At 62.8% G+C, this 48,476-nt stretch carries 51 protein-coding genes and 1 tRNA gene; 15 read left to right on the top strand and 37 right to left on the bottom strand.

Going from position 1 to position 48,476, the window contains the following annotated elements:
- The first annotated feature begins 122 nt into the window (after positions 1-122).
- The 4 genes from B7Y64_RS13115 (at position 123) to B7Y64_RS13100 (ending at position 1,984) form a co-directional block, all read left to right on the top strand.
- Positions 123-494: a TraR/DksA family transcriptional regulator gene (locus tag B7Y64_RS13115; protein ID WP_291323957.1), complete on the top strand. Its 372-nt coding sequence runs from the start codon at positions 123-125 to the stop codon at positions 492-494.
- A gap of 44 nt (positions 495-538) precedes the next feature.
- Complete coding sequence (locus tag B7Y64_RS13110) at positions 539-913, top strand: hypothetical protein (RefSeq protein WP_024813873.1); 375 nt, start codon at positions 539-541, stop codon at positions 911-913.
- Positions 914-980: 67 nt separating this feature from the next.
- Positions 981-1,394 (top strand): VOC family protein, encoded by a 414-nt coding sequence (locus B7Y64_RS13105; protein ID WP_291323958.1) that lies wholly within the window; start codon positions 981-983, stop codon positions 1,392-1,394.
- Positions 1,391-1,984 carry a MarC family protein gene (locus tag B7Y64_RS13100; protein WP_024813871.1) on the top strand — a complete coding sequence of 198 codons (594 nt, stop codon included), beginning with the start codon at positions 1,391-1,393 and terminating at the stop codon, positions 1,982-1,984. The genes B7Y64_RS13105 and B7Y64_RS13100 overlap by 4 nt, the downstream gene beginning before the upstream one ends.
- Positions 1,985-2,055: 71 nt before the next feature.
- On the opposite strand, the gene B7Y64_RS13095 is transcribed toward B7Y64_RS13100, so the two are convergent.
- Positions 2,056-2,595: an Rrf2 family transcriptional regulator gene (locus B7Y64_RS13095; RefSeq protein WP_114656435.1), complete on the bottom strand. Its 540-nt coding sequence runs from the start codon at positions 2,593-2,595 to the stop codon at positions 2,056-2,058.
- Between the two features lie 149 nt (positions 2,596-2,744).
- Here B7Y64_RS13095 and nhaR point away from each other — a divergent pair, with 149 nt between their 5' ends.
- The gene (gene nhaR / locus B7Y64_RS13090) at positions 2,745-3,641 is read left to right on the top strand and encodes a transcriptional activator NhaR (protein ID WP_291323959.1); all 897 of its coding nucleotides are present in this window, start codon (positions 2,745-2,747) and stop codon (positions 3,639-3,641) included.
- A 220-nt stretch (positions 3,642-3,861) separates the two neighbouring features.
- Here the strand turns inward: nhaR and B7Y64_RS13085 are convergent, their stop codons facing one another.
- The 29 genes from B7Y64_RS13085 to B7Y64_RS12945 form a co-directional block, all read right to left on the bottom strand.
- On the bottom strand, positions 3,862-4,467 hold the full coding sequence (locus B7Y64_RS13085) for a DUF2894 domain-containing protein (RefSeq protein ID WP_291323960.1): 606 nt from the start codon (positions 4,465-4,467) through the stop codon (positions 3,862-3,864).
- Entirely contained in the window at positions 4,460-5,119 is a 660-nt protein-coding gene (locus B7Y64_RS13080; protein ID WP_024813867.1) for an OmpA family protein, read from the bottom strand. The genes B7Y64_RS13085 and B7Y64_RS13080 overlap by 8 nt, the downstream gene beginning before the upstream one ends.
- Positions 5,116-7,308, bottom strand: coding sequence for a DUF802 domain-containing protein (locus tag B7Y64_RS13075; RefSeq protein ID WP_291323961.1), 2,193 nt, complete (start codon positions 7,306-7,308; stop codon positions 5,116-5,118). The genes B7Y64_RS13080 and B7Y64_RS13075 overlap by 4 nt, the downstream gene beginning before the upstream one ends.
- Positions 7,305-8,075: a DUF3348 family protein gene (locus tag B7Y64_RS13070; RefSeq protein ID WP_291323962.1), complete on the bottom strand. Its 771-nt coding sequence runs from the start codon at positions 8,073-8,075 to the stop codon at positions 7,305-7,307. The genes B7Y64_RS13075 and B7Y64_RS13070 overlap by 4 nt, the downstream gene beginning before the upstream one ends.
- 299 nt (positions 8,076-8,374) lie before the next feature.
- Positions 8,375-8,451 (bottom strand) — tRNA-Met (locus B7Y64_RS13065).
- A 22-nt stretch (positions 8,452-8,473) separates the two neighbouring features.
- Positions 8,474-8,866 carry a 50S ribosomal protein L17 gene (rplQ, locus tag B7Y64_RS13060; protein WP_114656430.1) on the bottom strand — a complete coding sequence of 131 codons (393 nt, stop codon included), beginning with the start codon at positions 8,864-8,866 and terminating at the stop codon, positions 8,474-8,476.
- Positions 8,867-8,956: 90 nt separating this feature from the next.
- Positions 8,957-9,949: a DNA-directed RNA polymerase subunit alpha gene (rpoA, locus tag B7Y64_RS13055; RefSeq protein WP_007861735.1), complete on the bottom strand. Its 993-nt coding sequence runs from the start codon at positions 9,947-9,949 to the stop codon at positions 8,957-8,959.
- Positions 9,950-10,059: 110 nt separating this feature from the next.
- Entirely contained in the window at positions 10,060-10,683 is a 624-nt protein-coding gene (rpsD, locus tag B7Y64_RS13050; RefSeq protein WP_024813863.1) for a 30S ribosomal protein S4, read from the bottom strand.
- 90 nt (positions 10,684-10,773) lie between these two features.
- Complete coding sequence (rpsK, locus tag B7Y64_RS13045) at positions 10,774-11,178, bottom strand: 30S ribosomal protein S11 (protein ID WP_024813862.1); 405 nt, start codon at positions 11,176-11,178, stop codon at positions 10,774-10,776.
- A 16-nt stretch (positions 11,179-11,194) separates the two neighbouring features.
- A complete protein-coding gene (gene rpsM, locus B7Y64_RS13040; protein WP_024813861.1) occupies positions 11,195-11,560 on the bottom strand; it encodes a 30S ribosomal protein S13 in 366 nt (121 codons plus the stop codon).
- 23 nt (positions 11,561-11,583) lie between these two features.
- The gene (rpmJ, locus tag B7Y64_RS13035; protein WP_005793651.1) at positions 11,584-11,697 is read right to left on the bottom strand and encodes a 50S ribosomal protein L36; all 114 of its coding nucleotides are present in this window, start codon (positions 11,695-11,697) and stop codon (positions 11,584-11,586) included.
- Positions 11,698-11,844: 147 nt separating this feature from the next.
- Positions 11,845-13,164, bottom strand: coding sequence for a preprotein translocase subunit SecY (gene secY / locus B7Y64_RS13030; RefSeq protein WP_024813860.1), 1,320 nt, complete (start codon positions 13,162-13,164; stop codon positions 11,845-11,847).
- A gap of 24 nt (positions 13,165-13,188) precedes the next feature.
- A complete protein-coding gene (rplO, locus tag B7Y64_RS13025) occupies positions 13,189-13,620 on the bottom strand; it encodes a 50S ribosomal protein L15 (protein ID WP_024813859.1) in 432 nt (143 codons plus the stop codon).
- A gap of 10 nt (positions 13,621-13,630) precedes the next feature.
- Positions 13,631-13,813, bottom strand: coding sequence for a 50S ribosomal protein L30 (gene rpmD, locus B7Y64_RS13020; protein ID WP_111867256.1), 183 nt, complete (start codon positions 13,811-13,813; stop codon positions 13,631-13,633).
- A gap of 14 nt (positions 13,814-13,827) precedes the next feature.
- Positions 13,828-14,346: a 30S ribosomal protein S5 gene (rpsE, locus tag B7Y64_RS13015; protein ID WP_035240898.1), complete on the bottom strand. Its 519-nt coding sequence runs from the start codon at positions 14,344-14,346 to the stop codon at positions 13,828-13,830.
- Positions 14,347-14,363: 17 nt separating this feature from the next.
- Positions 14,364-14,729: a 50S ribosomal protein L18 gene (gene rplR / locus B7Y64_RS13010; protein ID WP_035240896.1), complete on the bottom strand. Its 366-nt coding sequence runs from the start codon at positions 14,727-14,729 to the stop codon at positions 14,364-14,366.
- Between the two features lie 11 nt (positions 14,730-14,740).
- On the bottom strand, positions 14,741-15,274 hold the full coding sequence (rplF, locus tag B7Y64_RS13005; RefSeq protein ID WP_111867254.1) for a 50S ribosomal protein L6: 534 nt from the start codon (positions 15,272-15,274) through the stop codon (positions 14,741-14,743).
- Between the two features lie 25 nt (positions 15,275-15,299).
- Positions 15,300-15,695 carry a 30S ribosomal protein S8 gene (gene rpsH / locus B7Y64_RS13000; protein WP_008906523.1) on the bottom strand — a complete coding sequence of 132 codons (396 nt, stop codon included), beginning with the start codon at positions 15,693-15,695 and terminating at the stop codon, positions 15,300-15,302.
- Positions 15,696-15,715: 20 nt separating this feature from the next.
- On the bottom strand, positions 15,716-16,021 hold the full coding sequence (rpsN, locus tag B7Y64_RS12995) for a 30S ribosomal protein S14 (protein WP_024813855.1): 306 nt from the start codon (positions 16,019-16,021) through the stop codon (positions 15,716-15,718).
- Between the two features lie 8 nt (positions 16,022-16,029).
- Positions 16,030-16,569, bottom strand: coding sequence for a 50S ribosomal protein L5 (gene rplE / locus B7Y64_RS12990; protein ID WP_024813854.1), 540 nt, complete (start codon positions 16,567-16,569; stop codon positions 16,030-16,032).
- Positions 16,570-16,578: 9 nt separating this feature from the next.
- On the bottom strand, positions 16,579-16,899 hold the full coding sequence (gene rplX / locus B7Y64_RS12985; protein ID WP_024813853.1) for a 50S ribosomal protein L24: 321 nt from the start codon (positions 16,897-16,899) through the stop codon (positions 16,579-16,581).
- 9 nt (positions 16,900-16,908) lie between these two features.
- On the bottom strand, positions 16,909-17,277 hold the full coding sequence (gene rplN, locus B7Y64_RS12980; RefSeq protein WP_024813852.1) for a 50S ribosomal protein L14: 369 nt from the start codon (positions 17,275-17,277) through the stop codon (positions 16,909-16,911).
- 205 nt (positions 17,278-17,482) lie between these two features.
- On the bottom strand, positions 17,483-19,075 hold the full coding sequence (locus B7Y64_RS12975; protein WP_291323963.1) for a glycerol-3-phosphate dehydrogenase/oxidase: 1,593 nt from the start codon (positions 19,073-19,075) through the stop codon (positions 17,483-17,485).
- 184 nt (positions 19,076-19,259) lie between these two features.
- Positions 19,260-20,993: an ABC transporter substrate-binding protein gene (locus B7Y64_RS12970; protein ID WP_291323964.1), complete on the bottom strand. Its 1,734-nt coding sequence runs from the start codon at positions 20,991-20,993 to the stop codon at positions 19,260-19,262.
- 186 nt (positions 20,994-21,179) lie between these two features.
- The gene (locus tag B7Y64_RS12965) at positions 21,180-21,488 is read right to left on the bottom strand and encodes a DUF2160 domain-containing protein (protein ID WP_291323965.1); all 309 of its coding nucleotides are present in this window, start codon (positions 21,486-21,488) and stop codon (positions 21,180-21,182) included.
- Positions 21,489-21,638: 150 nt separating this feature from the next.
- Positions 21,639-22,451, bottom strand: a complete 813-nt coding sequence (locus B7Y64_RS12960) for a carbohydrate ABC transporter permease (RefSeq protein ID WP_008906528.1) — start codon at positions 22,449-22,451, stop codon at positions 21,639-21,641.
- Positions 22,444-23,340 carry a sugar ABC transporter permease gene (locus B7Y64_RS12955; protein WP_008906529.1) on the bottom strand — a complete coding sequence of 299 codons (897 nt, stop codon included), beginning with the start codon at positions 23,338-23,340 and terminating at the stop codon, positions 22,444-22,446. Before B7Y64_RS12955 ends, B7Y64_RS12960 begins: the two co-directional genes overlap by 8 nt.
- Positions 23,341-23,488: 148 nt before the next feature.
- Positions 23,489-24,565, bottom strand: coding sequence for an ABC transporter ATP-binding protein (locus B7Y64_RS12950; RefSeq protein ID WP_008906530.1), 1,077 nt, complete (start codon positions 24,563-24,565; stop codon positions 23,489-23,491).
- A 1-nt stretch (position 24,566) separates the two neighbouring features.
- Complete coding sequence (locus tag B7Y64_RS12945; RefSeq protein WP_291323966.1) at positions 24,567-25,658, bottom strand: ABC transporter ATP-binding protein; 1,092 nt, start codon at positions 25,656-25,658, stop codon at positions 24,567-24,569.
- A 190-nt stretch (positions 25,659-25,848) separates the two neighbouring features.
- On the opposite strand from B7Y64_RS12945, the gene B7Y64_RS12940 reads away from it, so the two are divergent.
- The 7 genes from B7Y64_RS12940 (at position 25,849) to B7Y64_RS12910 (ending at position 35,947) form a co-directional block, all read left to right on the top strand.
- Positions 25,849-26,613, top strand: a complete 765-nt coding sequence (locus B7Y64_RS12940; protein ID WP_182120368.1) for a DeoR/GlpR family DNA-binding transcription regulator — start codon at positions 25,849-25,851, stop codon at positions 26,611-26,613.
- Positions 26,614-26,772: 159 nt separating this feature from the next.
- Positions 26,773-28,266, top strand: coding sequence for a glycerol kinase GlpK (gene glpK / locus B7Y64_RS12935; protein WP_291323967.1), 1,494 nt, complete (start codon positions 26,773-26,775; stop codon positions 28,264-28,266).
- 76 nt (positions 28,267-28,342) lie between these two features.
- On the top strand, positions 28,343-29,179 hold the full coding sequence (proC, locus tag B7Y64_RS12930; RefSeq protein WP_291323968.1) for a pyrroline-5-carboxylate reductase: 837 nt from the start codon (positions 28,343-28,345) through the stop codon (positions 29,177-29,179).
- Positions 29,180-29,804: 625 nt separating this feature from the next.
- The gene (locus B7Y64_RS12925; RefSeq protein WP_291323969.1) at positions 29,805-33,281 is read left to right on the top strand and encodes a response regulator; all 3,477 of its coding nucleotides are present in this window, start codon (positions 29,805-29,807) and stop codon (positions 33,279-33,281) included.
- 31 nt (positions 33,282-33,312) lie between these two features.
- The gene (locus tag B7Y64_RS12920; protein WP_024813847.1) at positions 33,313-34,152 is read left to right on the top strand and encodes a CheR family methyltransferase; all 840 of its coding nucleotides are present in this window, start codon (positions 33,313-33,315) and stop codon (positions 34,150-34,152) included.
- Positions 34,152-34,769, top strand: coding sequence for a chemotaxis protein CheB (locus B7Y64_RS12915; protein WP_024813846.1), 618 nt, complete (start codon positions 34,152-34,154; stop codon positions 34,767-34,769). The genes B7Y64_RS12920 and B7Y64_RS12915 overlap by 1 nt, the downstream gene beginning before the upstream one ends.
- 47 nt (positions 34,770-34,816) lie before the next feature.
- On the top strand, positions 34,817-35,947 hold the full coding sequence (locus B7Y64_RS12910) for a hybrid sensor histidine kinase/response regulator (RefSeq protein ID WP_291323970.1): 1,131 nt from the start codon (positions 34,817-34,819) through the stop codon (positions 35,945-35,947).
- A 46-nt stretch (positions 35,948-35,993) separates the two neighbouring features.
- Here the strand turns inward: B7Y64_RS12910 and B7Y64_RS12905 are convergent, their stop codons facing one another.
- The 6 genes from B7Y64_RS12905 to recG form a co-directional block, all read right to left on the bottom strand.
- The gene (locus B7Y64_RS12905; RefSeq protein ID WP_024813844.1) at positions 35,994-36,362 is read right to left on the bottom strand and encodes a response regulator; all 369 of its coding nucleotides are present in this window, start codon (positions 36,360-36,362) and stop codon (positions 35,994-35,996) included.
- Between the two features lie 223 nt (positions 36,363-36,585).
- Positions 36,586-37,455 carry a 4-hydroxybenzoate octaprenyltransferase gene (gene ubiA / locus B7Y64_RS12900; protein WP_024813843.1) on the bottom strand — a complete coding sequence of 290 codons (870 nt, stop codon included), beginning with the start codon at positions 37,453-37,455 and terminating at the stop codon, positions 36,586-36,588.
- 108 nt (positions 37,456-37,563) lie between these two features.
- A complete protein-coding gene (locus tag B7Y64_RS12895) occupies positions 37,564-39,096 on the bottom strand; it encodes a CYTH and CHAD domain-containing protein (protein ID WP_291323971.1) in 1,533 nt (510 codons plus the stop codon).
- A 95-nt stretch (positions 39,097-39,191) separates the two neighbouring features.
- Complete coding sequence (locus B7Y64_RS12890) at positions 39,192-39,695, bottom strand: Dps family protein (RefSeq protein ID WP_092698020.1); 504 nt, start codon at positions 39,693-39,695, stop codon at positions 39,192-39,194.
- 162 nt (positions 39,696-39,857) lie between these two features.
- Positions 39,858-40,823, bottom strand: a complete 966-nt coding sequence (locus B7Y64_RS12885) for a LysR substrate-binding domain-containing protein (RefSeq protein ID WP_092698021.1) — start codon at positions 40,821-40,823, stop codon at positions 39,858-39,860.
- A gap of 41 nt (positions 40,824-40,864) precedes the next feature.
- Complete coding sequence (recG, locus tag B7Y64_RS12880; protein ID WP_291323972.1) at positions 40,865-43,105, bottom strand: ATP-dependent DNA helicase RecG; 2,241 nt, start codon at positions 43,103-43,105, stop codon at positions 40,865-40,867.
- Positions 43,106-43,215: 110 nt separating this feature from the next.
- On the opposite strand from recG, the gene B7Y64_RS12875 reads away from it, so the two are divergent.
- The gene (locus tag B7Y64_RS12875; protein ID WP_291329068.1) at positions 43,216-44,496 is read left to right on the top strand and encodes an HD-GYP domain-containing protein; all 1,281 of its coding nucleotides are present in this window, start codon (positions 43,216-43,218) and stop codon (positions 44,494-44,496) included.
- A gap of 38 nt (positions 44,497-44,534) precedes the next feature.
- Positions 44,535-45,482, top strand: coding sequence for a 1-phosphofructokinase family hexose kinase (locus B7Y64_RS12870; RefSeq protein ID WP_291324921.1), 948 nt, complete (start codon positions 44,535-44,537; stop codon positions 45,480-45,482).
- 81 nt (positions 45,483-45,563) lie between these two features.
- Here the strand turns inward: B7Y64_RS12870 and B7Y64_RS12865 are convergent, their stop codons facing one another.
- Positions 45,564-46,709, bottom strand: coding sequence for a diguanylate cyclase (locus B7Y64_RS12865; RefSeq protein WP_291324922.1), 1,146 nt, complete (start codon positions 46,707-46,709; stop codon positions 45,564-45,566).
- 233 nt (positions 46,710-46,942) lie between these two features.
- Here B7Y64_RS12865 and queA point away from each other — a divergent pair, with 233 nt between their 5' ends.
- Positions 46,943-48,046: a tRNA preQ1(34) S-adenosylmethionine ribosyltransferase-isomerase QueA gene (gene queA / locus B7Y64_RS12860; protein ID WP_291324923.1), complete on the top strand. Its 1,104-nt coding sequence runs from the start codon at positions 46,943-46,945 to the stop codon at positions 48,044-48,046.
- Positions 48,047-48,476 lie beyond the last annotated feature (430 nt).

Below are 48,476 nucleotides of genomic sequence, written 5' to 3'. Positions count from 1 at the left end.
AACTGCCCAAATGGGCCGCGCGAGAGGCATAAAAGTCCAAAAAACTGCGTCATCCAGGTTTGCGCGGAAATTTTCGACGGCTTGTTCAGCGTAGCCTTAGACCATTCCCAAGGAACCCTCGCATGGACCCCCATCTCGCCGCTCCCTTCCGCCAGCAACTGCTTGCACAGCAATCCGCGCTTTTGGCCCAGTTGGCAGAGCAACGGGGGGGCGTCATCGGCCGAGCCGAGGCCGCAGCGGTCCATTTTGGGCAGCCAGAAGATCCGCGTGCCCAGTTGGCCACTGAACGCGAGCTGGAATTTGCGCTGGACGAGCGCGAAACCGCCCACCTGGCCGCCGTGGTTGCGGCCCTCACACGCATCGAGGCCGGCACCTATGGCGAGTGCACCGATTGCGGTACCCATATCACCGCAGCCCGCCTGCACGCCACACCCGAGGCCGCGCGCTGCGTGCACTGCCAGGAAAAGGCCGAGCAGCACCGCCGGGCAGCCTGAGCAATCCTTTTTTCTCCACTTCTTTACTTCAAGAAAGCATTTTCATGAGCACTTTTCACGCCGTTGTCTGGATGGATCACTCCGAAGCCCATGTGGTGATGTTCGACCGCGAACACACCGAGGCACAGCGCATCAAATCCCGCAGCCACCACAAGCACCAGGGCAAGACAGAAGACCTCAGCCTGTTCTTTGCCGACATCGCCCAGGCCCTGTCGAACACGCATGAAGTGCTGCTGGCAGGCCCCGGCCTCGCGCGCAACCAGTTCCGCGACTGGTGCGCCAAGCACAACGCTGCAGTGGCCGGCGCGGTGGTGGACTCGGTCGCGGCAGACCATCCCTCGGACGCTCAGCTGGTGGCCATGGCGCGCCAGTACTTCAAGAAGTTTGACAACATGGCGTCCGACCCGTCGATGGCCTGAACCCGGCCAGCCTGGCGGGCCTGATCGGCCCCGCCAGGCCGGTGCCTTGGCTGCTATCCTTTGCAGGATGCGCAGCCTTTTTCATTTCGCCTTTCATGTCACCGACCTGGATGCGGCGCGACGCTTCTATGGCGGCGTGCTGGGTTGCCAGGAAGGCCGAAGCACCAACACCTGGGTGGACTTTGACTTCTTCGGTCACCAGATCTCACTGCATCTGGGCACACCATTCGCCACCGCCCGCACCGGCCATGTCGGCGACCACCTGGTGCCCATGCCCCACTTTGGCGCTATTTTGGAGTTGCCCGACTGGCATGCACTGGCTGCGCGCCTGCGTGCTGCCAACACGGCCTTTGTGCTGGAACCCCAGGTGCGCTTTGAGGGCCAGCCCGGCGAGCAGTGGACGATGTTCTTTCACGACCCGAGCGGCAACCCGATGGAAATCAAGGGCTTTCGTACACTGGCCGGGGTGTACGCGACATGAGCTACACCTTCGCGTCCGCCACGATCTTGCTGCTGCTGATCACCGATCCGCTGGGCAACATTCCCATTTTTGCCAACGCGCTGCGCGGGGTGGCACCCGAACGCCGGGCGCGGGTGATCCTGCGCGAGGTGCTGATAGCGTTTGCACTGCTGCTGGTGTTTTTATTCTTTGGCGCGCAGTTCCTGCGGGTGATGAACCTGAGTGATCTGTCTCTGCAGATCGCCGGGGCAGTGGTGCTTTTTCTGATCGCGCTGCGCATGATCTTCCCCCCCGACGCCGGACCTCCAACCGACCTGCCAGGCGAGCCGCTGATCGTGCCCTTGGCCATCCCTGCGCTCGCAGGCCCCTCCGCCATGGCCACCGTGATGCTGCTGGTGGCCCAGGCGCCCGAGCGAAAGATGGAATGGGTGGCCGCCCTGTGCGTGACCATGGCGGTGTGCGCGGTGGTGCTGCTACTGGCCGAGCGCATACAGCGCCTGGTGGGCGAACGCGTGGTGATGGCGTTTGAACGCCTGATGGGGCTGATCCTGGTGGCCATCTCGGTGGAGATGCTGATCCGCGGAATCAAGCAACTGGCGCATCAGCTGTAAATCCCGCGTCCTTGGGGACTGCACGCCCAGAGCATCCCGCGTGAATGCGGCGACCGAATCGCCGCGCAGGCCTATTTGCGGGCAAGGACCGGGAGAGCACCCAGCGCGAAGACCGAATTGGGCACTCCGGCACGGGCCATCAGCGGTGCGGGACGGCGCGCCAGTTTTGCACGGGCCACCACCGGTGACTCGACCCGTACGCCACGCGCCTGTTGCTCGGCCACCAGATCGCGCAGCGTGACAGACTGGAGGTATTCCAGAACCCGTGCATTGAACGCCGTGAAGAGCGAGCCGGTCATGGTCACCATTTGCGACGACCCGTTAGAGGCTGGCGCAGCCTCCTCACCTGGCTTGTGGTTCTCTACCGCCACCACGATGTCGGCAACCGACACCTGCTCGGGCTTGTGGGCCAGGGCATAGCCGCCGCCAGGCCCGCGTGTGCTGTCAACCAGCCCGGCCCGTTTGAGGGCGCTAAAAAGCTGCTCCAGATAAGACAGCGATGTCCCCTGGCGCGCACTGATCGTGGAGAGCGCAACGGGCCCGGTGTTCTGTCGCATTGCCAGGTCGGTCATCGCAGACACGGCAAGTTGGCCTCTGGTGGTAATTCGCATCTTCACTCCTTGTGAACATTGATACCTCCGAGCCCCGGGAAACCCTTTCCGGCTCGGTCCATGAAAACAATATAGCGGCTGAAACACTTCGCGTATATTCGTTTTATCGAGAAAAACAGTGCGGTTTTTTCGAACTATGGTGTTTCATCATGAACTTCAAGCATCTCAAATACTTCTGGACAGTTGCCAAGGCTGGCGGCGTGGTGCGCGCCGGCGAGCAACTGCACACCACGCCCCAGACGCTGTCAGGGCAAATCAAGCAGCTGGAGCAGTGGCTCGGTCACGACCTTTTTCGAAAGCGCGGCAGAGGGCTGGAGCTGACCAGCGAAGGGCGGGTTGCACTGGGCTACGCCGAGCAGATTTTTGCGCTGGGTGACGAGCTGGAAAAATCCGTCCGCCTGTCGCGCGACCAGGCAAAGACGCTGGAGTTTCGCGTGGGCATCGCCGATTCGGTGGCCAAGCCGGTGGCCTATCACTTGCTGGAACCGGCGCTGGGCCTGGCGGATCGCGTGCACATGATTTGCCACGAAGGAAAATTCCCGGAGCTGTTGGCCCAGCTCACCCTGCACCGCCTGGATCTGGTGATTGCAGACGAGCCTGTATCCCGGAAGGTGGGTGTCAAGGCCTTCAACCATGCCCTTGGGACCAGCGCCATGAGCTTCTTCTGCGCCCCTTCACTCGCGCGGCAACTCCACGGCCCCTTCCCGCAATGCCTTCATCGTGCACCCATGCTGATCCAGGGCCCCACGTCTTCCGTGCGCCAGCAACTCGATCACTGGTTCAACAAATACCAGCTCCAGCCGCTCATCGTCGGAGAGTTCGACGACAGCGCCCTCATGAATGCCTTTGGTCGGGAGGGTCGAGGCGTTTTCACCTCTCCCAGCGTTCTGGAGGACGAAACCATGGCGCAGTTCGGCGTGGAGATCGTGGGCAAGACATCCGAGCTGGTGGAGGAGTTCTTCGCCATCTCCGTCGAGCGCCGCATCACCCACCCCTGTGTTTCCGCCATCACCCGGGCCGCCAGGGCAAAGCTGTTTGCGCTGTAAGCGCGCTGCCCATAAACGGCATGAACAGTGCGACCCTGTGGGCGCGGCGTTCGGTGCGTTAAAAAGCTGCGGCCACCGAACTGCCAACTTGGTGATGGCGCCCGGGTACCAGTGCGCAAGGCGGGTTCGCTGCCCAACCTTGGCTGAAGAAACGGAGCGCGCGGCAGCATGACCAAACACGCAGGTCCGTGACCTTGCCTTGCCAAAAAACGCCGAAAACCTATTGCATCGACCGACTCTTGCGCACCGGCTTGGCCGTGGAGCTGTTGGCCTTGGCGCTTGCCTGCTCCAGCCACAGCAAGGAATCCATCTGCGACAGAAAACGGCGCAGGTAGTCGGGCGACAGGGACTGCATCAGGCTGAGTGAGCGCAGCATGAGCCTGTGCGAGTTGAGTGGCCCGGCATTCTCAGGCCCGCGGTGCAGCGCCTGTACCACCTGTTGCTCTGCAGAAATTTTTGACCAGACCTCAGTGAACTGGCGCACGCTCCTCAGGTCCGACAGGCTGGCGCCTTCGCTAGCGAGTTCGGTGCCTGCATCTGCTCGTGCGCGGGCATTCAGCTCGCGGTTCAGTTGCGCCAGAGCAGCGCCTGGAGCGGGCGCTGCGGACTTTGGAAGGCACGGGCTTTCCCCAACGATCAACGACCTGCGCCCGGCATAGGCTGCAACGGCCTCGCGCAACCGGCTCGCCAGCACCTGCTGCACCGCCGCGTGCTGGCCAGGCAAGCGCCGGGCCAGCACCTCCAGGTAATGAAACCGCGCGGGGTCGTAGTGATGTGCGCCCTCTGCCCGCAAGGACTCCAGGGTGGGCTCACTTGGCTCACTCATGGGCGATGGTTTTTGCGTTCGTGGCCCTGGGCACCGGGGCCATTTCCACGCGGCGGTTCTGCGCGCGGCCCTTTTCATCCGCGTTGTCGGCAACGGGTTGCTCGGCACCGAAGGCGGCAGCAAACACCTGCGAAGATGGCATCCCCTCGTCGATCAGGGCGCGTGCCACAGTGAGCGCCCGCTGGGCCGAGAGCTCCAGGTTGTCGGCAAAGCGCTGGTGGGGGACACGCAGCAACGTGGTGTTGTCGGTAAAGCCACTCACCATCAGCATTTCATCGCGTTCGCGAAGATACACCTGCAGCGGCTGCACCAGACTTTTAAGAAGCTGGCGGCCTTCTGGACGCAGCTCGTCAGAGCCTGCCGCAAACAGCACGCTGCCGCTGATGCCTATGCGGCCGTTGTTTACCGTGACCCGACCGCTGGCCAGCGGAATGGCAAGAGCCTTCTCCAGCGCCATGCGGCGCTGCTCTTCGATCTGGCGCTTTTCCACCTCCTGCTTAAGGCTTGCCACCAGATCAATCTGCACCACGAGTACGCCGACAAGGATCAACACAAACGCGCCGAGCAGACCCGCCATGAGGTCGCCAAAAACAGCCCATATCGGTGCGGTATGCGCCGTGTCATCGTCGAATGCTTCATCCAGGCCGGTCACGCATCGCCTCCCAAAGACGCCATGGCAGGCCGCCCCACACTGCCTTCACTACCGTGGAGCCTGCGCAGGTCTTCCACAATGCCCTGCTGCGCGCTGATGCTCAGGTCGATGACCTCACGGGCCTGTGCCACGTAGTAGGCCAGTTGTTCGTCGCTGCGGCTCATGGACTGCCCGATCGCCTGCTCAATGCTCTGCATGCTCTCCATGAGCTTTTCATTGCTGCCACTGAACAAGTCAACGCCACGGCTGAACGATTCTCCCAGGCTGGCCAACTCCACCGCACTGGCCGCCACATGTACGGCCACGTCGCCCACTGCGCCCGCCTGCTCCCGGAGTACCCGCCCAAACTGCTGACCCGCATGTTCGAGCGCCTGGACTGCGGACCCTGCCAGTGTCTCGACGGCTGCACGCTGTTGTATCGCGGCTTCGCTCACCGAGTTCAGCAGGGTTCCCAGCTGCGCCATCATGGCCGTGCGTTCTACCAGGGCAACGTTGTCACGCTCGCTCAGGCGGGTCATTTCCTCGCTCAGCTGCGTGATGACCACCGCCGCGGCCTGCGGCACATCTGCGGCCGTCTTCAGCAGGCGTGTGAGGGGCGCCTCCAGGGCCGAGCCCAGCATTGCCAGATGCTGCGCCACGGCAGCCTGCAGCGTGTCGAGCCGATCCACCGCTGCCTGCCCGCGCACGGCCTCTGCATCGCGCAGTGAATTCAGCTCGGTGCGCCACACGGCAGTCAGCTCATCCATGCGCTGGCCCTGGGTATGCACCCACTGGGCCTCGGTCTCGATGCGGGTGCGCAGGAGCGCATCCGATTGGTCCATCAAAGCAGCCGCACCGCCGATCGCACGGGTCACCTGCTCGGTCATTCGCTCGGTGATCTGCGCTGTCGTGGCCTCCAGGGCCTGGCATACGCCCTGTTGCTGCGCCGCCGTCTGGGCCCCTGCGCGCTGCCATTCGGCGCTGAGCGCGCTGGCCATGGTTTCCATGGAGCGGATCCAGCCGTCCAGGCGCTGCTGATCAAAGGCCAGCTGAGTCGCGTGCGATTGCACACCCAGTTCACGCAGCGACGCCACCAGGAAGTTGGAGCGCTCATCAAACGCTTTCGTTACCGACTGCAATGCGCCGCCCAGCTGCTCCACCAAGCCGCCCTGGGTTCGTGTGTAACTGTGCAAGGCTGTGGTCCATGTGTCGGCCACCCGGTGGGCCGTACCCTCCCATTGCGCAGTGAGCGCCTGCAACTGCACATCGGTGGTCTCGCGCAGGCGCTCGTGCGAGTGCTGGGCCTCCTGGGTCATGGCGGCCATCGCCTGCTCGACCACCTGACGGATCGCATCCCCGGCGCGGAGGGCATTGGTTTCAAGGCTCTCTTGCAAGGATGCCCCCACAGAGCTAGCCAGATGCGTGTAGGCCGAAGCGGCCTCGCGGTGAAACTCCTGCTGTTGGGCCAGCAAATGCTGGTTGAGCTGGTCATTGCGACGCTCCAGCCCTTGCATCAGGTCTTGCAGGCGCTCAGCAATCAGCGGCATGGCCTGCGCCTGCGTCTTGAATGCAAGAAGCATTTCATCACGCCGATGGGCTGCCGAGAATGGCCGGAACAGTGCAGGAACACGCGCGTCGAGCAGGCGCGCGGCCTCCAATCGCTCACGACGGCTCATGGCGGACAAGAGGCCCAGGATGGCCGATGCAGCGACCCCAGCGATGGAGGTGCCAAAGGAAAGACCAAGGCCCTGGATCGGAGCCGCCAGCGCAGAGCGAATCGACTCGAGGCTGGACGAGGTCTCCAGCGCAAACATGGCACCCTTGAATGTGATCACCATTCCCAGGAACGTGCCCAGCATGCCGAGCATGACCAGCAGGCCTACCAGATAGGGTGTGAGGGCTGGGCCGGGCAAGGCTACACGCTCGCCCTCTATGCGCTGACGCACTGGGCTGCGCAGTGAAGGAACAAGGCGGACCAGCCAGCCGTCCAGGTCCGCCAACGGCTCTGCGGGGTTAACAGCCAGCGCAGTGGTAAGGGACGCGGTGGTGGCCCGGAATTGCACCAGCTCATATGCACCCAGTACGTAAACGCCGCCAATCACCACCGTCATCACCAGCGCCAGAGAGCTAGACCCCACGAACCCCCAGCCCACCCAGGCCACTACAGCAAGGCCCGCCGCAAATAGGGAGGCCATCACGATCTTGTTCATTCCTGTTGTCCTGTTTTGTCGTTGCGTGCTGCCTCCAACAACCCGTAAATCGGCTGAAGGCGCGCCTGCATTTCGGCGAGTAGCAACGCCTGCAGATCCTGCTCAAAGGCCCACAGCCACCCACCGGACTGTCGCCAGCGCTGTGGGTCATCGGCCCGGCCGGTGGTTTGCAGCATCTTTTGGTGCTCTTTGTGCCGATACACCAGACGACGCTCCACATAGCCCGACAACATGGCCCACGCCCGCTGCTCCCGCGCGTGAAACATCTGCTCCATGACGGAATCCAGCATTGCGAGCTGCCGCACGCTGCGTGCTCCAGTCGACAGCCACTGCCGCATCTGCGCCCGCACGGCGCCCAGTTTTGCGTCCATGTATTTTTGTATGCCGAGATAGCGCTGCACTTGTGCGGCGAAGTCATCCCGCTTCCAGGAATCGGGACTGTCAATGGGCGTGCGGTCGACACGTGCACGCATCGGCTTCAAAGGAGCACCATGGCCCGTGATGAGCGCTATGACATCGGCTTTTGCCGCCTGCAAGACGGCGTCCATCGTGTCCGCATCCCCGGCCTGCGCAAGCGGCGCCACCTTGGCCGGCAAAGACTCAATGGCGTGCAATGCCCTGCTCACATGGATGGCATCCACCGCATCCACCCACAGGCTCAACTGCTCTGCCACATCCTGCTGTGACACCTGTTCGCCCTCGGACCCAGCCCATTGCTGAAGAAGCACAACAAGACTTGAACTGTTGAGTCGATGACGCAGATACATCCCGTGTAACCCAATGACCGTGCCAGCTCCCAATCAGGTTACAGGCGTTAAGAGACACGAGTCCCCCAATCGAGAAAGCGACATCTTTTGCAGAACCGCCTTGCTACGCTGACACGAGGCAATGGCTGAATACCGCACTTAAGTGGCTCCAAAGAGGAAATCACACCAGAGGTGTGGGTCATGCGACCATCTACCCTGTCCCCGCCCCTCTGCGACCAGGAGACAACATCAACTGTTGGCCCATAAACAAAAAAACCCACTGTTAAGTGGGCTTTTTTGATAGCGGAAACCGCCTATTTTGGTTGCGCGAGAAGGATTTGAACCTCCGACCTTTGGGTTATGAGCCCAACGAGCTACCAGACTGCTCCATCGCGCGGTAAGAATCAAATTATACCCTATTACTCAGCAGCTGCCGAATTATTTTCAGTTTCTGCAGCACGATCGACCAATTCGACCAACGCCATAGGTGCGTTGTCGCCCACGCGAAAACCCATCTTCAAGATACGGGTGTAGCCGCCAGGACGAGCATTGAAGCGGGGCCCCAGATCGTTGAACAACTTGGTAACGCTGTCACGGTCACGCAGGCGATTGAATGCAAGACGGCGGTTGGCAACAGAGTCTACCTTGGCCAGGGTGATCATGGGCTCGATCACCCGGCGCAATTCCTTGGCCTTGGGGACGGTCGTCTTGATGGCTTCATGTTCGATGAGCGAATTCATCATGTTCTGAAGCATCGCAAGGCGGTGCGAGCTGGTGCGGTTGAGTTTACGAAGGCCGTGTCCGTGGCGCATGGTGCTTTCCTTTTACTTGATTAAATCAGGCAGCCGTATCAGGTACTGCCCGAGGCACTGTTCCCAGCAAGGGGAATCGAAAATTATAACTTAACGCTTATCCAAACCAGCAGGCGGCCAGTTTTCAAGCTTCATACCGAGCGTAAGACCGCGCGACGCCAGCACTTCCTTGATCTCGTTGAGCGACTTGCGACCCAAATTGGGGGTCTTGAGCAACTCGTTTTCGGTACGCTGGATCAGGTCACCGATGTAGTAGATGTTCTCGGCCTTCAGGCAGTTGGCAGAGCGAACAGTCAACTCCAGCTCATCAACAGGACGCAACAGGATAGGATCGAACGTTGCGTTGCCGCGAGGGCCTGCAGGTGCGTCAAATGCAGCCAGTTCACCACCTTCCAGCTGCGCGAATACCGCCAACTGCTCCACCAAGATCTTGGCCGATGCGCGCACTGCGTCTTCGGCAGTAATGGCACCGTTGGTTTCGATCTCGACAACCAGTTTGTCCAGGTCCGTACGTTGCTCGACACGAGCGCTTTCTACGGTGTAGCTGACACGCTTCACGGGCGAGAACGACGCATCCAGAACGATCCGGCCAATAGACTTGGTCGATTCGTCGGCATAGCGACGCAAATTGCCCGGCACGTAGCCGCGGCCCTTCTCGACCTTGATCTGCATGTCCAGTTTGCCACCTGCGGACAGAGTGGCGATCACGTGATCAGGGTTGACGATTTCCACGTCATGCGGTGTCTGGATATCACGTGCAGTGACAACACCTTCACCGTCTTTGCGCAGGCTCAGCGTCACTTCATCACGGTTGTGCAGTTTGAACACGACACCCTTGAGGTTCAGCAGGATATTGACCACATCCTCTTGAACACCATCGATGGACGAGTACTCATGCAGAACGCCTGCGATAGTGACTTCCGTCGCTGCGTAACCCACCATGGACGAGAGCAGGACACGCCGAATGGCGTTGCCCAATGTGTGACCATAGCCACGTTCGAACGGCTCAAGCGCTACCTTGGCACGGTTGTGGCCAAGCTGTTCGACATTAATCGCCTTGGGTTTCAGCAAATTGGTTTGCATGCAACTTCCTCTCAATACCCCCAGCTCGTTACACCGGTAAGGCTGGTGAAGCGCCTAAACCGCGATGCCTCGCGGTTCAGGGACGGTTTCTCAAAATACGTATCGGGCGATTAGCGCGAATACAACTCAACGATCAGGGATTCGTTGATGTCGGCACCAAACTCATCACGATCAGGCACCTTCTTGAAGATACCTTCAGCCTTTTCGGCATTGACATCCACCCATGCCGGCATGCCAACCTGGGCCGCCAGCTGAAGGGCTTCAACAATGCGGTTTTGCTTCTTGGACTTTTCACGCACTGCCACCACGTCGCCTGTCTTCACCAGATACGAAGCGATGTTGACCGACTTGCCGTTCACCGTGATCGCCTTGTGGGAAACCAGCTGACGCGCTTCAGCGCGGGTCGAACCGAAGCCCATGCGATAGACCACGTTATCGAGACGCGATTCGAGCAGGAACAGCAAGTTGGCGCCGGTATTACCCTTGCGGCCTTCAGCGGCTTCGAAGTAGCGGCGGAATTGTTTTTCCAGCACGCCGTACATGCGCTTGACCTTCTGCTTTTCACGCAGTTGCAGGCCGTAGTCAGAGGTACGAGCGCCAGAGGTGCGGCCATGCTGACCAGGCTTGGAGTCGAACTTGGACTTGTCCGCAATCGAGCGACGTGCGCTCTTGAGGAACAGGTCGGTGCCTTCACGGCGAGAGAGTTTGGCCTTGGGGCCGAGGTAACGTGCCACTTGAGCTTCCTTTGTGTCATCTGCCGCAAACAATTGCGGGAGCCGCCTGAGGCGCTTGCGCGTTCTCAGGCGGCGGTGGGCTTAGAGAGATTAGATACGACGACGCTTTTGAGGGCGACAACCGTTGTGAGGCACCGGTGTCACATCAGAGATCGACGTGATACGGATACCCAGTGCGCCCAGAGCGCGCACCGACGATTCACGACCTGGACCGGGACCCTTGATTTCAACATCAAGGTTCTTGATACCCTGGTCGATGGCTGCGCGACCCGCCACTTCCGAAGCCACCTGGGCTGCGAAGGGGGTGGACTTGCGCGAGCCCTTGAAACCCTGGCCACCGGACGATGCCCACGACAATGCATTGCCCTGGCGGTCGGTGATGGTGATGATGGTGTTGTTGAACGAAGCGTGCACGTGTGCAACGCCGTCCGACACGTTCTTGCGAACTTTCTTGCGTACGCGCTGCGCTGCGTTATTGGCAGGTGATTTAGCCATATTGATCTTTCAATCTTTATTTCTTCAGTGCCGCTGCGCCCTTGCGCGGACCCTTGCGAGTGCGAGCATTGGTACGGGTACGCTGGCCACGCATTGGCAGGCCACGGCGATGACGAAAACCACGGTAGCAACCAATGTCCATCAGTCGCTTGATATTCATCGTGGTTTCACGGCGCAGGTCACCTTCAATGGTGAACTGCTCAATTTGCTCGCGAATTTTTTCCAGATCGCTATCAGAAAGATCTTTGATCTTCTTGCTGTAAGCGATACCAGTTGCTTCGCAAATTTTGCGAGCGCGGGTGCGTCCAATGCCAAAGATAGCGGTCAGACCGATTTCCGTGTGCTTGTGCGGCGGAATGTTAATGCCAGCGATACGTGCCATATGCGTCCTCTAATACTTTCCAATCAACCTTGGCGCTGCTTGTGACGCAGATCCGTGCAGATCACGCGCACCACACCCTTGCGGCGGATGATCTTGCAGTTGCGGCAGATTTTTTTGACCGAAGCCGAAACTCTCATTGCATTCTCCTAAAACTATTCCATCCGTCCCGGCTGCTTTGCACGGAACACAATTTGTGCCCGCGAAAAATCGTGGGGCGCCAACTCTACCGATATCCAGCTCTTTACAGGCAGCGTCGCCATGAAAGCACGCTGCCTTCCTAATCATCAACTGCCTGCGTTGCCTTTGAAATTGGCCTTCTTGAGCAGCGACTCATATTGTTGCGACATCATGTAGTTCTGAACCTGGGACATGAAGTCCATGGTTACAACCACAATGATCAACAGTGATGTTCCACCGAAGTAGAACGGAACGTTGTACTTCAAGATCAGGAACTCTGGCAGCAAACACACGAAGGTGATGTAGACAGCGCCCGCCAAAGTCAGGCGAACCAGAATCTTGTCGATGTAACGGGCGGTTTGCTCCCCCGGACGAATGCCTGGAATGAACGCACCACTCTTCTTCAAATTGTCCGCAGTTTCACGGCTGTTGAATACGAGTGCCGTGTAAAAGAAACAGAAGAAGATGATCGCGGTGGCATAAAACATCACATAAATGGGCTGACCAGGAGTCAATGCACCCGAGATGTCTTTCAACCAGCGCATGGATTCACCCGCACTAAACCAGTTCACCACCGTTGCCGGCAGCAAGATGATCGAGGACGCAAAGATCGGAGGTATCACGCCGGCCATATTCAGCTTCAAGGGCAAGTGCGACGACTGACCGCCGTAAACCTTGTTACCAACCTGCCGACGAGCGTAATTCACCAAGATCTTTCTTTGACCACGCTCCACAAACACCACGAAGTAAGTCACCAGACCCACAACAATGACAATGAAGATCGCCGCCAAAATGCTCATTGCACCCGTGCGAACCAGTTCCAGAAGACCTCCGATCGAACTCGGCAACCCTGCAGCGATACCTGCAAAAATCAGGATCGAAATCCCGTTACCCAGTCCTCGCTCGGTTATCTGCTCACCCAGCCACATCAGAAACATAGTGCCGGCCGTCAGGCTGACCACCGCAGTCATGCGGAAGCCGAAACCCGGATTCAGCACCAGACCTGCAGAGCTTTCGAGCGCGACGGCAATGCCCAGGGACTGAAACAGGGCCAAGCCCAATGTGCCGTAACGTGTGTACTGAGTGATCTTTCTGCGACCGGCTTCGCCCTCCTTCTTCAGCTGCTCAAACGTGGGAACCACGTAAGTCATCAGCTGCATGATGATCGATGCCGAAATATACGGCATGATCCCCAGAGCGAAGACCGTGAAGCGAGAAAGCGCGCCACCCGAGAACATGTTGAACAGGTTCAGGATTCCGCCTTGCTGGCCACTGAACAGCTGCTGGAGTTGAGCTGGATCGATACCTGGCACAGGGATATGAGCCCCTATGCGATACACGACCAGCGCAAGCAACAGAAAAACCAAGCGACGACGCAGATCGCCGAACTTACCGGTCTTTGCAATTTGAGCCGCGCTAGTAGCCACAGATGTCTTCCTTCAGAGCCACACTCAGGCGACGCTGCCGCCAGCAGCTTCGATAGCTGCCTTGGCACCGGCCGTTGCGCCCACACCGTTCAGCTTTACAGCCTTGGTGAGAGCACCACTCTTGATCACCTTGACGACCTTGGCCAGCTCGCCCACGAGGCCAGCTTGCTTGAGAGCCAAGACGTCCACTTCGGCCAGGCCGAGTTGGTCTAGAGCAGTCAGTGTCACTTCTGCGTTGAACTTGAGCAGATGCGATTTGAAACCGCGCTTTGGCAGACGGCGCTGCAAAGGCATTTGACCGCCTTCGAAACCCACCTTGTGGTAACCACCCGAACGCGACTTTTGACCCTTGTGACCACGGCCAGCGGTCTTGCCCAGACCGGAGCCGATACCACGGCCTACGCGGCGCTTGGCATGCTTGGCGCCGTCTGCGGGCTTGATGCTATTGAGTTCCATGATCTATCTCTCAGAGGATTTTGACCAGGTAGCTGATCTTGTTAATCATGCCGCGCACTTCAGGCGAGTCCTGCAGTTCGCTGACACTGTTCAGCTTGCGCAGGCCCAGGCCACGAACAGTGGCGCGGTGCGATTCCTTGGTGCCAATCGGGCTGCGCACCAGTTGAATCTTGACGGTTTGTTGCGTTGTCATATTCAAGCTCCGGTTCAGGCGAAGATATCTTCGACTGTCTTGCCGCGCTTGGCTGCCACATTCGACGGGGTGGTCGAATTGACGAGCGCGTCAAACGTTGCACGGACCATGTTGTACGGGTTCGATGAACCATGGCTCTTGGCCACGATGTCGGTGATGCCCACAACTTCAAAAACAGCGCGCATAGGGCCGCCAGCGATGATGCCGGTACCCTTGGGTGCCGGATGGAGTTCCACCGATGCTGCACCGTGATGGCCCTTCACCGAGTGGTGAATGGTGCCGCTCTTGAGCGCAACCTTCACCAGATTGCGACGGCATTCTTCCATCGCCTTCTGCACAGCTGCGGGCACTTCCTTGGATTTGCCCTTGCCCATGCCCACGCGGCCATCGCCGTCGCCAACCACCGTCAGTGCAGCGAAACCGAGAATACGGCCACCCTTCACGACTTTGGTCACGCGGTTCACCGCGATCATTTTTTCGCGCAGACCGTCGTCCTGGCCTTCGCTCTGCACCTTGGGTTGAAATTTAGCCATTTTTAATTCCGTTCCGCTTAGAACTGCAGACCTGCTTCACGGGCTGCATCGGCCAAAGCCTTGACGCGTCCGTGGTACGCAAAACCTGCGCGATCAAATGCAACCTTCTCGACACCAGCAGCCTTTGCTTTTTCAGCAATACGCTTGCCAATAGCCTGGGCTGCAGCGGCATTGCCACCCTTGCCCGAACCGCCCAGCGACTTGCGCACATCGGCTTCGGCCGTGGACGCACTTGCAAGCACCTTGCTGCCGTCGCCGGAAATCACACTGGCGTAGATATGGAGGTTCGTACGATTCACGGTCAAACGCGCCACGCCTTGCTGTGCAATGCGGATGCGCGTCTGACGCGAACGACGAAGACGCTGCTCTTTCTTTGTCAACATTTTGCAGCTCCTTATTTCTTCTTGGTCTCTTTGATCGTGATCTTTTCGTCCGCATAGCGGATACCCTTGCCCTTATAGGGCTCAGGTGGACGAACAGCACGAATCTCGGCAGCAATCTGACCTACGCGCTGGCGGTCTGCGCCCTTGACGACCACTTCCGTGGGCGTGGGGGTTGCAACCGTAATGCCGGCGGGCATGTCAAAATTCACAGGGTGCGAATAACCGACCGTCAGGTTCAGGCGAGCACCGGAAGCAGCAGCTTTGTAGCCCACGCCCACCAGGCTCAGCTTCTTTTCGAAACCCTTGCTAACACCGACCACCATGTTGTTGACCAACTGGCGAATCGTGCCGCTCATAGCATTTGCTTCGCGGGACTCGTTAGCCGGCTCAAAGCTGAGCTTGCCGTCATTGCTAGACACCTTCACCAGCACATTTTGTGCAAGCGAAAGCGCACCACCAGAACCCTTGACAGAGATCTGGTCATCTTTCACGGACACATCCACGCCTGCGGGGATGGTCACGGGCATTTTTCCTACTCGGGACATTTCAGTTTCTCCTCAATGCCGCGGGTTAGGCCACGTAGCAGAGCACTTCACCACCGACACCGGTAGCACGCGCTTTGCGATCAGTCATCACGCCCTTGGGAGTCGTGACGATTGCCACACCCAGACCGTTCATGACTTGTGGAATGGAATCACGGCCTTTGTAGACACGCAGTCCGGGGCGGCTGACGCGCTCGATGCGCTCAATCACGGGACGGCCTGCGTAGTACTTCAGGGCGATTTCAAGTTCGGACTTGCCAGCTTCCGTTTTCACCTGGAAGCCGTCGATATAACCCTCGTCCTTCAACACCTGGGCGATGGCAATCTTCACTTTGGAAGAAGGCACCAGCACCGTGGCCTTGGCGACCATTTGTGCGTTACGAATGCGGGTCAGCAAGTCAGCGATAGGATCACTCATGCTCATGTTGTATCTCTCCTGCCTGCTTACCAGCTGGCCTTGGTGACACCGGGGATGTCGCCTGCAAAAGCCAGTTCGCGAATCTTGGCGCGGGCCAGACCGAATTGACGGAATGTTCCACGTGGGCGACCGGTGATTGCGCAACGGTTACGCTGACGCGTAGGGTTTGCATTGCGTGGGAGCTTTTGCAGGCCCAGACGGGCTGCATCGCGCTCTTCGTCGCTGCGCTTGGCATCGCCAGCAATCGCCTTCAGTTCCGCATACTTGGTTGCGTACTTGGCTGCCAATTTTTCGCGCTTCAGTTCGCGCTGGATCAAAGCTACTTTAGCCATGCTTCGCCTCAGTTCTTGAACGGGAAACGGAAACCAGCGAGAAGCGCCTTGGCTTCTTCGTCGGACTTGGCCGTCGTGGTGATGCTGATATTGAGACCGCGCAAGGCATCAACCTTGTCGTATTCAATTTCAGGGAAAATGATCTGCTCTTTAACGCCGATGTTGTAGTTGCCGCGGCCATCGAAGGCGCGACCAGAGATACCACGGAAGTCACGAACGCGGGGCAGTGCCACGGTCACGAAACGGTCCAGGAACTCATACATCTGCACGCCGCGCAGCGTAACCATGCAACCAATGGCCTGGCCTTCACGGATCTTGAAACCAGCGATAGCCTTCTTGGCCTTGGTCACCACGGGTTTTTGACCAGCGATTTTGGTCAAGTCTGCCACAGCGTTGTCCATCACCTTCTTGTCCGAGACCGCCTCGCTCACACCCATATTGAGCGTGATCTTGGTCAGCCGGGGAACCTGCATCGGCGATGTGTAGCCAAACTGCTTCATCAGTTCGGGAGCGACTTTGTCGCGGTAAATTTCTTGCAGTCGTGCCATGTTTACCCCTTAGGCCGCCTTGATTTCAGCGCCGCTGGACTTGAACACGCGAACGCGTGCACCGTCAGCCTGCACCTTGATGCCTACGCGATCAGCCTTACCGGTGGCGGCATTGAAAATGGCCACGTTAGACTGATGAATGGGCATGGACTTCTCAACGATGCCACCCGTCAAACCCTTCATGGGATTTGGCTTGGCGTGCTTCTTGACGAGATTGATGCCGTCGATGACCAAATACGAGTCATCCTTGCGCAGCGACACCGTGCCGCGCTTGCCCTTATCGCGCCCTGTCAGCACGATGACTTCGTCGCCCTTGCGAATCTTGTTCATGGCGCGTCCTTAGAGAACTTCAGGAGCCAGGGACACGATCTTCATGAACTTCTCGGTACGCAGTTCACGCGTCACGGGTCCAAAGATGCGGGTGCCGATAGGCTCCAACTTTGCATTCAGCAACACCGCAGCGTTGCCATCGAACTTAACGAGCGAGCCATCGCCACGACGAATACCCTTCGCCGTACGCACCACCACCGCGCTATAGACCTCGCCTTTTTTGACGCGACCACGCGGAGCAGCTTCTTTAACGCTCACTTTGATGATATCGCCAACGCTTGCATAACGACGCTTCGAGCCACCCAGCACCTTGATGCAAAGGACGGACTTAGCGCCGGTATTGTCGGCAACCTCTAACCGAGATTCTGTCTGGATCATTTCAATATTCCCAACTTGCACCAGAAGACAACAGCCCCAGAGAACTTCTCAAGGGCTGCAAATCAGCCAGTCAGTCTTGGGCCCGTCGTCCGCACCGCAAACCATTTGCAGCACTTCCCGCTGGGCAGAAACTTCACGTAGGAAACGCGAAGCCTTTGATTATTGCCAAAGTGTTCTGGAAAGTCAAGCGCCCCGCGTGCCACATTCACGCAGGCACGTGCAAATACTGTTGTGCCAACGTCAAAAAGGCATCGAGGCGGGGATCGGCGCGCAGTTCTTCCCGCAGAACATCCGCCACGGCGGGCGCCAAGGCGATGGCCTTGCGGGCATCCAAGAACAACATACGCGAACGGCGCGCCAGGACGTCCTCCACCGTGCAGGCGTACTCGTAGCGGGCTGCAAACCGCACCATGGCAACCGTCAGCCCCCCGCCCAGATCGGTCTGCGCCCCGGGAATGCCCAACACGGCGGCGGCTTCGCTTCCGTAAGAGTGCAGACCCTGCGCGTCGCTGATGCGGTGCTTTACCGGCTCTTTCGGGGTGCCAATCAAGGGCAGATGGTTGGTCACACCGGCCGGTTTCTCAGGAAGAAGCCCGGTGCTGAAGCATTTTTGCAACACATCCTCGGCCATCGCGCGGTACGTGGTCCATTTGCCACCGGTCACCGTGACCAGGCCACTGCGGCTGGCCAGCACGGTGTGCTCGCGGCTGAGGCTCTTGGTGTTGTCACCGTCGTCGTCCTGAGGCTTCACCAGAGGACGCAGGCCCACCCAGATGCTTCGGATGTCTTCAACCCTGGGGGCACGTGTGAGGTAGCGCGCCGATTCTTCCAGAATGAATTTGACTTCCTCGTTGAAGGGCTGGGGCTCCCTCACGATGTCCTGGCGAGGGCTGTCCGTGGTGCCCAGAATGAGCTTGCCCAACCAAGGGACGGCAAACAGAACACGCCCGTCCGCCGTTTTGGGCACCATCAAAGCGTGGTCAGACGGCAGAAATTCGCGGTCCACCACGATATGAACACCCTGACTCGGCGCCACGATGGGCTTGACGGGCCGGCCGATGGCCTCGCCGTCCATCTGGCGCAGGGTGTCTACCCAAACGCCTGTGGCATTGACCACGGTGCGGGCGCGCACGGTGAACTGCTGGCCGCTGTCGGTATCCTCACACACAAAACCAGCGACTTTCCCGCCCTCATGCACCAGCGCCGTGGCGGGGCAGTAATTGACGACCAGGGCCCCCAGGCTGGCGGCCGTGCGTGCCAGGGCCAGCGCCAGGCGGGCATCGTCAAACTGCCCGTCCCAGTATTTGACGCCCCCCTTGAGGCCGTCAGCACGTGCCGTTGGCAGGCACTCCAGCGTGCGCGCGCGTCCCAGGAACTCCGTAGCACCCAGCCCGGCCTTGCCCGCCAGCGCGTCGTACATCTTGAGCCCGATACCGTAAAACGGCGTCTCCCAGAAGTGGTACGACGGCATCACAAACGGCAGGGGCTGGGCCAGGTGGGGCGCGTTGTTCAGCAGCGTGGTGCGCTCGTGCAACGCTTCGCGCACCAGCGCGATGTTGCCCTGGGCGAGGTAGCGAACACCACCGTGCACCAGCTTGGTCGCGCGGGACGAGGTGCCCTTGGCAAAGTCGTGCGAATCCACCAGAACCACACTGAACCCCCGCGCAGCCGCGTCCAGCGCCACCCCCAGACCGGTCGCCCCTCCGCCGATCACTGCCAGGTCATATTGGTGGGGCTGGGCAAGCCGTGCGAGAAGGTCGGCGCGCCGGGTGGGCAGGGGAGCAGAGGGAGTGGTCATGGGAGGGATTGTCCATGGACGGGACCAAAATTTAAGGGTTTACCCTTAAATTGTTGACGTTTCCGGGGTGAAATCCGCCCGCGACCGACAGAGCCGCGCACGAACTGGAGCGAAAAAGGCAGCCAGAGACCTTGTGGGTCCGGGCTGCCGAAAAAACTGTCACAGCGCAACAGTCAGAGCGTTATCAGCGGGCCTTGCCGTCCTTCCATGCCTGCAGCAGCTTGTCGTAGGCAATGGTTTCGCCCTTGGGCTTTTCGTTGGCCAGCTTGGCCCAGGGGGCCTGTTTGTCCGACAGCCACTTCTTGGGATCTTCCTTCTTGTTGAGCTTGGGCGCGCAGTGGCTCATGCCAGCGCGTTCCAGGCGGGCCATCACCTGGTCCATCTCGTCGGCCAGCGTGTCCATGGCGCCTTGCGGGGTCTTTTCGCCCGTCACAGCCTGGGCCACGTTCTTCCACCACAGCTGGGCCAGCTTGGGGTAGTCGGGCACGTTGGTGCCCGTGGGCGACCATGCCACGCGGGCGGGGCTGCGGTAGAACTCGACCAGACCGCCCAGCTTGGGTGCGGCATCGGTCATGGCCTTGGACTGGATATCGCTCTCGCGGATGGGGGTCAGGCCCACCAGCGTCTTCTTGAGCGACGTGGTCTTGGCCGTCACGAACTGCGCATACAGCCAGGCGGCAGCCGTCTTGTTGGCGTCATGGCCCTTGAAGAACGACCACGAACCCACGTCTTGGTAGCCGTTTTGCATGCCCTGCTTCCAGTAGGGGCCGTTCGGGCCAGGCGCCATGCGCCACTTGGGCGTGCCGTCAGCATTCACCACGGGCAGGCCGGGCTTGACCATGTCGGCAGTGAAGGCCGTGTACCAGAAGATCTGCTGCGCGATCTGGCCCTGGGCAGGCACGGGGCCGGCTTCGCCGAAGGTCATGCCCGTGGCTTCCTTGGGCGCGTACTTCTTCATCCAGTCCACGTACTTGGTGAGCGCATACACGGCAGCTGGCGAGTTGGTGGCGCCACCGCGGGCCACCGACGCGCCCACGGGGGTGCACTTGTCGTCGGCCACGCGAATGCCCCATTCGTCGATCGGCAGGCCGTTGGGCGCGCCGATGTCGGCCGTGCCGGCCATCGACAGCCAGGCATCGGTGAAGCGCCAGCCCAGCGACGGATCCTTCTTGCCGTAGTCCATGTGGCCATAGATGGGCTTGCCGTCGATCTGCTTGACATCGTTGGTGAAGAACTCGGCGATGTCTTCATACGCGCTCCAGTTGAGCGGCACACCGAGGTCGTAGCCGTATTTGGCCTTGAACTTGTCCTTGAGGTCCTTGCGGTCAAACAGGTCGGCGCGGAACCAGTACAGGTTGGCGAACTGCTGGTCGGGCAGCTGGTAGAGCTTGCCATCAGGCGCCGTGGTGAACTTGGTGCCGATGAAGTCCTTGAGGTCCAGGCCCGGGTTGGTGTATTCCTTGCCCGTACCAGCCATGTAGTCGGTCAGGTTCATCATCTTGCCGTAGCGGTAGTGCGTGCCGATCAGGTCCGAGTCCGAGATCCAGCCGTCATAGATCGACTTGCCCGATTGCATGGACGTCTGCAGCTTCTCGACGACGTCGCCTTCCTGGATCAGGTCGTGCTTGACCTTGATGCCGGTGATCTCCTCGAACGCCTTGGCCAGCGTCTTGGATTCGTATTCGTGGGTGGTGATGGTTTCTGACACCACCGAGATTTCCTTCACACCCTTGGCCTGCAGCTTTTTCGCCGCATCGATGAACCACTTCATCTCGGCCATTTGCTGGTCTTTGCTCAGCGTGGAGGGCTGGAACTCGCTATCGATCCACTTCTTGGCCTCGGCCTCGCCGGCCCAGGCAGCCTGGCCCAAAGCCAGGGTTGCGGCGGCGAAAGCGATCGCCGTGAACTGCATCTTCATTGCTGTCTCCTCAGATGGAACCCCCTTGGTGGATGAACACCGGCCCCGGGGGAAATCGGGCCGACGCTTGTCATCATCAAAAACAATAGCTGCCAGCGCTTGCTGTCGCTTTGCTTCAGATTGATTTCATTTCTAACTTTTTGTCTGTCAAGCGCTGCCAGCTATCTTTTTGATAGCTAAAAGGCTTCAACCCTTGCGCAGGATGAACGCCAGCAGCGCCATCGACAGCACAAAACTGATCCAGATCGACGGATCGCTTTCCAGGCTCAGCCACTGGGCCAGCTTGCCGCTGATGCCCACAAAAATCAGGTTCACATAGGCCGCCGACAGCAGGCCGATGAACAGGCGGTCACCGCGGGTCGTCGCCAGCGGCAGGAAGCCCTTGCGCATCACCGTGGGTGACTTGATTTCCCACACGGTCATGCCGATCAGCATCAGCACGATGCAGATGAAAAAGACCGCTACGGGCAACGTCCAGGCCATCCAGTCAAACATCGTTTCCCCCCTGAGCGCCTGCGGCGCTTCCCCCCAGGGGGACGCAGCTGGTGGCCGGGCGAAGCCCGTTCCACGGCTGCCGCTGGCCTGGGAGGCGTCCCGCGCCCTGCTGAGAAGGTGTGTGATTCATACTTTTGCTCCCCTTGCGCGTCAAACCCGCCCCATCGCAAAGCCTTTTGCGATGTAGTGGCGAACAAACCAGATCACGATGGCGCCCGGCACGATGGTCAGCACCCCTGCTGCAGCCAGCGTCGCCCAGTCCATGCCGGATGCGCTGACGGTGCGCGTCATCGTCGCGACGATGGGCTTGGCGTTCACGCTCGTCAGGGTGCGCGCCAGCAGCAATTCGACCCAGCTGAACATGAAGCAAAAGAACGCCGCCACACCAACGCCCGCCTTGATGAGGGGCAGAAAAATCTTGATGAAGAATCGCGGAAAGCTGTAGCCATCGATGTAGGCGGTCTCGTCGATCTCGCGCGGAATGCCGCTCATGAAACCTTCCAGAATCCACACCGCCAGCGGCACGTTGAACAAGAGGTGCGCCAGTGCCACGGCAATGTGCGTGTCCATCAGCCCCACCGTGGTGTAAAGCTGGAAGAACGGCAGCAGGAACACGGCCGGCGGCGTCATGCGGTTGGTCAGCAGCCAGAAGAACACATGCTTGTCGCCGAGGAACTGGTAGCGGCTGAATGCATAGGCCGCGGGCAGCGCCACGGTGAGCGAAATCACCGTGTTGATGGCCACATAGATCAGGCTGTTGATGTACCCCGAATACCAAGACTCATCGGTAAAGATGGTCTTGTAGTTGTCCCACGTGAAGTGCTGGGGGAAGAACGTGAAGGTCGAGAGGATTTCTTCGTTGGTCTTGAAGCTCATGTTGACCATCCAGTAGATGGGCAACACGGCAAAGATCAGATAGGCGACGAGGAAGATCGACCGCTTGTGGAAGCGTTTTTCATTCATGGCCGGCCCCTTCGTTGCTGGCGGTGCCCACGCGCTGCATCCAGTTGTAGAGGATGAAGCACAGCAGCAGGATGATGAAGAAATAGATCAGCGAGAACGCCGCCGCAGGGCCCAGGTCGAACTGGCCCACCGCCTTGGTCGTGAGGTACTGGCTGAGGAAGGTGGTGGCATTGCCCGGCCCGCCGCCCGTGAGCACAAAGGGCTCGGTGTAGATCATGAAGCTGTCCATGAAGCGCAGCAGCACGGCAATCATCAGCACGCCGCGCATCTTGGGCAGCTGGATGTAGCGGAACACCGCGAACTTGCTGGCCCCGTCGATGCGGGCCGCCTGGTAGTACGCATCGGGGATGGAGCGCAGCCCGGCGAAGGCGAGCAAGGCGACCAGCGGCGTCCAGTGCCACACATCCATCAGCAGCACCGTGAGCCAGGCTTGCGTGGCGTTGCCGGTGTAGCTGTATTCGATGCCCGCCTGTTGCAGCATGCGGCCCATCAGGCCGATATCGGCACGGCCATAGATCTGCCAGATGGTGCCCACCACATTCCAGGGAATCAGCAGCGACAGCGCCACCACCACCAGCACGGCTGACGACTTCCAGCCCTGCGCGGGCATGGACAGCGCCAGCAGGATGCCCAGCGGAATCTCCACCGCCAGCACGGCCAGCGAGAAGGTGAGCTGTCGCCACAGCGCGGCATGCAGTTCCTCGTCGCGCATCACCGCCGCAAACCACTCGGTGCCGACAAACACCCGGCGATCGGGCGAAATGATGTCCTGCACTGAATAGTTGACCACCGTCATCAGCGGCACGATGGCCGAGAAGGCCACGCAGATGATGACCGGCAGGATCAGGAACCACGCCTTCTGGTTCACCGGTTTCGTTGTCGAACTCATGTTCGTTCTCCACAAAGTGGCGATTCACCGACGGCATCTGCACCAAGCATGGTGGCATCGGGGAGACGCCCAGCAAGGGCCGCCCCGCAGCAAAGGGCGTCGTCCCCCTTCCGGGGGGAAGCCGCGGAGCGGCTCAGGGGGTAGTCCATCACGCCAGGAGCTCCTCGTTTTGATAGAAGCAGGTGTGCTCACCGAGCACCTGCAGCCACACCGCATCACCCGCCGACGGGAGCCGCGTTTCAGGGCTGAACCGCGCCTTGAGCGTGTGCTCACCCACCTTGGCGGTCAGCATGAGGTAGGTGCCGATGTCCTGCACCTGCGCCACCGTGCAAGGCAGTGCACCTGCCTGTTCGGGCTGCGCCAGCGCCAGGTATTCGGGCCGTATGCCCACCTGGAGCGCTCCGCCTGGCAAGCTCCGCCCGGCCGGTTGCGCCAGCCGCTGCCCCGCCACCGACAGGGTGGCTCCCTCAGACTGTGCCGGCAGGAAGTTCATACCCGGGGATCCGATGAAGTGGCCCACAAACACGTGCGCAGGCCGCTCGAACAGCGCGTCTGCCGAACCCACCTGCACAGCGCGACCGCGCGTCATCACCACCACCTGGTCGGCAAAGGTCAGGGCCTCCACCTGGTCGTGCGTCACATAAATCAGCGTGAGCTTGAGCTCGTGGTGGATCTGCTTGAGCTTGCGGCGCAGTTGCCACTTGAGGTGCGGGTCGATCACCGTGAGCGGCTCGTCGAAAAGCACCGCCGCCACGTCGGAACGCACGAGGCCGCGGCCCAGCGATATCTTCTGCTTCTGGTCGGCCGACAGGCCCGCCGCACGCAGATTGAGCTGGTGGCTCATCTCCAGCATCTCGGCAATCACACCCACGCGTTCCTTGATCTGCGCTTCGGGCACCTTGCGGTTCTTCAGCGGGAACGCCAGGTTCTCGGCCACCGTCATGGTGTCGTAGATCACGGGGAACTGAAACACCTGCGCAATGTTGCGCTCCTGCGGGCTGGCACGGGTCACGTCGCGGCCATCAAACAGCACCTTGCCGTGCGACGGCACCAGCAGGCCCGACATGATGTTGAGCATGGTCGTCTTGCCGCAGCCCGAGGGCCCGAGCAGCGCATACGCGCCGCCATCCTCGAACTCCATCTTCAGGGGCAGCAGCGCGTAGTCGCTGTCCTGCTGCGGGTTGGGCTTGTACGAATGCGCCAGATCCAGGCTGATGCGGGCCATGTCAGCGCCCTCCTTGTGCAGTGACGGGCCGCGCGGGCGCCCAGGCCAGTCGGCCATCCGCGCCAAACACATAGGCCTGCGCCGGGTCCAGGTGCAGCGTGATGGGCGTGCCCAGTTCAAAGTAGTGCACGCCGGTCAGCTGCGCCACCAGGTCGCCCCAGGGCGTGGCCGCGTGCACAAAGGTGTCGGAGCCCGAAATTTCGGCCAGCTCTACCACTCCAGCCACGCTGATGTCGCCCGGGCGGGCCGCCACGCGCAACGCACTGGCGCGCACACCCACCGTGAGCCCGGCCGCAGTGGCCACACCTTGCGGCAGATGCAGGGCCAGCTCCGCACCACCCTCCAGGCGCACGCCGCCCGGGGCGGCAGACGCGGCGATGAGGTTCATCGGCGGGTCGCTGAAAGCCCGCGCCACACGCAGCGAGTTGGGCGCATGGAAGACCTCGGCCGTGGGGCCGTATTGCAGCAACTGGCCTTCGTCGAGCACAGCGGTGTAGCCGCCCAGCAGCAGGGCCTCGCCCGGCTCGGTGGTGGCGTACACCACCGTGGATTGCCCCGCAGCAAACAGCTGGGTCAGCTCTTCGCGCAGTTCTTCGCGCAGCTTGTAGTCCAGATTCACCAGGGGTTCGTCCAGCAGCATCAGCGGCGCACCCTTGGCCAGGGCGCGGGCCAGCGCCACGCGCTGCTGCTGCCCGCCAGAGAGTTCCGCCGGATAGCGGTCCAGAAACATGTCGATGTGCAAACGGCTGGCAATCTCGCGCACCCGGGCGTCGATGTTCTTTTCGCCGCGCAGCTTCAGGGGCGACGCAATGTTGGCCGCCACCTTCATCGATGGGTAGTTGATGAACTGCTGGTACACCATGGCCACATTGCGCTCGCGCACAGGCATGCCGGTCACATCCACGCCATCGACCTTGACGGTGCCCGACGAGGGCGCATCCAGCCCGGCCATGATGCGCATCAGGCTGGTCTTGCCCGCCTGCGTGGCCCCCAGCAGCACCGTGACGGCGCCGCCCTGGAGCGCCAGGCTCATGTCATACAGCCAGGTCTGCGCCCCCACCCTCTTGCTGATGCTGTCCAATGCCAGCTGCATCACGCTTGCCTTTCTTTGTCGCCCGAAGGCCTGATGAACGGAGTTCCGCCCCCGGCAAACACGGTTGCCGCTCTCTTTTCGATTCCGTTCATTTTTGTTCTTTTTTGATCATATTGAATCAAGGTTTACCCTTAACAAGTTCCTTTTTGTTCGATTTAAAGTAGCTGTACCCACTAGCCAACTAAGACGCGTGAATACGAATCCCCGACAACTGCTGCTTCTTGAAGAAGTCCGCGCGCGCAAATCCGCCACGGTGGAGCAACTGGCCGACACCCTGGGCGTGACCCTGCAGACCGTGCGCCGTGACGTGCAGCGCCTGGCAGAGTCGGGCTTGCTCACGCGCTTTCATGGCGGCGTGCGCGTGCCCAGCTCCACGGTGGAAAACCTGGCGCACACCCAGCGCGAAACGCTGCACGCCGAAGGCAAGGCGCGCATTGCACGCGCCGTGGCGCAGCAGGTGCCCAATGGCTGCTCGCTGATCCTCAACATCGGCACCACCACCGAGGCCATTGCCAAGGCCCTGCTGCACCACCGGGGCCTGCGCGTGATCACCAACAACCTGAACGTGGCCGCCATCTTGTGCGGCAACCCCGACTGCGAGGTGATCGTGGCCGGCGGCGTGGTACGCGCCCGCGACCGCGGCATCGTGGGCGAGGCGGCGGTGGACTTCATCCGCCAGTTCAGGGTGGACATCGCGCTCATCGGCATCTCGGGCATCGAACCCGATGGCTCGCTGCGCGACTTCGACTACCGCGAAGTGAAGGTGGCGCAAACCATCATCGAACACGCGCGCGAGGTGTGGCTTGCGGCCGACCACAGCAAGTTCAACAGGCCAGCCATGGTGCAGCTGGCCACACTGGCGCAGATCGACCGCCTCTTCACCGACGCGCCGCCGCCAGAGCCGTTTCCAGCGCTGCTGCAGGATGCCGAGGTGATCTGCACTGTCGCCGCATGACAGAAGCCCCCCTGAGTCGCCTACGGCGCCTTCCCCCGGTGGGGGACGACGCCCTCGCTGCGGGGCGGCCCTTGCTCGGCGTCCGCTGGCCTGGGCCGTGCGCTGCTCGACCGCCGTGGACACTATGTGGATTCATACCTTTCGGAGCCCCTCGTCACCATGACCTACCTGCTCGCCCTCGACCAAGGCACCTCCAGCTCGCGCAGCATCGTCTTTGACGAAGGCGGCCACATCGTGGCGCAGGCCCAGCTGGAGCTGCCGCAGATCTACCCCCAGCCCGGCTGGGTGGAGCACGACCCGCTGGAGATCTGGCGCACGCAGCTCGCCACCGCACGCGATGCGCTGGCCAAGGCGGACATTGCGGCCAGCGCCGTGCGCGCCGTGGGCATCACCAACCAGCGCGAGACCACCGTGCTGTGGAACCGCCACACCGGCCAGCCCGTGCACCACGCCATCGTGTGGCAAGACCGGCGCGCCGAGCCTGCCTGCGCCCAACTGCGCGAGCAAGGCCATGCCGCCGCCATCCAGGCCAAGACCGGCCTGCTGGTGGATGCCTACTTCTCGGGCACCAAGCTGCAGTGGATGCTGGACCACGTTCCCGGCGCGCGCAACGCGGCCGAGCGCGGCGAGCTGGCCTTTGGCACGGTGGACAGCTGGCTGATGTGGAAACTCACCCACGGCCAGGTGCATGTGACGGACGTGAGCAACGCCGCGCGCACCATGCTGTTCAATGTGCACACCAACCAGTGGGACGACGATCTGCTGGCGCTGCTGCGCATCCCCAAAGCATTGCTGCCAGAGGTGCTGCCCTCGGCCGCCCACTTTGGCGACATCGCCCCCGACCTGCTGGGCCACAGCATCCGCATCGGCGGCGTGGCGGGCGACCAGCAGAGCGCGCTGTTCGGCCAGGCCTGCTTTACCGCGGGCATGGCCAAGAACACCTATGGCACGGGCTGCTTCATGCTGATGCACACGGGCGGCACGTTCCAGACATCCCACAACGGGTTGCTGACCACCAGCGCGGCACAAGCCACCGCGCGGCCCGAATTTGCGATGGAAGGCTCCGTCTTCGTCGGCGGCGCCGTGGTGCAGTGGCTGCGCGACGGGCTGCGCGCCATTGATTCGAGCGGCGAGGTGCAGGCGCTGGCCGAAAGCGTGCCCGATTCGGGCGGCGTGATGATGGTGCCCGCCTTCACCGGCCTGGGCGCACCCTACTGGAAACCCGATGCACGCGGCACCATCACAGGCCTCACGCGCGGCACCACGCTGGGCCACATTGCGCGCGCGGCGCTGGAGAGCATTGCCTACCAGAGCGCTGCCCTGCTGCTGGCCATGAGCCGCGATGCCGTGGCCGCCGGTGGCGCGCCAGTGAGCGAGCTGCGCGTGGACGGCGGCGCCTGCATCAATGACCTGCTGATGCAGTTCCAGGCCGACCTGCTGGGCATTCCTGTGGTGCGCCCCGCCGTCATTGAGACCACGGCGCTGGGCGCAGCCTACCTGGCGGGACTGTCGAGCGGGGTGTACCGCAGCACCGACGAACTCTCGCAACTGTGGCGCGCGGACCGGCGTTTTTTGCCCACGCTCAGCAATGCGCGCGCGCAGGAGCTGATGGCCAACTGGGAACACGCCGTGCGGCAAACGACAGCAGAGTGAATAAGCAGCGCGCCGAAACACCCCGGTGCGACGGCGCTACCATCATGGTCCCCGTTGTTGCCACCTTGCACGTCCCATGAGCCAACCCGCCGCATCCCGTCTCCTCACCACCATCGCCTTCATCGGCGGCGGCAACATGGCCAGCGCCATCATTGGCGGACTGATCCACCAGGGCCACCCGGCCAGCCAGATCGAGGTGGTCGAGCCCTGGGCCGAGGCGCGTGAGGCACTGCGCAAGAACTATGGCATCGAAGCCCAGGCCGAAGCCGGCCCAGCGCTGCAGCGGGCACAGATCGTGGTGTGGGCCGTCAAGCCCCAGACCTTCAGGGACGCGGCCGCCCAGGCCAAAGCCCACACGCAGGGCGCACTGCACCTGAGCGTGGCCGCAGGCATCCGCTCGGACAGCATCGCCCAGTGGCTGGGCACCGAGCGCATAGTGCGCACCATGCCCAACACGCCCGCGCTGGTGGGCAAGGGCATGAGCGCGCTGTATGCCCGCCCCGCCGTCAGTGCGCCAGAGCGGCAAAGCATCGAGGCCATCATGGCCACGACGGGCGAGTTTCTGTGGGTGGATAGCGAGCCGCAGCTGGACGCGGTCACGGCACTGTCGGGTTCGGGACCTGCGTATGTCTTTTATTTCCTCGAAGCCATGACGCGTGCGGGCACTGGCATGGGGTTGACCGAGCAGCAGGCGCACCAGCTGGCCGTGGGTACGTTTGTGGGTGCGTCCGAGCTGGCGCGACGCTCGGACGATCCGCCGTCCGTGCTGCGCCAGCGTGTCACCTCCCAGGGCGGCACCACCTATGCGGCGCTGCAGTCGATGGAGGCAGCGGGCGTGGCGGCCAGCTTCGAGGCCGCCATGCGCGCCGCGCAACATCGGGCCCACGAGCTGGGCGATGAATTCGGAGCCTGATTTGGCACAATATGAGTGTTTTGCCGTCTAGCCCTTATCCATAAAGCGCTAACAGCTATTATTTAATGAGCATTAGCCGCAGCATGTGACGGCCTGCGAGGCACGCCAACACCGGCGTGCTCACCTGAAAATTGCGGTGAAGCGCCTCCACGCGTACGTATGCGGATCAGGATCACTGTGACACGCCACAGTACCTACAAAAGTGCCGCGCGAATTCTGGCAAAAATTGCTATACAAACAATAGCGTGTCTCGCTTACCCACAAAGCGCGAGAGCCATAAAATGGCATACAACCAAGCAGAACGCCATGATGCATGGGCACATCCACTCGGCCCTGCGCAATGCTCGCGTTTGCAATGCCAGTTTTCGCAGCGACTGCGATATGGCGGTCACGCGCCTTCAGACCGGGTGGGCGATGGCCACCCGCCGCGCGAGTAGCGGCCGGACAATGGCCGAGCAATGGCCGAGCAATGGCCTCAGAGTTGGTGACGCCAACGTGGTGACCGCCGGCTTGGCGCCCACAGCGGCCGGGCCGTTGCACACGCCAAGGGTGCGCTGCCCTGCTGCCCAGTCTGCCGTAAACCCGGTAAAGTCTTCGCTCCAGCAACCTCACGGACCTGCAACGCATGCCCCGTTCTTCGAGCCCCCAGGCCGCCTCGCGTTTCGCCATTCCTCGCGCGCTGGTGGCAGGTTTTGTGGTGGCGGCCCTCGCCACCCTCGTCATCGCCATCGTCAATTTCCGGTCCGCCGAGACGCGCTCCGATGCCGTGCACGCCATGGACCTCACCTCCCTGGCGATGCGACAGCTCAATTTTTTCAACGCGGCGGTCAGGGATGCAGAGAGCAGCCAGCGTGGCTACCTCCTGACCGGAGACATGGCCTACCTGCAGCCCTATCAACAGGCAGTGACGACACTCTCCAAGCACCTGGCCGAACTCGAATTCAGCTCAAGAAGCGACCCTGCCCACCAGCAACTGGTGGTGCAACTGGAAGAGCTGACCCAGCTGAAGCTGCGCGAACTCAATGAAGCTCTGGCGCTGCGCAAAAACGGTGATGCGGTGGGTGCAATGGGACTGGTGCATTCCGGAGCCGGCAAAAGCATCATGGACCGGATGCGCGACGTTGCAGAAAGCTTGCGCGTCCAGCAAAACCAGCAACTGGCCGAGCGGCGTCAGGAGTGGGTCAACGCCGCGAGCAACTCCAACCTGTACTCGGCGGGTGGCTCAATGGTGCTGCTGGCGCTGATCTGTCTGTCAGCCGCCATCACGGCGCGCGAATACCGAGCCAAGAGCCAGCAGTCCTGGGTGTCCGCAGGGCTTACCGGCCTGGGCCAGCGCATCCAGGGCGACCACCGGCTGGAAGATGTGGGCCAGCTGGCACTCGGATACCTGGCCACCTACCTCAGGGCCCAGGTGGGTGCCGGGTATGTGGCGGACCGCAACGGCGGCTTTACGCTGTTCGGCGGCTATGCCTTGCCACGCGAGCGCCTGGCGCAAAAGCTTCTGAGCGACGAAGGTTTGGTGGGGCAAGCCGCGCGCGCGCGCCAGCTGCTGGACGTGCGCGATGTACCGCCCGGCTACCTGCCGGTCTCATCCAGCACCGGGCAGGCCAGCCCCACCCAGCTGCTGATTGCGCCAGCCGTGGAAAACGGCGAAGTGTTTGCCGTTATAGAGCTGGGCTTTTATCGCCCCGTGAGCGACGCCGAGCGCAGCCTGCTGGAGCGTGCATCCGAGATGCTGGCCGTGGCCATACGCTCGGGTATCGACCGCAACCGCCTGCAAGAGCTGCTGGAAGAAACCCAACGCCAGTCCGAAGAACTGCAGACCCAACAGGAAGAGCTGCGCGTCAACAACGAAGAGCTGGAACAGCAAAGCCGCATCCTTCAAGAGTCGCAAGCGCAAATGGAAGTCCAGCAGACCGAGCTGGAACAGACCAATGCCAACCTGGAAGCGCAAACCCAACAGCTGGAACACCAGCGCGAGCAGCTGCTGCGCGCCCAAAGCGCCATGACGGACAAGGCCCGCGAACTGGCTTTGGCCAGCCAATACAAAAGCGAATTTCTGGCCAATATGAGCCACGAACTGCGCACGCCGCTGAACTCCACACTCATCCTGGCCAAGCTGCTGGCCGACAACAAGCCCGGCAACCTGAGCCCCGAGCAGGTGAAGTTTGCGCAGACGATCTACGCCGCGGGCAACGACCTGCTGGCGCTGATCAACGACATCCTGGACCTGGCGAAGATCGAATCCGGACAAGCCACCGTAGAGGTAGAACCCGTTAACATCGCCCGGACGCTGCAGGCGCTGGTTGACCCGTTGCGCCCAGTGGCGCAGGAAAAAGGCCTGGAGCTCACCACCACCGTGGCGCCCGACGCACCTGCCGGCTTCGAAACCGACCCACAGCGCCTGGGCCAGGTGCTCAAGAACCTGCTGTCCAACGCGCTCAAGTTCACCGACAAGGGCGCCGTGGCACTGCATGTGTCGCGCAACCCCGACGACACGCTGTCGTTCGCAGTGAAGGACACCGGCATCGGCATCCCCCCCCACCAACAAGCCCTGATTTTTGAAGCCTTCCGCCAAGCCGATGGCAGCACCCACCGCAAATACGGCGGCACGGGGCTGGGCCTGTCGATATCACGGGATCTGGCGCACCTTCTGGGAGGCACCCTTACGGTGCACAGCGTGCCCGGCGAAGGCAGTGTTTTCACGCTCATGGTGCCTATGCGACTCGTGCCGCAGCAACCGGCGGAGCCCCGCGCTGTGGCGCCTCTCGACTCGGCAACGCCCGAAGCGCCCTCCGGCACACCGTCGACCGTCCAGACAGGGCCCACTGCGGGACAGCCTGCGCCTGTTCCCGCAGGCTCTTCAGCTTCCGCCATCGCTGCCGTGGCCCAGCCTGTCCCGGTTCGCGCCGGGCCGCGCAGCATTCTGGTGATCGAGGACGACAAGCGTTTTGCCCAGATCCTGTGCGACCTCGCCCGTGAGATGGACTTTGAATGCCATCTGGCCTACAACGCGGCCGACGGCCTGGCTTTTGCAGCGCAAAGCCTGCCCAGCGCCATTGTGCTGGATGTGAATCTGCCCGATTTTTCGGGCCTGGGTGTGCTCGACCAGCTCAAGCGCAACCCCGCTACCCGCCACATCCCGGTGCATGTGGTGTCGGTGGCCGACTATTCCCAGGAGGCCATGGGACGAGGCGCGATTGGCTATGCGCTCAAGCCCGTCAAACGCGAAGAGCTGGTGCAGGCCCTGCAGCGGCTGGAAGCCAAATTCACCCAGCACCTGCGCCGCGTGCTGGTGGTGGAAGACGACGAGCGCCAGCGCGAGAGCGTGCGGCACCTGCTCAGCAGCGAGGATGTGGAAATTGTGGGCGCCGGCACCGCCGCCGCCGCGCTCAATCACCTGCGCGGCTCCACGTTCGACTGCATGGTGATGGACCTGAACCTGCCCGACCTGAATGGCTACGAGCTGCTGCAGCAGATGACCGAGCAGGACGGGGTGTCGTTTCCGCCCGTGATCGTTTACACCGGCGGCGCCCTGTCGCGCGATGAAGAGCAAAAGCTGCTTCGGTTCTCCAAGTCCATCATCATCAAGGACGCTCGCTCACCAGAGCGACTGCTGGACGAGGTCACGTTGTTTTTGCACCAGGTGGAGTCTGATTTGTCGGCTGAGCACCGCCAGATGCTTCAGACCGCGCGCAACCGCGAGTCGGCACTGGAAGGCCGCACCGTATTGGTGGTGGAGGACGATGTGCGCAATGTATTTGCGCTCTCCAGCATCCTGGAACCCACAGGCATTCGGGTCGAAATTGCCCGCAACGGGCGTGAAGCGCTGGACAAGCTGGCGCGCGCGGGCAATGCGGACAGCCCGGTGATCGACCTGGTGCTGATGGATATCATGATGCCCGAGATGGACGGCTACACCGCCATGCGCGAGATCCGCAACCGCCCCGAATGGCGCCGCCTGCCCATCATTGCGCTCACAGCCAAGGCCATGAAGGACGACCAGGAAAAGTGCCTGGCCGCCGGTGCCAACGACTACATCCCCAAGCCTCTGGACGTGGAAAAGCTCCTGTCGCTGGTGCGAGTGTGGATGCCCAAATAGCCAGGCACCGCCCCCCAGCCCGCCAGCACCTATGCCGTACCAGAAGAAAGCGCGCATCGCCGACATCGAGCAGCGCCTGCTGATCGACGCGATTTTTCACCGCTACCACTACGACTTTCGGGGGTATGCCCAGGCGTCGCTCAAGCGGCGCCTGGGCTCGGCGCTGTTGCATTTTGACTGCAAGACACTGTCGCAACTGCAAGACCGCGTGCTGCACGACCCCACCGTATTCCCGGCGCTGCTGGAATACCTCACGGTCCAGGTCAGCGACATGTTTCGCGACCCCAGCTACTTTCGCGCGCTGCGTGACGAGGTGGTGCCGCTGCTGCGCACCTACCCTTCGCTAAGGGTGTGGGTGGCAGGCTGCAGCACTGGCGAAGAGGTTTATTCGCTGGCCATCCTGCTACAGGAAGAAGGGCTGCTGGACCGCACGCTGATCTATGCCACCGACATCAACCCGCATGCCCTGCGCGCGGCCGAATCCGGCGTGTTCGACATGGCGCGTATCGCAGCTTTCACCGAGAACCATGCCCGCTCCGGTGGGCGCGGCTCGCTGTCCAGCTACTACACCGCGCGCTACGGGCGGGTGGTTTTTGACAAATCCCTGCGTGAGCACATGGTGTTCTCGGACCACAGCCTGGCCACCGACAGCGTGTTTGCCGAGATGCACCTTGTGTCGTGCCGCAATGTACTGATCTATTTTGACCGCGAGCTCCAGAACCGCGCGCTCGGGCTGTTTCGCGACGCGCTGTGCCACCGGGGGTTCCTGGGCCTGGGCTCCAAAGAGTCGTTGAGGTTTTCTACGCACACGGAAGCGTTTGATGACTTTGTTTCGGAAAACCGCATCTACCGGAAGAAGGCGGGCCTGTGATGCCGACTTCTTTGCAATCACCCCAGGCTCGGCCCCCCTCAGCGGGCTACGACGCCATCGTGGTGGGCGGCTCGTCCGGTGGCATCGACGCGCTGTTGTACATGTTGCCTGCCCTGCCTGCCACCCTGCGCGCGGCGGTGTTGGTGGTGATGCACCTGCCGCGCGACCGGCCCAGCCTGCTGGCAGAGATCTTCCGCCACCGCTGCGGCCTACCCCTGAAGGAGGCGCACGACAAGGATGCAATTGCTCCGGGCACGGTGTACTTTGCGCCGCCGGACTACCACCTGCTGGTGGACGCCGGGCCGAGGCTCGCGTTGTCGGTGGATGCGCCCGTGCATTTTTCGCGCCCCTCGATCGACGTTCTGTTCGAGTCCGCAGCCGACCAGTATGGTGAGCGCCTGCTGGGCATTTTGCTGTCGGGTGCCAATGAAGATGGCGCACGCGGCCTGCAGGCCATTGCCGCCGCAGGCGGGCTGGTCGTGGTGCAGGACCCCGCCAGCGCTTCCATGCCTGCCATGCCCCATGCCGCCCTGGCACGCGTTGCGGTCCACCATGTCTTGCCACCCGCAGGTATTGCCGACCTGCTGGCCCATCTGCATGAAAATTGCTTGCTGTGATGCCGGCAGTTTCCACCTCCACACGCCCTCTATCGTTGAAACGTCCCATGCCATCTACCGACTGCATCAAATGCCTGCTTGTCGATGACGTTCCGGAAAACCTGATCGCTCTGGAAGCGCTGTTGCAGCGTGACGGGCTTGAAATCCTCAAGGCACAGTCGGGGCCCGAGGCCCTGGAACTGTTACTGACCCACTCCGATGTGGCGCTGGCCTTGCTGGATGTGCAGATGCCTGAGATGAGCGGGTTCGAGCTGGCTGAGCTCATTCGCGGTAGCGAGCGCACGCGGCATATTCCGCTGATCTTCATCACGGCGGGATCGCGCGAACACAACTGGCAGTTTCGGGGCTACGAAAGTGGCGCGGTGGACTTTCTTTACAAGCCCATTGATCCCCACATGCTGATCAACAAGGCCAACGTTTTCTTCGAGTTGCAGCGCCGCAAGCAGGCACAGGCGCGCGAACTGGAGGAACGCACGGCGGCGCTGCGCGTCAATGAAATGTTCACGGCCGTGCTCAGCCACGACCTGCGCACCCCGCTCATGTCCATCAGCGCTGCGGCCACGGTGCTCAAGCGGCAGCCCGACACCGACCGGGTCGCCGTCCTTGCTGACCGGGTGCTGAGCAGCAGCCAGCGCATGGGCCGCATGATCGAAGACCTGCTGGATGTGACCCGCATCCGCCACGCCGGTGGTTTGGCGCTGCAACTGGGGCGTGCCGACATGCAATCCATTGTGCAGCGCACGCTGGACGAAGTGCAGACGAGCTTCCCCGACCGCAACATCGAATCCGTGCTGCAGGGCGATATGGCGGGTGTATGGGACAGTGAGCGCCTGTGCCAGGTGGCCACCAATATTGTCGGCAACGCGATCCACCACGGCGCCCCCGACCAGCCCGTGCGGGTGGCCGTGGATGGCACCCAGGCGCGCGTGGTGACGGTGGCGGTCTCCAACGGCGGCACCATCGCGCCAGAACTGCTGCCGCACCTCTTCGACCCTTTTCGGGGCCGCGACCGCGCACCGGGCCGCCACCAGGGGCTGGGGTTGGGGTTGTTCATTGCCCATCAGGTCGTTCGGGCGCACGGGGGCCGTATCGATGTGCACTCGCAAGACGGCACAACACGCTTTTTGGTGGAGTTACCCCGGGTGTCACCAGCGGCAGAAAAGTGGTCGAACACCTGAGCCGCAGTGAAAGCGGGTTCTGCGCTCAGAAAAACCCACAAAAGCGTCAGGCGTCCGACCGTGCCACGGCTTGCTGGATGGAGCCGAGCAATTGCTCAAGTTCTTCTAGCTCAAACGGCTTGAGCAAGGTGCGCACGTTGGGGCCCCAGGCGTCGGGATAGCCACCCAGCGGGTAGCCCGAGCACAGCACCACCCGCCGCCCAGGATCTTCGGCCAGCAGCTGGCGGGCAAGTTCGGTTCCGGACATGCCCGGCAGGCTGACATCGGACACCAGCAGATCGAAACCCTGCTGCGCATCCAGTTTCAGTGCTTCTTCGGCCGTGGCGCATGAAGTCACTGTCCGGCCTTCCGCCTCCATGAGCATGCCAATCGTCTCGCGCAACTCACGGTTGTCCTCGACGTATAGGATTCGCATAAATCACCAGATGAGCTTGCCCCTGTCCTGGACAGGAGCCCGCAAGAAATGAAATCATCGGCTGCCAATGGGGTGCAGCACCATGCCGAAAGGCCTTAGGCGCAGCGGGATGACCCCAGGCAGCACACCGAGCCCTGGATCATCGGGACAAGTGCCATGGCCCGTTGTAGGACAAAACACAATTAGCTCGCCAAAAGCCCGCCAAGCATGGCAAGTGCGGCCATCAGCGCACCAGGCTGCTGCCCACAATGCCGGCAAACAGCGTGAACCCCACCCAGTGGTTCATGCGAAACGCGCGAAAACACCCCTCTCGCGTGCGTGTGCGGATCAGCCACCAGTGCCACCCTACCTGGGCCAGCGCCAGGGCAATTGCTATATAAAAAATAGCACCTAGCGCAAGCGGGATAAGCGCTAGCACCCAAAAACCCAAAAATAACAGGTAGAACACCACAATGGCCGCCACATCAAAACGCCCGAGCGTGATGGCCGAGGTTTTCATGCCGATCTTCAGGTCATCATCGCGGTCCACCATGGCGTATTCGGTGTCGTAGGCCAGCACCCAAAACAGGTTGCCCAGCCACAGCAGCCAGGCCGTGTCCGGCACTTCGCCCCGCACGGCGGCAAACGCAATCACGATGCCGAAGTTGAAGGCAATGCCCAGCACCGCCTGCGGCATGGCAAAAAAGCGCTTGGTGAACGGATAAAGAATGGTCACCAGCAGCGCGGGAACCGACCAGGCCACCGCTGCCCAGTTGGTGGTGAGCACCAGCCCGAGCGAAACAAGGGCCAGCACCGCGCCCAGCGCCAGCGCTTCCTTGACCGAGACCTGGCCCGAGGTGATGGGCCGCTGCGCCGTGCGCTTGACGTGGCGGTCAAAGTCGCGGTCGGCCACGTCGTTGATGCAGCAACCGGCGCTGCGCATCAGGATGGTGCCCAGCACAAACACCGCCAGCAGATGCCAGCCGGGAAACCCGCCTGCTGCCACCCACAGCGCGCTGAGCGTGGGCCAGATCAACACCAACCAGCCGGCAGGCCGATTCCAGCGGATCAGGTCAAGGTACAGGGAAAAGCGGCTGCGCGGGGAAGGAGTCATGCTGAAACCAACGGAAAACAAACGAGAGCGGGCGACGAAAGGACGGCAGAGGAAAGCGGCGAGCGCAGCCACCCGAACGCGCTGGCGGGCTTGCCAGGAAAAGGCGCTTTATACGCTACCCGGCAGCTGCGATGCCCAGGGCACACCCGCCCGGCCGGCGGCATAGCCGCGCAGAAACGCCACAATGCCCCGGTCCACTGCCAGCCGCTGGGCCAGCACACCGGCCTGCAACAGATCGCGTGATGCGCCAATCCCCGCCTGCACACCGCTGGCCTGCTGCAGCCAGCGTTGCGTGCGGGCGGGCAAGAGCGGGCACAAGGCCTCGATGTTGTAGCGCAGGCGCTTGGCCAGAATGCGCGCGCGGTGCTGGCTTTCGGCGTGGGTGCTGTCGCGCAGCGCCTTTTTCCATTGCGCATGCAGCCGCTGGATACGCTGGCGCACCCAGCGGCGCACGGTTTTTCCGGGCAAACCCGGGCTGTCGCCCCAGGCCTGCGGCCGGGACATGTCGTCCAGCCACAGGGTGATGGCCAGCAAGTCGGAGCCCACCGCCGGCGCCTGCAACGCATGGCGCACCGCCCGGCGCTGCTGCACCGCGGCGTGGCGAAACGCCAGCTCCATGGCCTGCCAAGCCTGCATTCGCTCGGCGCACTCGGCCACAAAGGCGTTTTGCAGCGCGGGCAGGGTCTGGGTACACGCCACATCCAGGTCGCGCAACTCGCCCAGCGCGGTCAGCAGGGGTTGCAGCCCCTGCCACGAGGGCAACGCCTGCGCGGGCACGGCAGGCTTGAACAGGCGCACGGCGCCGCGAAAGCGCCGCCAGCCCACCCGGGCCTGGTGCACCAGTTCCGGATCATCGCAATGGCGCAAAGCGTTCAGGTTGGCGGTGAACTGGGCAAACATCTCGCCCAGCACGGGCTGCACCATGTGGTGCCAGGCGACGTCGCCGCCCAGTGGCTGCGGGCGAGCGCGCAGGGGGGTGTCCAGCGTGCCATCGCGCAGCGCGTGGCCGCGCTGCGCCTTGCTGGCCGCCAGCGGCAGCACGGCGATGTGCAGCGCGATGTGCCGCGCCAGATCGAACAGCGCGGTGGGCGCACCCGCCAGCAGCTCCAGCTCCAGCTCGCAAATCGGCACGCTGCGCTGTCCGCTGGTGATCTGCCCCAGGTCCAGTGCCACCTCGATCACACTGCCATCGCGCCGGCGCACCGTCCAGGCCGTGCGTTCAAATGCCGTGGCAAAGCACGGCTGCAGCGCGGCAAACACCGCGCCCTCGGGGTCCAGGCGTTGCCAGGGGGGCGCGGCCTGCAAAGCGGCCTGCACCAGCGCGGGCCCCGGCACCGGCACCTCCCACTCACCACGCAGGCTCAGTGCGGAATCACCGCCGTCGCTGGTCTTGAAGGTTTGCAGCCACTGCGGCGCGTCATCCCCGCCCACCCGGCGCAGGCGCAGGGCCATGCGTTGGGCGCGCAAGGCCTGCGCGGGTGTGTCGAAGTAGATGTTGTCCACCTGCTTGCGCACGGGCTTGCGGCGCGCCAGCGCTGGCAAACGCGCCAGTTGACGGGCCAGGCTAGCGGGGTCGGCCGTGGGCAGGGCCAGCTTGATTTCAAGCTCTGCACCCGGGCCGTGCTGGCTGGTAGAGGGCATGGTGTGTGTCTGGCCAGGTCACGGCGCCACGGTGAAGGTCCACTGCCAGAAATGAGCGCCGGCAGCAGACACGCCCCATGATCCAGCGAAGGGAATCAGTCTTCCAGCAAAGAGCGCAACATCCACGCGGCCTGCTCATGCACCGTCAGGCGCTGGGTCAGCAGGTCGGCCGTGGGCTCGTCGCTGGCCTTGTCGACCAACGAGAACAGGCTGCGCGCGGTGCGTGCCACGGCTTCATGGCCCTCGACCAGCACGCGCACCATGTCCAGCGCCTTGGGGGGCTTGCTGGGTGCGTCGGGCACGCTGGCGAGCTTGCCAAAATCGGCATACGAGCCCGGCGCCACATGGCCCAGCGAGCGAATGCGCTCGGCAATCGGGTCCACCGCATTCCATAGCTCGGTGTACTGCGTCATGAACATGGTGTGCAGCGTGTTGAACATCGGGCCCGTCACGTTCCAGTGGAAGTTGTGGGTGGTGAGGTACAGCGTGTAGGTATCGGCCAGCAGGCGCGACAGGCCCTGGGCGATGGCTGCGCGGTCTTTCTCGCTGATGCCGATGTTGATGGTGGGTGCCGAGGTTTTGCTGGAAGCTTTGGCCATGTCATTTCTCCTGGAAAGGGCGGGTTAAACAACGGCTGCGGGCGCCGGGAAACCGGCCTGCAGCGCAATGGCCCACTGTAGCGCAGGAAACCGTGCGCCCACGGTACAACCGCCGTTCAATACCTGTCGCAACGCCGATGCCCGATGCACGGTCGCATCAGGTCATGACAGCCGCGTGACGCCCGGCAGCTCGCAGGCATAAATGGCGTTGCGCAGCGCGGCAATGGCTTCGTAGCGCGTGAAACTGCGCCGCCAGGCCAGCACCACGCGGCGCGTGGGCGGCGGGCTGCCGTCTTCCTCGCGGATGGGCAGGTAGCGGATGTAGGTCTCGTCACTCTTGCGCCGGCGCGACACAGTCAGCAGCGCATCGCGCGGCACCGACAGGCGCGGCACCAGCGTCACCCCCATGCCGGCGGCCACCATGTGCTTGATGGTCTCCAGTGACGAGCCTTCGAACGACTTGCGAATGCCCTCGGCGTTGCTGGCAAAGCGCGCAAATTCTGGGCAGACCTCCAGCACATGGTCGCGAAAACAGTGGCCCGCGCCCAGCAGCAGCATGGTCTCGCTCTTGAGCTCGGCTGCCGTGATGGATTTTTGCGTGGCCAGCGGGTGCGTGCTGGGCACCGCCGCCATGAAAGGCTCGTCGTACAGCGGCGCCATGGCCAGCCCGGTATCCGGAAAAGGCTCGGCCAGAATGGCGCAATCGATCTCGCCGGTGCGCAGCATCTCCAGCAACTTGACGGTGAAATTCTCTTGCAGCATCAGCGGCATCTGGGGCGATCGCTTGATGGCCTGGCGCACCAGATCGGGCAGCAGATAGGGCCCGATGGTGTAGATCACCCCCAGCGTGAGCGGCCCGGCCAGCGGGTCTTTGCCGCGCTTGGCAATCTCCTTGATGGCCGCCGCCTGCTCCAGCACGCTTTGCGCCTGGCGCACGATCTCTTCGCCCAGCGGCGTCACCGTTACCTCGCCCGCGCTGCGCTCGAAGAGCTTCACATCCAGCTCTTCTTCCAGCTTCTTGATAGCCACCGACAGGGTGGGTTGCGAGACATAGCAGGCATCGGCCGCATGGCCGAAGTGCTTCTCCCGTGCCACGGCGACGATGTACTTGAGTTCGGTGAGGGTCATGGTGTGTTCCAACAGGCCGCGTCAGTGTTGATCGCAGCGTCTCATGCCTTGAGATAGTCTGATTTTCCACCCAACCAGCGCGCCACATGCCGGGCAGCCAACTCGGGGTGGCGGTCCAGCATCTGCGGGGCCAGTTCGCGCGCCCATTCGAGCAGGTGGGTGTCGGTGGCCAGGTCGGCAAAGCGCAGCAGTGCATCGCCCGACTGGCGCGCCCCCAGAAACTCGCCCGGCCCGCGGATTTCGAGGTCACGCCGGGCGATCTCGAAGCCGTCGTTGGTCTCGGCCATGGCGCGCAGGCGCTCTTTCGCCGTCTCGCCCACACGCCCGCTGTCGTTGGTGGCATACAGCAGCACGCAGGCCGAAGCGGCCGCGCCCCGCCCGACCCGGCCGCGCAACTGGTGCAGCTGCGACAGGCCAAAGCGCTCTGCGTGCTCAATCACCATGAGCGAGGCATTGGGCACGTCCACGCCCACCTCGATCACCGTGGTGCTGACCAGCACGCCCATCTGGCCGCTGGTGAAGAGCGCCATCACGGCCTTCTTCTCGGCCGTGGGCATGCGCGAGTGCAACAGGCCGACCATCACGCCGGGCAAGGCCTCGCTCAAATCGGCATGGGTGGCCGTGGCGTTGGAAAGGTCGAGCGCCTCGCTCTCTTCGATCAGCGGGCACACCCAGTACACCTGCCGCCCAGCCGCCACCTGCGCGCCGATGCGCGCAATCACCTCGTCCTTGCGGCTGTCGGCGATGAGCTTGGTGACGATGGGCGTGCGCCCTGGGGGCAACTCGTCGATGACCGACACATCCAGGTCGGCGTAGTAGCTCATGGCCAGCGTGCGCGGGATGGGCGTAGCACTCATCATGAGCATGTGCGGTTCCATAGCGACCACAGGCCCCCACGCTCCGCCGCTGCGCGGGTCGCTGCCCCCCGAGGGGGCTGTGTCGCCTTGGGGTGGCCCGGCGGCGACGCCCGCAGCCAGCTTTTGCCGCAGTGCCAGCCGCTGCGCCACGCCAAAGCGGTGCTGCTCGTCGATGATGGCCAGCGCCAGGTTCTTGAACTGCACCTGCTCCTGGATGACGGCGTGGGTGCCCACCACCAGGGCGGCTTCGCCGCTCGCCACCAGCGCCAGCATGGCGGTGCGTTCTTTCTTTTTTTGCCCGCCCACCAGCCAGGCCACACGGCGGCCGCGTGCGGCCAGCAGGGGTTCGAGCCAGCCGATCATCTTGGCAAAGTGCTGCTCGGCCAGGATTTCGGTGGGCGCCATCAGCGCGCACTGCCAGCCGGCGTCCATGGCCAGGCACGCGGCCAGGGCCGAGACCACGGTTTTGCCCGAGCCCACATCACCCTGCAGCAGGCGGTGCATGGGCACGGCGCGGGCCAGGTCGGCGGCAATTTCTTCGCCCACGCGGCGCTGGGCGGAGGTGAGGCTGAAGGGCAGCACGGCCATGAGTTGCTCGTGCAGCGGCAAAGCACCATCGGCGGCTTTTTGGGCGCGCAACACGGGCGCACGCAGCATGTCGCGTGCGCGGCGCGACTGCTGCTGCGACAGCTGCTGGGCCAGCAGCTCCTCGGCTTTCAGGCGCTGCCACGCGGGGTGGCTGTGGTCTTCCAGCGTGGACAGCGCCACATCGGGCGTGGGGTGGTGCAAAAAAGTGAGCGCCTCGCGCAGGCTGAATAAGCGCTGCAGGCCATTTTGGCTATAAACCTGCGTCACCGGCGGCTCGCAGCCGGACGGCAGGGTGTCCGACAGGTCCACCCGGCTCAGCGCGCCCACCACGGCCCGGCGCAGGTAGGGCTGGGGCAGACCGGCGGTGGTGGGGTAGACAGGCGTCAACGCCGCAGGCAGCTCGCCGCCCGCCACGCGGAACGCCGGGTGCATCATCTGCCGCCCCCAGAAGCCGCCCTTGACCTCGCCCCGGATGCGCAGGCGCGCGCCCACCGCCAGGGTTTTCTGGTGCGAGGGGTAGAAGCTGAAGAAGCGCAGCTCGCAACTGCCGGTGTCGTCCTCCACCTGCACCAGCAACTGACGACGCGGGCGTAGCTGAATCTCGCTGGCCGTCACCGTGGCTTCGATCTGCACCATCTGCCCGTCGCGCGCGTTGGCCAGCGGGGTGATGCGGGTTTCATCCTCGTAGCGCAGGGGCAGGTGCAGGGCCAGGTCAATGTCGCGGCGCAGCCCCAGCTTTTGCAGCGCCTTTTGCGCCACGGAGGCCCCGCCCTTGGCAGCCGACAGGGCAGGTGCCGGAGCGGCCGCTCGGGGAACGATTTTTGGGGCTGCGGGCATGAAGGGAAAAGAGACAGAAGAGCAAGAGACGATGACAGGCCAAAAAGGCTACCATGGTTGTCTTTGCTCACACCTTGTTACGGTGTTCTTTCGAACGCAGTGCTTTCGTCATGCTCAAGCGTATCCCCATCCAGCACCTCACCCTTGGCATGTACCTGCACGAGTTTTGCGGCTCGTGGATGGAGCATCCCTTCTGGCGCGCCAAATTCCTGCTCCAGGACCCTGACGACCTGGCCCGCATCCAGGCCACCGCCATTCGCGAATGCTGGATCGATACCGACAAGGGTGTGGATGTGGCCATCGGCACCGCCTCGATGTCCCGCGAACAGGTCGATGAGCAGATCGAGACCGACTTCAGCCTGCTGGAGGATCTGCCCCCCATCCATGTCACCCTGCCGACCCCGCCGCCACCGCCCAAGCGCAACCGACAGCCTGCGAACATGCAAAGTGAGCTCCAGATGGCGGCCTCCATCTGCGTGAAGTCAAAGCAGGCAGTGGTCTCCTTGTTCAATGAGGCACGCATGGGCCGTGCGGTGGATTCGGTGGGGTTGCAAAGCCTGGTAGAGGAAATCTCCGATTCCGTCACCCGCAACCCAGGCGCGTTGATCAGTCTGGCGCGCCTGAAAACGGCGGACGATTACACCTATATGCATTCGGTGGCCGTGTGCGCGCTCATGATCGCCCTGGCCAAACAGCTCAAGCTCAAGGAAGACCAGCAGCGGCTGGCCGGTTTGGCCGGTCTGATGCATGACCTGGGCAAGGCCGCCATTCCCCTGAAGGTGCTCAACAAGCCGGGCAAGCTCACAGACCAGGAATTCACCGTGGTCCGCAGCCACCCGGTGGAAGGCTTTCACATGCTCAAAGAGGGTGGCAATATCCCCGAAGCCGTGCTGGACGCCTGCCTGCACCACCACGAGAAGGTGGATGGATCGGGCTACCCCGACAAGCTCAAGGGCGATGGCATCAGCGTGATCGCCCGCATGACGGCCATCTGCGACGTGTACGACGCCATCACCTCCGACCGACCTTACAAGCGCGGCTGGGACCCCGCCGAGTCGCTGCGCCGCATGGCCGACTGGACCAACGACCACTTCGACCCCCGGCTGTTCCAGGCGTTCGTCAAAAGCATTGGCATCTACCCGGTGGGCTCGCTGGTGCGGCTGACTTCTGGTCGCCTGGGCGTGGTGGTAGAGCAGGCCCCTGCAGCGCTCACCACCCCGGTCGTCAAAGTCTTCTTTTCGACCAAATCCGACCTGCGCATTCCAGCCGAGCTGGTGAACCTGGCCGCGCCCGGCGCCACCGAGAAAATCGTGGCGCGGGAAGACCCCGGCCAATGGAATTTCCCCGACATGAACGAGCTGTGGTCGGGTTTTTCCGAGCAGGTCTGGTAGGTTCGCGCCCAACTGTTTGCCCCACCCGAATGCTGCCCGTGCCCGCACTGATCACCCTCTCCCTCAACCCCGCGCTCGACCTGGCCACCACCATCGAACGCGTGGAGCCCACGCACAAGCTGCGCTGCGGCCCTGCGCAACGGTTTGCAGGCGGTGGCGGCATCAATGTGGCCCGCGTGCTGCACCGGCTGGGCAGCGATGTGCAGGCCTGGGCCCTGGCGGGGGGGGCCGCGGGCGCGCAAGTGCGCCAGTTGTTGGCAGACGAAGGTGTGGCCGCCGACATCCGCCCCATTGCGGGCGATACCCGGGAAAATTTTTCGGTCGTCGAAACTGCCACCGGCCAGGAATTTCGCTTCGTGCTGCCCGGCCCCACTCTGCAGACTGCGGAATGGCAGGCGTGCCTGGATGCCCTGACCACACTCACCGTGGCCCCGCGCTGGCTGATTGCCAGCGGCAGCCTGCCGCCCGGCGTGCCGGATGATTTTTATGCCCGGCTTGCCCCCTGCTCCCGCGCACGCGGCACGCGCCTGGTGGTGGATACGTTTGGCCTGCCACTGGCCGCTGCGCTGCAAGCCGGCACCACCCTGATCAAGCCCAGCCTGCGCGAATTGCGCGAGGTGCTGCGGCAGCCGTTGGAACACCCCGCGGACCAGTGCGCGGCCGCGCAAGCGCTGGTGCACTCTGGCCAGACAGAGATGGTTGCGCTATCGCTGGGGGCGCAAGGCGCCGTGCTGGCCACGCGCGATGGGGTGTGGCAGGCGCCAGCCCTTGACGTGTCCGCGGCCAGGGGAACCACGGGTGCGGGCGACTGCTTTCTGGCCGCGCTGGTCTGGTCACTGGACCGCGGCGCCCCCCCGCCTGATGCCCTTCGCTGGGGCATGGCGGCGGGCGCTGCCGCGCTGCTGGTTCCAGGCACCGCACTGGCCCGGGCGACCGACGTGCACCGACTGCAATCGCAGGTCATCGTGCGCGCATCACCGGTTTGAATGGCGTGGCCGGCGTGAGAACAGTGCGAACGGCGAGCTGGGCGCGGGCGCCCTTGTGCCCTCACGCACTGATCGGTCGCGTCAGGCCGATTCCGCCATAACCCAGCGATTGCGCCCCTGCTCCTTGGCCCGGTAAAGCGCCGCATCGGCCTGGGCCACCAGGGGTGCACTGGCATCGCGCTGCGCCGGAATGCCGCTTACCGCCCCCACGCTGACCGAGACATGCGTAGCGACGCCCGAGGCCTTGTGGGCCAGCCCCAGCGCTGCCACCGCAGCCACCACCCGTGCAGCCACGGCGGCGGTGCCGGCGGCGTCGGTATCGGGCAAGATCACGGCCAGTTCCTCACCGCCATACCGGGCCACCAGATCGCTGGCGCGCAGCATGGCACCCTGCACTGCAGCAGCCACCGCCTGCAGGCACGCATCGCCAGCCTGGTGGCCGTAGCTGTCGTTGTAGCGCTTGAAATAGTCCACATCGATCATCAGCAGCCCCAGCGGTTGCTCGCGCCGAAAAGCGGTCGCACAGGCTTCTGCCAGCCGGGTGTCGAAATACGCGCGGTTTGCCAGCTGCAGCAGCCCGTCGGTGCGCGAGAAGGCTTCCAGCCGAACATTGGCCAGCTTCAGTTCTTCATTGGTCTGGGCCAACTCTGCGGTGCGCTGGGCCACGCGGTCTTCCAGGTGCAGGTTGGCCCGCGCCAGATCGGCGTTCTGCCGGGACAGCACATGGTAAAGATTGCCAATCATCTTGATCAGGGCCTGCGTGCCGTGGTCTTGCGCCGCCCCCTCGCGCTCGAAGGCATCGGCCGGGGCAACCCCCTGGCGTATCAGGTTGATCTGGCGTGCCAGCGACTGGTCGATGCCCAGAATATGCAAACCCAGCCACGCCGTCAGAAACCCGACAAAGGTCTCCGCCGGATCACCCATGTCGGAGCGCCGCCCCCACATCGTGTTGACCTGCGCCACAAACTGCTCATGCAGGGCGTGGTGCACCGCGATGTGGCGCGCGTCCACCCCCTCGGAATGCATGAGGGCCTCTTCGTCGCTGAAATGCTCGCGGGTATAGGCTTCCAGCCGCCGGAAGGTATCGGCAAGCACCACCTCGCGGTTACCTTCCGCCAGAAAAAACGAGCTGCTGAGTTCATTGAAAAGGTCCACCAGCGCGTGGTGCTGCTGGTCCACCAGGGGCAGGCCGGTGAGCAGGTTCTGATCCCAGACAAAAGTTTCCATAGAGGCAGATAGGTGTTGTGTTCGAGTGGCCGGGCGTTCAGATGCGTCAATGCAAGGCGGCATTGTCAGCCCAGGCACCACACCGCGCAATGCATGGCCGGTTGTGTGGCTTTACCTCCGACTTGCCTTTCTCGCGTCACCGTCACCGTGGGCGTAGGCGTGGGCGTGGGAAAATCGGCGCCTCCCTCACCTCCCCCTTTTCTTGGCACGGACCCGTCCGGTCCTCAAGCTCCATGATCGATCACCCCGGCGGCAGCGCCCGCACTTTTACCCTCAGCGATTTTGATTTTTCGCTGCCCCCCGCACTGATTGCCCAGCACCCCGCCCCGGAACGCAGCGCCTCGCGCCTGCTTGACGGCCGCGCCATGCAGCCCGTGGACCGCATCTTTCGCGAGCTGCCCGGCCTGCTGCGCGAGGGCGACCTGCTGGTGTTCAACGACACCCGCGTCGTCAAGGCGCGCATCTTTGGCGAGAAAGCCAGCGGCGGCAAGCTCGAACTCCTGATCGAACGTGTGCTCACCGGTCACGAGGTGGTGGCGCACATGAAAGTCAGCAAGAAGCCCCAGAGCGGCAGCACCGTGCACATGGCCGGCGGGCGCCAGGGCGGCGGCTTCGACGCCACCTTGCTGGGCCGTTGGCCTCATGAAGACGGCCCGCTGTTCCGCTTTGCACTGCACGGCCCGGCCGGCGAGAGCCCCTGGGAGCTGATGGAGCGCCACGGCCACCTGCCGCTGCCGCCCTACATCGAGCGCAATCAGAACACCGACCACGACCCCGACGCCGCCGAGGACAGCCAGCGCTACCAGACGGTATTTGCCCGCGCCCCCGGCGCCGTGGCCGCGCCCACAGCGGCGCTGCACTTTGACGACGCCGTGCTGGCCGACCTGGCAGCGCGCGGCATCGAGCGTGCCAGCGTCACGTTGCATGTCGGCGCGGGCACCTTCCAGCCCGTCAAGACCGAAAACCTGGCCGAGCACCAGATGCACAGCGAGTGGTACGAGGTGCCCCTGGCCACCCTGGCCGCGCTGGAGCGCTGCCGCCAGCGCGGCGGGCGCGTGGTGGCCGTGGGCACAACGACGGTGCGCACGCTCGAATCCTGGGCGCGCTCGGGCCAGGCGAGTGGCGACACCAATATCTTCATCACGCCGGGCTTTCGCTTTCAGGTGGTGGATGTGCTGCTGACCAACTTCCATCTGCCCAAGAGCACGCTGATGATGCTGGTGAGCGCGTTTGCGGGGTATGAGCGGGTGATGGCGTTGTACCGCCATGCGATTGCGCAGGAGTACCGGTTTTTTAGTTATGGGGATGCGATGTTGTTGGAGCGAATTTCTGGGTGATTTTGGCCGATAGCGCTTATACAGCAAGCGCTAGCAGCTATGGTTTTGATAGTTTTTGGTGCGCCCATGGCGAGGGCGGAGGCCGGGTCTCGCCCCGGCGGGCGACTCACTTTCTTTTGCCTCGCCAAAAGAAAGTAAGCCAAGAACAAGCGACCCTACAGGCTGCGTCCCTTCGCTTCGCTGCGGGCAACCTGCGGTGCTCAGTTTTGTCGGGGTCTCGCTAAACTCGCGCCGCTTCGCGTCACTCAAACAGACGCGAGCCCTCATCCGCCAAAACCTGCGCTCCTCGGCGCATCCTGAAGGGAACCCGCAAGCGGACACCCACTCGGGGCATTGCTGCGCTCGGCCCAGTCTGCGCAGCGCGCGGCGCTTGCGCCCGGGCGGTGTGGGCCGAGCGCAGCGATGCCCCGTGTGGCTGTTTGGCTGTCGG

The organism is Acidovorax sp. 35-64-16, assembly GCF_002281195.1.
Taxonomy (GTDB): Bacteria; Pseudomonadota; Gammaproteobacteria; order Burkholderiales; family Burkholderiaceae_C; genus Acidovorax; species Acidovorax defluvii.
This window is presented reverse-complemented; position numbering and strand designations above follow the sequence as displayed.

Bases quoted from the DNA above. Each gene is read 5' to 3' on its own strand.
- B7Y64_RS13115 (WP_291323957.1), top strand. From the start codon at position 123: ATGGACCCCCATCTCGCCGCTCCCTTCCGCCAGCAACTGCTTGCACAG.
- B7Y64_RS13110 (WP_024813873.1), top strand. From the start codon at position 539: ATGAGCACTTTTCACGCCGTTGTCTGGATGGATCACTCCGAAGCCCAT.
- B7Y64_RS13105 (WP_291323958.1), top strand. From the start codon at position 981: ATGCGCAGCCTTTTTCATTTCGCCTTTCATGTCACCGACCTGGATGCG.
- B7Y64_RS13100 (WP_024813871.1), top strand. From the start codon at position 1,391: ATGAGCTACACCTTCGCGTCCGCCACGATCTTGCTGCTGCTGATCACC.
- B7Y64_RS13095 (WP_114656435.1), bottom strand. From the start codon at position 2,595: ATGCGAATTACCACCAGAGGCCAACTTGCCGTGTCTGCGATGACCGAC.
- nhaR (WP_291323959.1), top strand. From the start codon at position 2,745: ATGAACTTCAAGCATCTCAAATACTTCTGGACAGTTGCCAAGGCTGGC.
- B7Y64_RS13085 (WP_291323960.1), bottom strand. From the start codon at position 4,467: ATGAGTGAGCCAAGTGAGCCCACCCTGGAGTCCTTGCGGGCAGAGGGC.
- B7Y64_RS13075 (WP_291323961.1), bottom strand. From the start codon at position 7,308: ATGAACAAGATCGTGATGGCCTCCCTATTTGCGGCGGGCCTTGCTGTA.
- B7Y64_RS13070 (WP_291323962.1), bottom strand. From the start codon at position 8,075: ATGTATCTGCGTCATCGACTCAACAGTTCAAGTCTTGTTGTGCTTCTT.
- rplQ (WP_114656430.1), bottom strand. From the start codon at position 8,866: ATGCGCCACGGACACGGCCTTCGTAAACTCAACCGCACCAGCTCGCAC.
- rpoA (WP_007861735.1), bottom strand. From the start codon at position 9,949: ATGCAAACCAATTTGCTGAAACCCAAGGCGATTAATGTCGAACAGCTT.
- rpsK (WP_024813862.1), bottom strand. From the start codon at position 11,178: ATGGCTAAATCACCTGCCAATAACGCAGCGCAGCGCGTACGCAAGAAA.
- rpsM (WP_024813861.1), bottom strand. From the start codon at position 11,560: ATGGCACGTATCGCTGGCATTAACATTCCGCCGCACAAGCACACGGAA.
- rpmJ (WP_005793651.1), bottom strand. From the start codon at position 11,697: ATGAGAGTTTCGGCTTCGGTCAAAAAAATCTGCCGCAACTGCAAGATC.
- rplO (WP_024813859.1), bottom strand. From the start codon at position 13,620: ATGGAACTCAATAGCATCAAGCCCGCAGACGGCGCCAAGCATGCCAAG.
- rpmD (WP_111867256.1), bottom strand. From the start codon at position 13,813: ATGACAACGCAACAAACCGTCAAGATTCAACTGGTGCGCAGCCCGATT.
- rpsE (WP_035240898.1), bottom strand. From the start codon at position 14,346: ATGGCTAAATTTCAACCCAAGGTGCAGAGCGAAGGCCAGGACGACGGT.
- rplR (WP_035240896.1), bottom strand. From the start codon at position 14,729: ATGTTGACAAAGAAAGAGCAGCGTCTTCGTCGTTCGCGTCAGACGCGC.
- rplF (WP_111867254.1), bottom strand. From the start codon at position 15,274: ATGTCCCGAGTAGGAAAAATGCCCGTGACCATCCCCGCAGGCGTGGAT.
- rpsH (WP_008906523.1), bottom strand. From the start codon at position 15,695: ATGAGCATGAGTGATCCTATCGCTGACTTGCTGACCCGCATTCGTAAC.
- rpsN (WP_024813855.1), bottom strand. From the start codon at position 16,021: ATGGCTAAAGTAGCTTTGATCCAGCGCGAACTGAAGCGCGAAAAATTG.
- rplE (WP_024813854.1), bottom strand. From the start codon at position 16,569: ATGGCACGACTGCAAGAAATTTACCGCGACAAAGTCGCTCCCGAACTG.
- rplX (WP_024813853.1), bottom strand. From the start codon at position 16,899: ATGAACAAGATTCGCAAGGGCGACGAAGTCATCGTGCTGACAGGGCGC.
- rplN (WP_024813852.1), bottom strand. From the start codon at position 17,277: ATGATCCAGACAGAATCTCGGTTAGAGGTTGCCGACAATACCGGCGCT.
- B7Y64_RS12975 (WP_291323963.1), bottom strand. From the start codon at position 19,075: ATGACCACTCCCTCTGCTCCCCTGCCCACCCGGCGCGCCGACCTTCTC.
- B7Y64_RS12970 (WP_291323964.1), bottom strand. From the start codon at position 20,993: ATGAAGATGCAGTTCACGGCGATCGCTTTCGCCGCCGCAACCCTGGCT.
- B7Y64_RS12965 (WP_291323965.1), bottom strand. From the start codon at position 21,488: ATGTTTGACTGGATGGCCTGGACGTTGCCCGTAGCGGTCTTTTTCATC.
- B7Y64_RS12960 (WP_008906528.1), bottom strand. From the start codon at position 22,451: ATGAATGAAAAACGCTTCCACAAGCGGTCGATCTTCCTCGTCGCCTAT.
- B7Y64_RS12955 (WP_008906529.1), bottom strand. From the start codon at position 23,340: ATGAGTTCGACAACGAAACCGGTGAACCAGAAGGCGTGGTTCCTGATC.
- B7Y64_RS12950 (WP_008906530.1), bottom strand. From the start codon at position 24,565: ATGGCCCGCATCAGCCTGGATCTGGCGCATTCGTACAAGCCCAACCCG.
- B7Y64_RS12945 (WP_291323966.1), bottom strand. From the start codon at position 25,658: ATGCAGCTGGCATTGGACAGCATCAGCAAGAGGGTGGGGGCGCAGACC.
- glpK (WP_291323967.1), top strand. From the start codon at position 26,773: ATGACCTACCTGCTCGCCCTCGACCAAGGCACCTCCAGCTCGCGCAGC.
- proC (WP_291323968.1), top strand. From the start codon at position 28,343: ATGAGCCAACCCGCCGCATCCCGTCTCCTCACCACCATCGCCTTCATC.
- B7Y64_RS12925 (WP_291323969.1), top strand. From the start codon at position 29,805: ATGCCCCGTTCTTCGAGCCCCCAGGCCGCCTCGCGTTTCGCCATTCCT.
- B7Y64_RS12920 (WP_024813847.1), top strand. From the start codon at position 33,313: ATGCCGTACCAGAAGAAAGCGCGCATCGCCGACATCGAGCAGCGCCTG.
- B7Y64_RS12915 (WP_024813846.1), top strand. From the start codon at position 34,152: ATGCCGACTTCTTTGCAATCACCCCAGGCTCGGCCCCCCTCAGCGGGC.
- B7Y64_RS12910 (WP_291323970.1), top strand. From the start codon at position 34,817: ATGCCATCTACCGACTGCATCAAATGCCTGCTTGTCGATGACGTTCCG.
- B7Y64_RS12905 (WP_024813844.1), bottom strand. From the start codon at position 36,362: ATGCGAATCCTATACGTCGAGGACAACCGTGAGTTGCGCGAGACGATT.
- ubiA (WP_024813843.1), bottom strand. From the start codon at position 37,455: ATGACTCCTTCCCCGCGCAGCCGCTTTTCCCTGTACCTTGACCTGATC.
- B7Y64_RS12895 (WP_291323971.1), bottom strand. From the start codon at position 39,096: ATGCCCTCTACCAGCCAGCACGGCCCGGGTGCAGAGCTTGAAATCAAG.
- B7Y64_RS12890 (WP_092698020.1), bottom strand. From the start codon at position 39,695: ATGGCCAAAGCTTCCAGCAAAACCTCGGCACCCACCATCAACATCGGC.
- B7Y64_RS12885 (WP_092698021.1), bottom strand. From the start codon at position 40,823: ATGACCCTCACCGAACTCAAGTACATCGTCGCCGTGGCACGGGAGAAG.
- recG (WP_291323972.1), bottom strand. From the start codon at position 43,105: ATGCCCGCAGCCCCAAAAATCGTTCCCCGAGCGGCCGCTCCGGCACCT.
- B7Y64_RS12875 (WP_291329068.1), top strand. From the start codon at position 43,216: ATGCTCAAGCGTATCCCCATCCAGCACCTCACCCTTGGCATGTACCTG.
- B7Y64_RS12865 (WP_291324922.1), bottom strand. From the start codon at position 46,709: ATGGAAACTTTTGTCTGGGATCAGAACCTGCTCACCGGCCTGCCCCTG.
- queA (WP_291324923.1), top strand. From the start codon at position 46,943: ATGATCGATCACCCCGGCGGCAGCGCCCGCACTTTTACCCTCAGCGAT.